Source organism: Oceanobacillus indicireducens (genome assembly GCF_014647195.1).
In the GTDB taxonomy this organism is placed as follows: Bacteria; Bacillota; Bacilli; order Bacillales; family Amphibacillaceae; genus Oceanobacillus; species Oceanobacillus indicireducens.
Genome location: NZ_BMOS01000027.1, coordinates 1 through 44,092, shown reverse-complemented (window position 1 = coordinate 44,092; position 44,092 = coordinate 1). Strand labels below are relative to the sequence as shown.

Sequence of the window (44,092 nt, the reverse complement as noted above, 5' to 3'; positions counted from 1 at the left end):
GAACGCCATAATTAGTGAACGAACCAGACACTTACGCTGAATGAAAGTGATCGGAAGAATTGATCGTTAGTTTTCTTAGACTTTAATAGTAGTTGAAAGGAATGGTAATATGGCTATCCCGAGCGGTGATAAAAAGTATTCGTATGCTGATTATCTAACATGGTCTGAAGGAGAACGAATCGAATTAATTGATGGGCAAGTTTATAATATGTCACCCGCTCCTTCACGCCTCCACCAGGAAGTATTAGGAGAATTATTCACAGCATTTTCCGTTTTTTTAAAAGACAAAGAGTGTAAAGTCTTTTTTGCTCCTTTTGATGTTCGCTTATTATCGGAAAACAAAAATGATGCTGCCATTGATAACGTAGTGCAACCTGATTTATCTGTTATATGTGATAGAAAAAAACTAGATGACCGGGGATGTAATGGAGCACCTGATTTGATTATTGAAGTGTTATCACCATCAACTGTTAAGATGGATCGGTGGAATAAATACCAGCTTTATGAAAAGGCGGGGGTAAAAGAATATTGGCTTGTGGATCCAGCAAATAAATCTGTAGAAATTCTTCTTTTAACGGATGCTGGGTACAAACTGCAAGGAATATTTACAAAAGATGATAACATTGCTATTCAAAGCTTACCTGGATTGGAGCTGGATTTAAGTCATATTTTTGAATGAAAAAATAAAAAGGCAGGGACATTGCTCTATTTTGTCCCAGCCTTTTGCTATAGTAATGAACCATTCAATGCTTGCATCATCTTCTCCGGATTAAAACCGGAAATCAACTTCCCATTTATCTTCGTTTGTGGTACAGACAACCTTCTTGTTTTCGTGATCAGTTGAAGCATGGCGACCGGGTTCATATCCACATTCACTTCTTGATACGGTATTTCTAACGTATCGAGAAAGCTTTTAACCATGCCGCATACTGGGCATAGCGCTGATGTATATACGATTGTCGTCTGATTCATGTGAATACCTCATTAGTTAAAATTATATGCTGTTACGATTTTTTCTCTTCCCGTAACGAGATCATTAAAATATTCATAAAGATTGATACCTAAGTAGGAACCGGAAATATTGTGTATGTTTGTATACCCGAGATTATTTAACGCGATGACCATATTATAGCTTCGTTGACCTGAGCGACAGTGGATATACACCGGTTCGTCTGTAGGAATTTCGTTTAATCGTTCTCTGAATTCACTTAATGGAATATTCAATGCATTCTTTAGGTGACCTGATTCAAATTCGCCTTTTTCTCTAGCATCGATAATAAAGGCATTGCTCTCAACTAATCCACGGACTTCGGAAACTTTTACTTCCTGATAGCGTCCCTCTAACTGATTGAGTGCCACAAGTGCAGCATGATTTACAACATCTTTAGCTGTCCCTAGCATTGGAGAGTATGTTAGCTCGAGGTCTTTTAAGTCTTCCAATGTACCATTCATTGTGATCATTGTTGCAATAACATCAATCCGTTTATCGACATTTCCTTTCCCGATTGCTTGAGCACCAAGAATTCTACCTGTCGGGTATTCGTAGACTAATTTAAAATGCATCGGATTACTGTTCGGCATCAAACCTACCTTATCTCCGGGTATGACATAAACGGTATCATGCGTAATTCCAGCTTGTTCAGCGGTTTTCGCATTCAGCCCAGTTGAAGCTGCATTCAAGTCAAAAAGCTTGATGGATGATGAACCGATTACGCCTTGATTTCTGTTCGGAATACCATACATATGATCAGCTGCAGCCCTCGCTTGCTTTTGAGCTGGTCCTGCCAGTGCAAGTCTTGTCGGTTTGTGTAATAAGCGATGATACACTTCAATTGCATCTCCGACAGCATAAATATTTTTATCAGTTGTTAAATAATTATGATCGACTTTGATTGCGCCGGTGTTCCCAGTTTCGAGGTCGGATTCTTCCGCCAATGTCGTTTCCGGTCTCACACCGATGGCTAAGATGACCGCATCTGCCTTTATCCTTTTCTCTGAACTTGTTTCAACATAACCGTCTCCAATCTTTGTTAATCCATCATCTAGAATGAGTTCAATGCCATTATCCACCATTTCTTTATGAAGGATTTGTGCCATATCGTAATCGTACGGTGCCATGAGTTGGTTGGCAAACTCGACTAATGATACATTGTGTCCGGCCAGCTTAAGGTTTTCAGCAACTTCTACACCAATGAAGCCACCCCCAATTACGGCGATATCCTTTAAGTCTTTTTGTTTGATAAAATTACTTACATTCTCGATATCGACCACATTACGGATCGTAAACACGTTGTCATTATCGATGCCTTCCAAGTTTGGCTTAATCGGTTTCGCTCCAGGTGATAATACCAACTTGTCGTATGCTGCTTCGTAGGTTTTATCTGTCATTAAATCTTTTACAGTGATTGTTTTTCTATCTCGATTGATCTTTATAACTTCCTGATTCACTCGTGCCTCGATGTTATAGCGTTGTTTAAATATGTTTGGATTCATTAGAACGAGTTGCTCGCTATCTTCAACAATTCCACTCAGATGATAGGGTAAAGAACAGTTGGAAAATGATACATGGGGTCCTTTTTCAAACATGATAATTTCTGCACGTTCATCCAATCTTCTTACTCTAGCGGCAACGGAGGCTCCACCGGCCACTCCGCCAATGATTACTATCTTTTTTCCCATCATGCACACTCCTCTTTTACTAATTTACCTGGCAGGGTATATGTTTATCGTAAGGCGTAAGGAATTTGACTTATGCTTATATCGTATACCCCTTAGGGTAACGTGTCAATTGTTATGAAATTGTGAGTCCTTGCAGTTATATTGACAAAATACGGGCGCGGGTATATTATGAGGTTGTTTACTATTTCTTGAAAAAGGAGAATAAGCATGGAATATAATGATCAAATGAAAAATAGAGTAAAGCGGATGGAAGGGCAGCTCCGAGGAATTTTAAAGATGATGGAAGAAAATAAAGATTGTAAGGATGTTGTTACACAATTATCAGCTGTTCGGTCCGCAGTAGATAGAACATTAGGTGTTATTGTGAGTTCGAATTTAGTTGAATGTGTTCGAGCTGCAGAAAAAGATGGAACAGATGAAGGAGAATTAATTAAAGAAGCTGTCAGCCTACTTGTTAAAAGCAGATAAGAACAGGGGGGTTGACTTTTTTTCTACCAAATACCTTATAATAGTGGAGGACCCATACTTTTACCTCCTTGATTTATCGTGTTGTCTATACTGTAATACATGATTATTAAAAAAGTATTAATTTTTTAGCTATACAATTATAAAGTAAGTCAACAAGCTAGCAGAAAGTTTTCTTGTGGTACGATTTTTCTTTATTTTACTGTGGTAAAGTGTATTAAGTTCTATTGCAATCCATTCTTTTTGACTCTGTTTCAGTTGTGAGAAATGTTTATTGGATTGAAGGAGGATTGCATGAAAACCGCTTCCGTAGTGGAAAAAAACTTTGCGATGTTGAAAGTACACGGTGTTTTCGATAAAGTGGCTGGCATTATCTTAGGGAAGCATGAGCAATATGATGATTTGGACACAGGTAAACAGCTGCTGGATTTGCTGAAAGAACAATTAAATGGATAGAAAATCCCAATTTTAGCTGAATTTGATACATGTCACACTCACCCAATGCACCCGCTGGCGATTGGGAAAACAGTGAAGTTAGATGCCGATAGAAAAAAAGTGTTTAATTAACTGAGGATAATTAACCGCTTAGACTTAAGATAGATAATTTATTATTTTAAAAGTCACCAATCACCATGTTTGAATGATGATTAGTGGCTTTTTTCATCTCATAACAAGTATCTTTCTTACCAGAGATTCAAGATCAGCCGCCTGTCTATATTGGAATTGATATCGACGACAAAACGAATTTAAAACAGGCAGATGAAATCTTCCAGTCGCTAGAATTACAGAGTGATGTTTCAGGTCTTTCCCAGCTAGTGAAAGCAAAAATAATACGAGCCCCATGATTGCTATAATAAATAAGCCTATCCCAATAAAATCAATTCGATTTATCTCAAATTTTCCTTGACCTGTATTTGGCAAAATAAATAAGACCTCGGTATAAAAAGATTATGAATAGTTCATGGACAATTATGTATCCGATAATACTGCAAGACGCTATAAAGCCCATGTCAGTGTGTTAGGCACAACACAGCTTCATTTAAGAAGTCCCTCGATTATTGCATGGTGGAGTGCGGCTTATCCGGGCTTTGGCCACTTGCTTCTATCGAAATACCTCCGTGGGTTTGTCCTATTTATTTGGGAAGTTTTTATTAATTTGAATGCGAATGTTAATTGGGCCATCCTTTATTCCTTTCAAGGAAAGTTTGAAATGGCTGCGGGCGTGCTGGATACCCGTTGGCTTTTAGTTTATTTACCTGTTTATTTTTTTGCCATCTGGGACAGTCACCGAACAACTGTAGATATGAACAAAGTTTATTTACTAGCAGATCGCGAAGACCATCGCTTTAATCTATTTAGTATCGGTGCAATGGAAATTAATTATCTAGATAAAAGAAATCCTATCATGGCAGCAATTTGGTCCGCTTTTGTGCCAGGGCTAGGTCAGCTTTATATACATAGGCTTGTAACAGCTCTCTTTGTGATCAGCTGGACGGTTGTCTTTTTATATTTGTCGCATTTCCTTGAAGCTCTCACGCTTTTAATTGTAGGGGATATTAGTCAGTCAACAGCCGTTTTAAGAGGAGAATTTTTGCTTATGTTGCCTTCCATCTACGGATTTGCAATTTATGACGCGTATGTGAATACCGTGGAAAATAATAAACTTTTTGAAAAGGAACAGCGGCGTTTTTTGAAAGACAATTACCGGGACTCCAATTTTCAAATTCTCAAAGGAGAGAAAGTGAATGAATGCTGATGCAAGTTTACGCCATTTTAGAAAATAATATATATGTAGAAATGGCTATTTCTACGTTGGAGAAAAACGGCATCCCAAAAGCGAGTATTTATGCAGTTCCCCTTGATAATCGGCAGGAAGAACGCAAGCTGTTTGATAATCTGCATTCCTCCGACGGCACTTCATTGATTGATATAGGGGTGGCACTTGCTACGGCTTTTTCTGTTATTGGAACGAGTATCGGGTTTGAATTGGCATGGGGGCCGATTTATTGGGGGCTGATTACGGGTTTTATTGGATTTGTTATAGGGGTCGCAATCAGACTGTTTACAGAAAAGGTTCTGAAAAAGCGAAAAAGACTTTTAAAAGGGAAGCATCCGGAGGTTATTCTCATTATTGATTGTGAGGGAAAAACGGCTGAGCTAGTAGAAAATATTCTATGGGAACACCTGGCGCTAGGTGTAGCAAAAGTAAAATAATTACCAATCTATATTCCTCATATATTTTTACTGCAAATTAGGGAGAGGAAATAAATGCAACCTACTTGGAGAGATGTTATTGAATCATTACAGCAACATACAGCTGTAAAAATAGAGTACTGGTTAAATGAGACCTTATTTACCTTCAGTTGGTGGATGCTTTTAGTGACAACTGTTGGTATTTTTATTCTATGGTTAATTTTGCTGGACAAAAAGAGAATACTTGAGATCGTCACATATGGTTTTTTTATAACAGCAATAGGAATGATAGGGGATGTATTAGGTACTTCATTTATGTTATGGGATTATCCAAATACGTTATTGCCTATAACGCTGATTGCGGAAGTACATACAGTACAAATGCCTATTATTTATATGCTTATCTACCAGTATTTTCCTAAATGGAAAACTTTTTTAATTGCTACCACCATTAATGCATTCATTTTCTCCTTTATACTGGAACCCCTTTTAGTATGGTTGCACATATATCAACTGGACAATTGGAAACATATTTATTCATTCCTGCCTTATATTATGATAGCAATTGTAGTTAAGCTCGTCGTTGATAAATTTAAGCAGTTGGGTCAGAGTAAAGAAAAATAATTGGATGGATACATCTTAGAGACAAGCGTTTAAATTTTTAAAAGGCTGGCAGATACCTTTTTTAATATGCCAGCTTTTGGTATCGTCTGTAAATAATTTTTTCGTGTAACAGATAGAAGATAATTCTGATACTGAAGATACAAATGATACAGCAACAAATAATGATGATTTGGAAGGATTTCCAGAATTTAAGAATGGCAGAACATATTGACTTGGATACGTATCAAGGTGTTGTTGAAACAGATAACAAGGGAAACCGTATTTTCATCAAACATGACAACCGTATAAAGATTGTTCAATTTAATGATGATGGTTTACTATACAACGGGATTATAAAATAATCGTCTCAGCAAAGAAAATAGAGGGTAATGAATTAGACCACCACTTGTTCTATAAAAGAAGAATAAGTGGTGGTTTTCTGTTATTTTGACTTACCTATCTCCTTCATCAACCATTATTTCGCTTCTAAGCGTAATCAGCTGAATGGCATTCTTCTTTCTAATTAACAGCGGAATAGCGTCCTCAGGAAGCAAATCTAAATCTATTTTATCTTGGTGGTTCATTGGCAATGCTTGTATTTTATATCCCGTATTGATTTTCTTATTTAGTTCAGTGAATACAGCATCTTCACGAAATAAAAGGTTAGCCTTCCCTGCAAAAGGAATTTTTTTCAAATCCTGCTGCTTATAGCTCTCGCTGGTAAGCGTAAAGGTGTGATTATGTCCGAATTTTGGTGCATAGGATTGGCTGAGACGGATTTGGATACGCCTTTGATTTCCCGAATATCAAGACTTGAGCTGCCTTCAAATAAAATGATCGCGACCGAAAGCGAGATCAATGGACTGTACAGGCTTCCCAAAGCTTCTTGTGGATTAAACAGGCCAAAGACAGGTCCCAGCAATAAACCGGCAATTGACATGATGACGATGGATGGCCATTGAATCCTCCAAGCTAGCCATTGTGAGAAAATACCAACGACAATGATAACTGCGATACTAATTAAAACAATATTTTCCATATACCGTTCTCCGATTCTTTTGTATTCATGTTAAGAAATTCGGCAATTTCAGTCTTATGTTTTATTGAAAAAGTAGTTTTTAATTTCAGTTTAATCGGCTGTCATTCCCCCTTCTTTCAAACATGGTGACGGGGCACGGACGGAAAAGTCAAAAGCTAAAGTGCATTCACCTCATACCATTGTAGCGCGAAGCTTCTCCTGATTTAAAAAAAGAATATATCATAAATATGTTGCTCAATTAAGATGAAGATATAAGTATCAATTTCCCCTTAAGATTTGAATCTTAAGGGGAATTGTTTTGTATAATAGTAATTGTGACCTTTTCCTGAATGAAGTCTTTGTTGCATAAGTTTGACTTGGAAAATAAGTGGAAGGCTGATTAAAGAAAGTGTATGAAATAATCCTAAAAATGTATTGGGTGATGTAAATGCTAATGGGGAATAAAAGCCGTTTATATAGTTATGTATGGAGTATAGCGGGGGGACTATTCATACTCTTAGTGTGGATGGAAGGTTATTATGTGAATGCTGGCAGAATGATAGGTGTACTGATTTTATGCTTGCTTATTTGTCTCGTTATCTCCAGCCTTTATCTTAAAAGGGATGGAGGAATCCGAACTGTTACGCTTGTTTCCAGTGGGTTTGCTATTTTGTTTGAAGTGATTTGGCTTATTGCGGATTGGTATCCAGCTTTTGTAGTGGCTCAAATACTTGTAATTGGAATTGGATTTTATTGCTTTACGATCAGCGGAAAGTTATTTGAAAGTGATAAAAATACTGGGTCGAATAGATGGAGAATCACACGTCGGTTGCTAAAATCAGTAGGTATCGTCATTTCAAGTTTGGTTTCATTCGTTGTGATTGTAAACTTTATAACGCCCGCTCCATTAATGAGTGTCGTTCAATCGTACAAGGGATATGGCAATAGTTATGATGCACCCGCCCCGGAAGAGAAAATGTTGGAACAAGGCCATTTAAAGATAAGTGATATTGAGTATGGCAAGGATTATCCAAATAGCTATTTAGATGTGTATATTGTAAACAACGATCCGAATATAGGAAGACCAACGTATTTTTTTGTGCATGGCGGTGGTTGGACGATAGGTGATAAAAAGCTCGAGGATAATGCTTATTATGAGCAGTTGCTTGATGCAGGTTATAACGTCGTCTCAATCAATTATGCTCTATCTCCAGGATATACCTATCCTGTGCCTTTACAACAACTGTCTCAAGCTGTCGAATTTATGCAGGAACAAGGGAATAAATATGGGATAGATATGTCAGCAGTTATTTTTGCGGGTAGCAGTGCTGGGGGGCAGATTGTCGGACAATTTTTGAACGTGCAAACGAATCAGGCTTATGCAGAGAAAATAGGAATTACTCCTGTTATCTCTCAGGACGCTATTAAAGCTGCTGTTTTAGATTCTGCGGCACTTGATTTAGAAAGAATGGGGAAAACAAAATCCCCAGTCGCTTCTTCTAATTGGATTTTCTATCAATTCAGCAGAAATTATTTTCAAAAGGAACATTTGCTTAATGGTACGGATGAATATGCTGAACAAGGAAATGTAATTGCCCACGTGACGGAACATTTTCCACCTGTGTTTATTGCTGATGGGAATACAGGTACATTCCCTGATCAAGCAAAGGATTTGGCGACAAAATTAAACCGTCTTGGTGTAACAAATGAACTGTATCTAATTGATAAAAATAAAGTAAGATTAAGCCATGTTTTTATGGATACCCATTCCACCTACACCACCGATTATACAAAGAAAAAGTTAGCTTTTTTAAGGCAAGTTTTAAATCAGTGAAGCAAAGATTTAAAAGCACAGATTATAAACATCTTTCATAGCCTATAAAAGGAATGCTGGGCGATGAGGTGGATATATGGATATAAAAATTGGTGATATTGTAACACGGAAGTCCTATAACCATGATATAGTTTTTCGTGTGTCCGAATTAGAAAAAGAGCAAGTACTCTTGCGTGGTACGGAAATGCGTCTGCAAGCTGATGCGCCAATTGAAGATTTAACGATAGTAGCTCGTGCGGATTTGGAAATACGGCAAAAAAAGTCGAAGGAGAAAGAAGAGTTTTCTTATCGTTTATTCCGTCAAGATTACCAGTTGATGCGGGAGAAAAAAGCACATCAGATAAGTGGCGGTTATGAGCGAAACTTTTCATATTTCCAGCTTCCTGCCAAGGTCCTACACTTGGATGGTGACCCGATTTATTTGCGGAAATGTATCAGTCTTTATCAGCGGGTAGGCTTACATGTCCACGGTGTCCACTTACTTGAAAAGGATATGCCCCAGGAGATTGGCCCGCTGATTGAAAGGATTCAGCCGAATTTGATTATCATTACCGGTCATGATTCCTATTCAAAAAACAAAGGCGAGAAGAAGGATTTACGTGCATACCGAAATTCCAAGTATTTTGCGGAAACGGTGCGGGAAGCAAGAAGGGTGAATCCCCATCTTGATCAGCTCGTTATTTTTGCCGGTGCGTGCCAATCCCATTTTGAGTCGATTATAAGGGCCGGTGCGAATTTCGCAAGCTCTCCTTACCGAATTAACATTCACGCGTTGGATCCTGTTTATATCGCTGCAAAAATTGCTTATACCCCTTTCATGGAAAGCGTCAATGTTTCGGACGTTCTCCGCAACACACTAACTGGAGAAAAAGGCATGGGTGGCGTCGAAACCCGCGGTCTCCTTCGAACGGGAATGCCTTATCTTGACGGCACAGAAGAAGAACCTACCGAGCCAAACACCTCAACCAATAACATCATTGAATTTTAAAACCTAAAAAATACAAAGAGCTTGTCCGTGACTTCCAGTGACAATAAAATGCAGGGAGTAGGTCACTGGCAAGCTCTGTCAGTGCTCTCCAGCGGCGATACGATGTGTAATCATCCTCACTGAAACGCTACACATAATGGACTTTAATACTCATGCTAAACCCCATATTAAAAGCGTGTATGTGGGTGCTGCTCTCCTTTATCTGCTTTCTAGCTCAGGAAATTTGTCTTGTTTTTTTGGGGGACTTGGGCAGTAATAAAGCGTTATCCGATAATTTTTTATGCAAACCGTACATAAAAAGTTAATAATTACTAATAATACGTAATAAGACCTAATTTTATTGTTGACAGGTAAAATACAATCCTGTTATAATATTTAGTTTCATTTGACTAATGAACGAGCCTGTGCTATAATAGGATGCAGTGAGGTGGAGTGTATTGGCTAAAACATTGAACGAAATTAAGCAAGGTCTTGACTGCCAAATAGGTAGACGTTTGCGCTTGAAGGCAAATGGAGGCAGAAGAAAAACGATTGTCAGATCCGGGGTATTAGCAGAAACTTATCCTTCTGTATTTATCGTGGAACTTGATCAAGACGAAAATGCATTCGAACGTGTGTCATACAGCTACGCAGACATTTTAACAGAGACAGTTGAACTAAAATTTTTAGACCAAAGATAGAGAACGCGAATAAAGCAGTGGATTGTTACAACTCCACTGCTTTATTTTTTTAAAAAAAGATAAGTATAAAATAAAAAAGCTGTGATAACTTAAGTATCCAGGTCTAGCCACGTCCGCTCTGCTCCTTTGTTCGATTTTCCCACCGTTTCCGTAACCTTCCGCGGTTCATTCTTTGCAGATAGGTCAAACTAAGTGTGTCGTAACGATACTAACGAAAAGGAGCTGTTTTTTCATGGGAAGGCGTAGAGGAATCATGTCAGACCAGTTGAAAGAAGAAATTGCCAAAGAGTTAGGGTTTTACGACACGGTCCAGCAAGAGGGCTGGGGCGGCATCAAAGCACGGGATGCCGGGAATATGGTGAAACGTGCTATTGAAATGGCAGAGGAGAACCTGGAAAAAGGCAAGCGCTAGTCGCTTGCTTTTTTTCATTGCGAAGGTTCCGCAAGACCCACTCTGGCGCCGTACGTCGATATGCGGGCGCTTCCGCTTTTGAAGGTCGCACCTCTATGGGGATTATGATACAATTTGTTTAACTTTTCGTTTCAGGAGCAGGTGAAGGAGCATGACGATCATAGAGAAGGCACCAGCAAAAATAAATTTGTCGCTTGATGTATTGCGCAAACGGGAAACTGATGAATACCATGATGTGGAAATGATTATGACGACAATTGATTTAGCTGATCGGCTGGAATTTACATCTCTTGAAGAAGATCGAATTAGAATTTCCATGGAAAGCCGTTATGTACCGAATGATGAGCGGAATTTAGCATACCGGGCGGCAAAGCTTTTTAAAGAAAAATTTGGTATTACAAAAGGTGTCCATATTAAGATTGATAAACATATTCCTGTCTCGGCTGGTCTCGGGGGCGGTAGTACCGACGCGGCGGCCGTGGTTCGAGGGCTCAATCGATTATGGTCCCTTGACCTTGAACTGGCGGACTTAGCCCTCATTGCGGCGAAGTGCGGGTCCGATGCGACGTTTAGTCTGTACGGTGAGACGGCAATTGCGCGTGGTTTCGGTGAAATTGTGGAAAAGCTACCCTCCCCGCCGCCCTGTTGGGTTGTTTTGGCAAAACCAGATATTGGTGTATCGACTCGAACGATTTTCCAACATGTAAAAGTGGAGGAGCTAACGCATCCTAATAATGAAGCCCTTATTCGAGCGCTTCATGCGAGGGATTTATCCGCGATCTGTAAGCATATTGGCAACGCTTTGGAAGCAATTACAATTACGCTTCATCCGGAAGTAAAGCGGATTAAAGATACGATGAAAAATTTGGGGGCACCCGGTGTTTTAATGAGCGGTACGGGACCGACCGTATATGGTTTAGTCGAGCATCAAGAGAAGGCGAAGAAGATTTATAATGGAATGCGCGGTTTCTGTGATGAAGTTTATCTCGTCCGCCTCCTCGGCTAAATATTGCCAAAACACGTACGAAAATGGTATATTTAGATAAAATATACGGTTTTGAGGTGTCGTAATGAAAAGAAGTAACCGTTTAATCGTGTTAACACAATTTTTCTTAGAAAACCCCCACACACATACACAATTACCTTACTTTGTGGACTTATGCGGTACAACAAAGTCCTCGATAAGTGAGGATCTTGATATTATACATGACGTGTTTGAGCAGCAAGGACTGGGGATGCTTCACCGGACGACTGGAGCTGGTGGAGGCGTCCGTTATATTCCGAAAAATGCTGATGCATATGACGAGTCTTTCATCCTTGAATTATGCGAAAAGCTAAAAGACCCGGAACGGATTTTGCCCGGTGGCTATCTATATATGAGTGACCTTTTAGGTGACCCGAAAACGGTCCGAGAAATCGGCCGTATTTTTGCTTCCAGGTTTTCAGAAATTGAACTTGATGCAATTGTGACCGTAGCAACGAAGGGGATCCCACTTGCCTATGCAGTAGCATCCTTTCTCCAGGTGCCGGTCGTAATTGCAAGAAGGGACCCGAAAGTGACGGAAGGTTCCTCGGTCAGTATCAATTATGTTTCAGGTTCCTCCCGAAGAATTCAAACGATGGTCCTTCCGAAGCGCAGTTTGAAAGAAGGTTCGAATGTATGTATCATCGATGATTTCATGAAGGCAGGGGGAACGATAACAGGGATTACGAATTTACTTGCTGAGTTTGATGCGGAAGTGAAAGCAATTGGAGTATTCGCGGAAGCAGATGACGAAGACGAAGAAAGAAAAGTAACGAATTATACATCACTGATTAAGATTTCCGAAGTGGATACGAAGGGAAATCAGATGGAGATTGTACCTGGTAATTTTAAATAATTTCACCGTAATCTTTTCCTTTTAAAACTTTTAGTGAGAAAATTAATTTTTTTATGAATTAAAGCAGGAATTTTAAGAGTTTTGTTGAACTATACATGTAGAGTTCAAATGGGAAAAGGTGGTGAAACATCGTGGAAGTTACTGACGTAAGATTGCGCCGCGTAAATACAGAGGGCAGAATGCGTGCGATTGCATCAATTACTTTGGACCAAGAATTCGTTGTCCATGATATTCGTGTGATTGACGGAAATAATGGACTTTTCGTAGCAATGCCGTCTAAACGTACGCCGGATGGAGAGTTTAGAGATATTGCCCATCCAATTAATTCAAATACGAGAAATAAGATTCAAGAGGCGGTACTGGAAGCTTACCGACTATCGGGAGAAAATGAAGTCGAATTTGAAGAAGCAGGTGCTTCCTAAAATGATTGATGATAGACAGGGGGGACTAATCTTACATAGGTTAGCCTCTTTTTTTTGCATAGGAAACTATAAAATAAAAATGCTGTGAACGGGCGCTTACGCCTTTGTTTTCCATTAATTCATAAACCTTCCAATGCCATCCTTTTCAGTTGTTTAAAATCCAACGCAATATTCAACAATTCTTGAAATCCTCATACGTTTACGATATATTTTAAAGTGGACAAATAGAATAATGGAGGTTTCTTTATGACAAATCGCTATGCGGTAATTCTTGCTGCAGGGCAAGGTACAAGAATGAAATCAAAGCTTTATAAGGTGCTGCATCCTGTGGTGGGAAAGCCGATGGTACAGCATGTCATTGACCAGTTAAATGTCATTAATTTAGATAAAAATATTACAGTTGTTGGTTTTGGTGCAGAAAAAGTTCAAGAAGAGCTTGGAGCACAAACAGAATATATCGTGCAGGAAGAACAATTAGGAACAGCCCATGCCGTCCTCCAGGCGGAAGATCTATTAAAGGATGCCCAAGGGACGACGATTGTTGCATGCGGAGATACCCCGCTGATTACAGGAGAAACATTCCGTAAGCTAGTAGAACATCACGAGGAAACGAAAGCTAGCGCAACAATTTTAACAGCGAACATCCCTGACCCTGCTGGATATGGGAGGGTTATTCGGAATACGGATAAAGAAGTGGAACGCATTGTCGAACATAAAGATGCGAATGAAGTCGAATTACTCGTTAATGAAATAAATACTGGTACATACTGCTTTAATAACCAAGATTTATTTGAGGCGCTTCGGAAAGTTTCCAATGATAACGCTCAGGGCGAATATTATTTACCAGATGTTATTGAAATTTTAAAAGCTGAAAATAAATTAGTAACCGCTTATCTCACACCGGACTTTGAGGAAACACTTGGGGTAAACGACCGAGTAGCGCTTGCTGAAGCGGAGCGGATTATGAAGCAACGTATCAATGAATTGCATATGCGAAACGGGGTTACGCTTATTGACCCGAACAATACGTATATTGGACCAGATGCTGTTATCGGTCAAGATGTGACGATCTATCCAGGAACACGAATTACCGGAAAGACAACCATAGAAGCAGATGCTGTGATTGGCCCGAACAGTGAACTGCACCAGGCGACGATTGGTAAAGGAACAGTGATCAAGCAAAGCGTTGTTCACGATAGTAAAATCGGTGAAGGCGCCGCTGTTGGACCATTTGCTCATGTGCGCCCAGAGTCTGTTATCGGCAACGATACGAAGGTCGGTAACTTTGTTGAATTGAAGAAAACCTCCCTCGGCAATAACAGTAAGGTTTCCCATTTAAGTTATATGGGTGATGCGGACGTTGGAGAAAATGTAAATATTGGTTGCGGAACGATTACAGTGAACTATGATGGGATGAAAAAGCACCTTACGAAAATTGAAGACAATGCATTTGTCGGCTGTAACTCGAACTTGATTGCGCCGGTTACGATTGGCGAAGGCTCTTATGTGGCTGCAGGTTCAACAATCAATAAAGACGTACCGAAAAATGCTTTATCAATTGCAAGAGCAAGACAAACGAATAAAGAAGATTATGCAGAACGATTTAAAGGAAAAAAATAACAACGGAGGGTTAATTCCATGGCATCTAAATATGAGGATGGCTCGTTAAAACTATTTACACTAAATTCAAATCCCGCACTGGCAGAGGAGATCGCAGAACATCTTGGTATCCCGCTAGGTAAATGTACCGTATCAAGATTCAGTGACGGTGAAGTTCAAATCAATATCGAGGAAAGCATTCGCGGCAGTGATGTTTACGTTCTGCAATCCACTTGTGCACCGGTTAATGATCATGTAATGGAATTATTAATTATGATCGATGCCCTGAAACGTGCTTCAGCAAAATCAATCAATATCGTGATGCCTTATTATGGATATGCAAGACAGGACCGGAAAGCACGTTCAAGGGAACCAATCGCAGCGAAGCTTGTTGCTGATTTACTTGAGACAGCTGGTACAACACGTGTCATCACACTAGATCTCCATGCACCGCAGATTCAAGGATTCTTTAATGTTCCAATTGACCATTTACAAGGTGTGCCGATTCTTTCTGACTACTTTGAGGAAAAGAATTTACAAGATATTATCGTCGTTTCTCCGGATCATGGCGGTGTAACAAGAGCAAGGAAACTTGCTGACCGTCTTAAAACGCCTCTCGGGATTATTGATAAGCGCAGACCGAAGCCAAACGTTGCAGAGGTCATGAATATCATTGGGAACGTGGAAGGTAAAACTGCAATTTTAATTGATGATATCATTGATACAGGTGGTACAATCACCCTCGCGGCAGACGCTTTAATTGAAAATGGTGCGACAGAAGTGTATGCTTGTTGTACACATCCCGTTTTATCAGGTCCAGCTATTGACCGAATTGAAAATTCTGCGATCAAAGAGTTGGTTGTTACGAACAGTATTCCACTCCCAGAAGAGAAGAAACTGGATAAAACTACTGTCTTGTCGGTCGCTCCTTTAATTGGTGAAGCAATCATTCGTGTTCACGAAGAGCAGTCTGTAAGCATTCTATTCGATTAATAGTTTCATTCATTACGTAAAAAGGTATATATCTATACTTAATTACATGAACAAATTTGTCTATTTTACAATAGAAAATTATTTGGAGGATGATGAAGATGGCAATAAAGCTTAAAGCATTAAAGAGGGACGATTTAAGTAATTCAGTAACAAAACAATTGCGTGCAGATGGACAAGTTCCTGCAGTTGTTTACGGTAAAGATAAAGATTCGAAAACCGTTGCAGTTGATAGTGTTGAATTATTGAAAACAGTTCGTGACGAAGGAAGAAACGCAATTATCACATTGGATGTTGAAAATGGCACTTCCGTTGATGTGATGCTTCACGAATATCAAATCGATCCAATTAAAGACTCGCTTATCCATGTTGACTTTTACGTTGTCGATATGTCCGAGGAAATGGAAGTTTCTGTACCGGTACGTATCGAAGGAGAAGCAGCTGGTGCAAAAGAGGGCGGCGTCATGCAGCAGCCTCAGTATGAAGTGCTTGTTAATGCAAAGCCTGCTAACTTCCCAGATGAGATCACAGTTAATGTATCTGAACTTCAAATTGGAGATGTCATCACCGTGGAGGATTTACCAGCATCTGATAAGTATGAGTTTGTGGATGAGCCGGATGCAGTTATTGTCACAATCGTACCGCCAACTGAAGAGGAGCCAGAAACACAGCTTCCTGACGATGGTGCAGAGCCTGAGCTTGTTGATGCGAAAGAATCAGACGAAGAATAATTTAAGCAGTTTAATGATATAGTAAAGAACAACCCTCCTAGCAGGAACATATTGGTTTCCTATAGGAGGGCTTGTTAAGTGTTATGAGAATATGAGGGCATATTTTTTGAAAATTCCGGACAAAAAGGAAGAATAAGGATGAAGCTAATTGTCGGGTTAGGAAACCCTGGTAGAAAGTACAAGAAGACACGTCATAATATCGGTTTTATGGTCGTCGACGAGTTGTTATCCCGTCATGGGTTTAAATTGAATAAGAAGAAGTTCAACGGTGAATATGCAATGGAGAACCTCGCTGGGGAAAAGGTCATTTTCTTAGAACCTCAAACCTACATGAACTTGTCCGGTAATGCTGTTCGCCCATTAATGGAGTATTTCAGCATTGAACCGGAAGATTTGCTCGTCATTTATGATGATCTTGATTTACCGACCGGAAAGATTCGCTTGCGGGCAAAAGGTGGTCATGGTGGTCATAATGGAATGCGTTCTATAATCGAACATCTTGGAACGAAAGAGTTTAACCGCATTCGTTTCGGCGTAGGTAGACCGGCTAATACGGTTGCTGTCGTTGATTATGTACTTGCTGATTTTGCTAAAGCGGAACGGGACACGATCAAGCAAAGTATTGCGAAATCTGCTGACGCTTGCGAAGAGTGGGTGGCGGGTAAAAAGTTCATTGATGTCATGAATGATTATAACGAGTAAGTGTGAGTGGGCGCGTATAATCGGGGCTTTTTCGGATACACTTTTAGTATAGATATCCGAGGAGGCGATTTACGTGGCAATTATCTATCATTGCAGACATTGCACCCAAGAGATTGGCAGACTGGAGGAACAAGTTCTAGATGCCTCGCTACTTGGAATTGATCGATTAACAGCAAAGGAAAAACAGGAAATGATGGAATATCAGGCAAATGGCGATATAAAGATTTACGCGATTTGTGATACGTGTGAGGCTGCATTGCAGGAGCATCCTCATTATCATGAACTCGATTATTTTATACAATAGGTTGAACAGGCTTTGGTACGGACCAAAGCGTTTTTTGCATTTATTTTGAAATAGGTAGAGTGGTATAATGATCAAAGAAATATATCAGTTTTTACAGGAAAAAGAAGATTTCCAGTCGATTATGAGTGGAATATCGAATGGAATGAGGGAGCAGCTTGTGGCGGGTCTTACTGGGCCCGCTAGGAGTATGCTCGTTTCAGCTATTAATGAGTCGTTGAAGCGACCGGTATTATTAGTTACGCATCAATTGTTGCAGGCGGAGCAGTTATATGACGATTTAGCCGAGCTTGTAGGGGAGGAACGGGTACATCTATACCCGGTGAACGAGCTGATCGCATCAGAAATTGCGACAGCTAGCCCCGAATTGAGAAGTCAGCGTTTGGAAGCACTTACGGCCTGGACTGCGGGAAAGGCAGATATTTTAATTGCCCCGATTGCAGGCCTGAAACGGATGCTGCCACATCCTAGTGAATGGTTGAAATATCAGCTCCATTTTAAAGAGGGTGAAGAAATAGATGTAGAAGCTTATTTCTCCTTTTTAGTCGAGATGGGCTACGAACGAGCGCAGATGGTAACGGCACCGGGAGAATTCAGCCAACGCGGCGGAATTATTGATATTTATCCGCTAACAGAGGAACATCCAGTCCGGATTGAATTATTTGATGTGGAAATTGATTCAATCCGCTTTTTCGATGCGGATACACAACGGTCTCTCGAACGGACTGAAGAAATTACAATCGGTCCGGCAACCGAGCTTCTTCTCACGCAAGAAGACCTTCTTGCCGCTGCTGCACGAATTGAAAAGGCGCTCGCTGAAAGTCTCAAGAATAAAACATCGAAAGAAGCGAAGGAAGAGCTGCTTGAAACGGTCGAGTATGATATTAGCCGACTCAAGAACATGGAACGCTTTCAGGAGATGCATAAGTATATTGGATTTTTCTATGAGGATCCTAAGAGTTTACTAGATTATCTTCCGAGTGACGGTCTGCTTATTTTAGAGGAAATGGGAAGAATTCAAGAAACGGCTACGAACCTTGATACAGAGGAGGCCGAGTGGTATAGCAGCTTACTTGAATCAAACCGAATGGTGAAAGACAGCCATTTTTCCTTTGATTGGCAGACCGTAATGGAGAAGATGAAGCAACAGCGCATATATATGTCTGTTTTCCTCCGACATATCCCGAATACACAACCAGAGAATATTATTAATCTCTCATCCCGGGCAATGCAGGAATTCCACGGACAGATGCCTTTATTTAAAGGTGAACTTGAACGCTGGGAAAAAGGTGGCGTATCTGTCTTAATTCTAGCACCGAACGCGGAACGAGCTGGAAAGATCCAATCAATTTTAGAAGATTATCAAATTGAATCAGTCGTTGCGAAGGAGTTGCAGCTTCCGGTAACGAAGCCGACCATTGTTACAGGGAGCTTATCGAGCGGGATTGAACTTCCGATGCATAAGCTAGTCGTGATTACGGAAAATGAACTTTTCAAAAAACAGACGAAACGGAAACCGAAGAGCCAAAAAATTTCCAATGCGGAGCGCATCAAGAGTTATCAGGAATTAAATGTCGGGGATTATGTCGTCCATGCGAACCATGGTGTAGGGAAATATATAGGGATTGAAACACTGGAAATGAATGGGATGCATAATGATTACATGCTTATCCATTACTCTGGAGATGATAAGTTATTCGTCCCGATTGATCAGATTGATCTCGTTCAGAAATTTGTCGGTTCAGAAGGGAAGGAACCGAAGCTTTATAAACTTGGCGGGTCAGAGTGGACGAAAGTAAAACGTCGCGTCCAGTCTTCCGTTGAGGATATTGCGGATGATCTTATTAAACTTTATGCAGAGCGGGAATCGCGGAAAGGGCATGCATTTTCCCCAGATACTGAAATGCAACGAGAATTCGAAGCAGCCTTCCCCTATCAAGAAACAGAAGATCAACTCCGCTGTATTGCGGAAATTAAAGAGGATATGGAGAAGCAACGTCCAATGGACCGCTTGCTTTGCGGGGATGTTGGCTACGGGAAGACAGAAGTGGCAATTCGGGCTGCTTTCAAAGCAATCATGGACGGAAAACAAGTCGCTTTCCTTGTTCCAACAACAATTTTGGCCCAGCAGCATTATGAAACGATTCGTGAACGGTTCCAGGATTATCCTGTAAATATTGGAATACTTAGTCGTTTCCGGACTAGAAAGCAACAGACTGAGACGTTGAAAGGCTTGAAGAAAGGAACCGTCGATATTGTCGTCGGTACCCACCGTTTGTTATCAAAAGACGTTGAATACTTTGATTTAGGCTTACTCATCGTAGACGAAGAACAACGTTTCGGTGTGAAGCATAAGGAGAAGATTAAACAGATTAAGACGAATGTCGATGTCCTAACATTAACAGCAACACCAATCCCGCGTACGCTTCATATGTCAATGCTTGGTGTGCGTGATCTTTCTGTTATTGAAACACCACCAGAGAATCGTTTCCCAATTCAGACGTACGTGATGGAATATAATCCAATACTTGTACGGGAAGCAATTGAACGGGAGATGGCCCGTGGTGGGCAAGTCTTTTTCCTTTATAACCGTGTCGAGAATATCGATAAGGTCGCCCGTGACGTTGGTATGCTTGTTGACGGAGTGCGGGTTGGAGTCGCCCATGGACAGATGAACGAGTCTGAGCTTGAAAATGTGATCTTAAGCTTCCTTGAAGGGGAATTTGACGTTTTGGTAAGTACGACGATCATTGAAACAGGGGTCGATATCCCGAATGTGAACACACTCATTGTAAATGACGCAGACCGAATGGGACTAAGTCAGCTTTATCAGCTAAGAGGACGTGTCGGTCGTTCGAACCGGGTCGCTTATGCGTATTTCACTTATCGGAAAGACAAGATCTTAAGCGAAGTAGCGGAGAAACGGTTACAAGCGATCAAGGAATTCACCGAGCTTGGTTCAGGGTTTAAGATTGCGATGCGTGACTTATCGATTCGTGGTGCGGGAAATCTCCTTGGTTCCCAGCAGCATGGCTTTATCGATTCTGTCGGGTATGATCTTTATTCGAAGATGCTGAAGGACGCAATCGATGCACGGAAAAAAGGCAAAGAAATCGAGGATATTATGCCGTTTGACCCAGAGATTTCCTTGAAAATAGATGCCTATATTCCGGAATCATATATTCCAGACGGCAAGCAGAAGATTGATATTTATAAATTATTCCAGACGATTGAATCGGAAACGGATATTTCCGATCTTCAAGATGAGCTCATTGATCGATTTGGCGATTATCCGGAAGAAGTGGAACATTTATTCACCGTGTCGAAGCTCCGGTTGTACGGCCGTAAAGAACGCGTTGAATTTATAACCGAGAAGAATAAAAAACTTGAATTATTGCTGGAAGAAGAACGGAGCCAAATGGTTGATGGTGCGAAGCTCTTTGAACTCGCGAACCGATTCGGCCGCAATGTCCAACTTGGAACGGAAAATACAAAGCTTAAAATAATCGTTACATGGCAGCGGGATACAGCGCATGAGCGGTATAAAGTTGCAGAAGAATTAATTAAAAACTTGGCAGAAGTAAACCGCGAATCCTAAACTTTTCTCATCATGTATATTTATCCCATGTTGCCTCATACTAACATCAACACTGGTGATATTTACAACTTCTTAAGAATTGTAATCTTTAGTTGAAAGTGAGGCAGGCATGGTATGAAAGCGACAGGAATTGTACGACGGATCGATGATTTAGGCAGAGTTGTTATACCTAAAGAAATAAGGCGTACATTACGCATTCGAGAAGGAGACCCTCTTGAAATTTTCGTCGATCGAGATGGAGAAGTAATTTTGAAGAAATATTCGCCTATTAGCGAACTGGGACATTTCGCGCAGGAATATGCAGAGTCTCTATTTGATTCATTGAAAATACCGGTGTTAATTTGTGATCGTGATGATGTCATTGCGGTTGCTGGTGAATCGAAAAAGGACTATTTAAATAAAATGATTGGTTCAGATGTGACGAAAGCAATTGAAAATCGCACCCAGCTACTTAAAACCGATAAAGAAACAATCGAGCTGCTAGAAGGCAAGGAAATGGAACTCGATTCCTATTGCCTGAGCCCGATCATCGCCAATGGCGACCCGATTGGTTGTGTATTCCTGTTTTCGACAGAGGGAGATAAACTGACCGATGTAGAAGCGAAAGTAACCGAAACGGCGGCGGTATTTTTAGGAAAGCAAATGGAGTAACATGATGGAATGAGTCATTCAGGGGTATCCTTGGATGGCTCATTTTTGTGTTTTAAGTGGTATAATGGACTCAAATTATGTATTGTAAGGGACGTTTTTTAATGAGTAGTGATCGTAAAGGTTGGCTGCGGGGGGCTTTGCTTTTAACAATTGCTGGGTTGATCAGTAAAGTGCTGAGTGCCGGATACCGGATTCCGCTCCAGAATCTTACAGGTGATATCGGATTTTATATTTATCAGCAAGTGTACCCATTGCTTGGGATGGGGATGATTCTTGCGTTATATGGTTTCCCATCTGCAATATCGAAATTGACAGCGGAGTCAAAAGAAAAGGGTCACACCCAGACGACTGCTAATTTTTATTTCCCGATCTTTCTTATTCTGCTCCTTGTAGTAGGAACACTAGCCGTGTTGCTATTTGTTTCTGCTGGTAGTTTAGCAAGTTGGATTGGAGATCCTCGTTTAACACGGGCCTATCAGCTTGTAGCCTTGAGTTTATTGCTTATCCCTTTTACTTCTTTGCTCCGTGGGGTGTTTCAGGGAAATGGGAATATGAAGCCAACCGCTTATTCGCAAATGGGGGAACAGCTCTTTCGCGTATTGTTAATTATTGCCGTTGCGATTTACGTTAGCTTCACAGGAGCAGACCTTTACCGGATTGGGGAAGGGGCGGCAATTGCAAGTATTGGTGGCGGTCTTGCGGCTATTCTTTTATTAACTATGTTTATTCGCAAGTCGGAACAAAGCGTTCAGCTGCAGAAAGCAGTAATCCCATGGCGTTATTATATTCAGACATTGCTCCTGTTCGGCCTTGTTGCTTCGCTCAATCATATGGTGCTTCTTCTGTTTCAGTTTGCTGATGCGTTCACGCTCGTTTCCGGTTTACAGGAATATGGACTCTCGCAGACTAAGGCAATGGAGGCGAAAGGGGTGCTCGATCGGGGCCAGCCGCTCATTCAGTTAGGGACTGTGCTTGGTTCGTCGTTTGCGCTAGCGATGATTCCATCTGTTTCACAACAGAAATTACAAGACGCGAAAGCTGCATTTTATCAGCATATCCGTAGTAGTATTGCGATTGGGTTTTATTTAGCAGTAGGCGCTACTACAGGTCTAATTGCAATTATGCCTCAAGCAAATATGTTATTGTATCAGGATACGCTAGGAACAAATGATTTACGGATTCTCGTTATTGCGATCTTGCTCAGTTCCATCGGAGTAACCTGTGCGACAATCTTACAAGGACTCGGCGGGACAAAGCAGACAGCTGTTTTTATCATCCTTTCAATCTTTATGAAGTGGTTTGGGAATCGGCTACTTGTGCCAATTTTCGGAATAACTGGAGCAGCACTTGCTACGATTCTAGGTTTAGCATGCTTTTCTTTACTCGTCTACATAGGGTTGAAGCTGAAATTGCCGGCATTAAAACTCATGAGGCAAATCAATTGGTCGACCTTGTTACTTGCTGTTTCTGCTATGCTTATATATATTTTTGTTATCGATTTATTTGTCCCGACTGAGCTTTCGCGGTTCGGTTCCTTGCTTTACGTTGGGTTTGTAGCTGGGACGGGAGCATGTATTTATCTTTTTATTTTACTGCGCGGGCGTACATTTATTTCCGAGGAAATAAATATGTTGCCATGGTCGCATGTTTGGATGCGTATTTATAAGGAGAGGAAGAGTCCATGAACAAAATTGAAGTAATTGGCCTTGGAGCTGGTGATTTAAATCAGCTTCCGTTAGGAGTATATAAAAAATTAGTAAATACTGAAAAAGTTGTCTACACACGGACGTTGGACCATCCTGTTATTGCTGATTTAAAGCAGGAAGGAGTCCATTTTCATTCCTTTGACAAGGTTTATGAGGAGACGGCAGATTTTTCCGGTGTCTATGAGAAAATCAGTGCCCATTTATTGGATGAGGCGAAAGAGGGTTCGATCATTTATACCGTTCCTGGGCACCCGATGCTTGCCGAGCAAACGGTGCAACTACTATTGGAGCAACAGGAGATCCCTGTTGAAATTTTGGGTGGACAAAGTTATCTGGATGCACTATTTACCTCGCTTGGAATTGATCCGATTGATGGATTTCAATTTGTCGACGGGACGAGCTTTGAGCGTAGACAGTTGAATTATGAACAGCATCTCGTCTTTTGCCAAGTATATGATTCCTTCATTGCGTCAGAAGTAAAGCTTAGCTTGCTTGAAGACTTACCTCCTGAGTATGAAGTGACGATTGTGGAAGCGGCTGGGACGGATCGAGAAAAACTTACGAAGCTCAGGTTGGAAGATCTGGACAGATCTATTGAGGTTAATAACCTGACAAGTGTTTATGTTCCGCCAATTAATCATGAACAACTATCCCACCGCTTTACCCGTCTTGTGGAAGTAATCGCTGCACTGCGTGGGCCTGGAGGTTGCCCGTGGGATCAGAAGCAGACACATGAATCTTTGCGAGCTCATACAATTGAGGAAGTATACGAGCTGATTGATGCGATTGATCAAGAAGATGATGAGAATATTACGGAGGAACTCGGCGATCTTCTCATGCATGTCGTCCTCCATAGTCAAATTGGCACAGATTCGGGATATTTTTCAATTGATGATGTCATCCTGTCGGCTACTGAAAAGATGATTCATCGTCATCCCCATGTTTTCGGTGATGTTCAAGTTGATTCGGCAGATGAAGTGCTTACGAATTGGGATGCGCTGAAGGAACAGGAAAAGGGTAAACAAAGGAATTCCGTCCTGGCGGGAGTTCCGAAGCATCTACCAGCACTTGCAAAAGCAGCGAAAATTCAGCAAAAGGCAGCGAAGGTCGGTTTCGACTGGGCTGAGGTAAAAGACGTTTGGGCCAAGCTTGAAGAAGAGATAAAGGAAGTCGAAGAAGCGATTATAAGTGGAAAACGTGAAGATATCGAGGATGAGTTTGGTGATGTTCTATTTGTCATTGCTAATCTGACGCGGTTTTATCAGATTAATGCGGAAGTTGCCTTGAATCGCACGAACCAGAAGTTTACTTCAAGATTTACGTATGTGGAACAAAGAACCAAAGAAAAAGGGAAAAGATTGGAAGAAGCAACGCTAGACGAGATGGAAGCGTACTGGCAAGAAGCAAAGGAGAGGGAATAACAATGCGTTTAGATAAATTTTTAAAAGTATCCCGGTTGATAAAACGTCGGACACTTGCAAAAGAAGTTGCTGAACAAGGCAGGATTGCGGTAAATGGTAACCAAGCGAAGGCATCAACGACGATCGCCCCTGGTGACACCCTCACGATCGAATTTGGACAGAAGCTTGTCACTGTCCAAGTGAACGATACAAGGGAAACGGTAAGAAAAGGCGAAGCTGAAACATTATATACCGTCGTAAAAGAAGAAAAAATATAAGTTCTATACTTGTCCCTCCTCTCATAAATTACAATGAGAAGGAGGTTTTATTATGAATGACTTAGGGAATTATCCATCTAATAATAATCGGACAGATTTAGACCATCAGGTAAGACTCGTGAACCGCAAAACGCTTGAAATAAGTGGCGTCAAGGAAGTCGATAGCTTTGATAATGAAGAATTTCTGTTAGAAACCGTGCAAGGCTATCTCATCATCCGCGGACAAAACCTTCAGTTGAAAAACCTTGATGTCAATGCTGGCAATGTAACGATAAAAGGAAAAATTTATGAGTTTTCTTATATTGATGAAGCAAGCGGGGAGAAAGCTAAGGGATTCCTTAGCAAGTTATTCCGATGACGCTCTCCGTGCAATTTACGACAATGGCTGTTATGGTGCTAAGTGGAATTTACTTAGGGCTTGCCCAGGACACGTTCCGGCGTATTTCCGTTCATTGGAAAAAGCGACCAATCATCAGCTATTCTTTTGAAATTGGCTTTTGGCTTTTACAGACTCTTATTGTTTTCTACCTTTTATTTCTCGTCAATTCAGGGGAAATTCGCTTTTATATATTTTTAGCTTGTCTGTTAGGTTTTTCATTTTATCAAGCCTTATTGAAAACTGTCTACCGGCGGGGGCTGGAACGATTGATTTCGGTATTTCGTGCGGTTTTTAAGTTTTTCAAACAAGTATTCTTCATTCTTATTGTCACACCGCTTAAGTGGATATTTCTTCTATGTGCTAGCATCATCCTATTTCTTTTAAATATGATAGTAAAGATACTGGCAATTCTATTGAAAGTTATCCTATTTCCGTTCTTATTAATCGGAAAGCTACTTAAACCCATTATCCCTGAAAATCTTATTAAATTTTTACACAAATTATATCCAATTTATAGTACAATAAGAGATATATTAAAAAAGGGCTTAAAGTATGCCACGTTTAAAAGGAGGTAGGATGATTGTCCGCAGAAAGAGAAAGGGTAACGAGAATAGATTCGAACTATGTACAACAGTATGATGCATACATAGAAAGACAGAAACGCAAGAAGAAGCGCTTAATTCGTCGTCTTGTTCTATCTTCCCTTGTGACAGTGTTGATTATTGGTTTTATGGGAGTCTATCATTGGAACCAACGGGCACTACATGCCGAAAAAACGGAGGAATACGAGCAGCTGCAATCCGAGTTAGCGGGGTTACAGCAGGAAGAAGAACAACTGCTTGAGGAAATTGAACTATTAAATGATGAAGAATATGTCTTGGATATCGCCAGAACGAATTACTTTTTTACAAAAAAGGGAGAATTAATCTTTAAACTTCCGAATGAAGACCCGTCATATTGACACTTTACATGAACAGACATATACTATATGTAGAGAATTTCACTCAAACTTTTAAGGAGGAGCATTTTTTTTATGTCAATCGAAGTAGGCAGCAAGCTGCAAGGTAAGGTTACAGGAATCACAAATTTTGGAGCGTTTGTTGAGCTCGAGAAAGGTAAAACAGGCCTGGTCCACATTAGTGAGGTTGCTGACAATTATGTAAAGGACATTAACGATCACTTAAGTGTTGGCGATACTGTTGAAGTTAAAGTAATCAATGTCGAGAAGGATGGTAAAATCGGCCTATCAATAAAGAAGGCAAAGGAACGTCCGGTTCGCCAAAAGAATGTAAAAGAGCGTCAAGAAAGTTTCGAATCGAAAATGAGTCGTTTCCTTAAGGATTCTGAAGATCGTCTAGCCTCACTTAAGAAGCATACGGAATCCAAGCGTGGAGGTCGAGGTGCTAAGCGCGGTTAATAGTTTGCTGCCCGAAGGAAATTACAATGCTCTGTGATAGAGAAGCAGCAGATTCATCTAGAAGATGGGTCTGCTGCTTTGTGTTTTATTGATGTGATAGATGGAACCAAAAAGACCGGTTAGGGAATTGCGTGGAAATCCCTAACCGGTCTTTTTTACTTTTGTTACGTCTAGTAAAAAAGACCAGGGACTGCACGAATTTCCTGTGGTTCCGGTCGATAAGTCAACATCGGTTCGTTGCCTCACCGTGTTTCCTTTATCTTCCTGCACCACAGTCCAATTCGTCAGTCCCTGACCGGTCTTTTTTACTTTTGTATCGTCTAGCTTCCGAGCGCAGGGACTGTTCAAACTTCCTACGCTTCCGGTCGATAAAGTAGACTTGCCGATTGGCTCTGCCAGAGGCTTAGTCGCCCTTATACCCTTGTGGTGAAAGTCAACATCGGTTCGTTACCTCACCGTGTTTCCTTTATCTTCCTTCACCGCAGTCCAGTTTGAAAGTCCCCAACCGCGCTTTTCAGCTTTTGAATATAGCGGCGGAGGGGATTGAACCCACGACCTTACGGGTATGAACCGTACGCTCTCGCCAGCTGAGCTACGCCGCCAAAATTGTCAACGAGATTTATAATACAACAAGAATAAGATTATGTCAATGATTTTTTAAAGAATGTTGAAGTTCACAGTGGAATTGCTGAAGTTCATCATGAAGATGCTGAAGTTCAAAAAGTATTCGCTGAAGTTAACAACTAAAATACCGAAGTTCACAAATCCACGCCCGAATCCCACGCGCCTAACTCCTTCTTTCCCACTTATTCGTCAAACATTCATCATTTCTGCAGATTTCTGGCAGCTTCCATTCTACCGACTTCTCGCTGCTGCCATCGAGTTTACTAGATTAGAAGCAGACAGGCGTTCGTGCCTTAATCTTGGGTTCTTTATCTCTTTCCGTCGAACGATTTTTAGGACGAGCACTGAAATTTTGACAACAAAAGTTTTCTGAATATGGTTTACTAAACAGAAAAGAATGGAGTGATGGTGAATGATGCAATCGGTGGAACCGGCGGGGTATGTCGGTTGGAAAGAAAAGGTCCAGAAGAAGAAACAGCATCCATGGAAAACAAAGGCGAAAGTATTGTTTATCGATCGAGGCCTGTTGTTAGTGATGATAGGCTTTTTACTGGGGAGGGCAGTCATTTTATCAGCAGTTTCTCCGTTTGCTCTAGCATTTCTTGCAAGTGTATGGCTGATGCAACGTAAGAAAACGTTACATGCGCTGTTAGCCATTTCTTTAGGAGCGGTGACTTATTCATTTGAACACACTGGGTTCATTATGCTTTCTGTTCTTGTATTTCTAATCCTTCTCGCGATATTCATGCAACTTAACAGGGAGAAATTAATACTTCCTTTTGCAGTTGGGTTTGCGACGATGCTGCCGCGTATTTTCTTATATTCGCTGCAGGGACCCATAACGTCTTATGAATGGCTGCTCATTGTTGTGGAAGGTGTGCTTGGTGCGGTGCTTGTACTTATCTTTATGCAGAGCATTCCTTTATTATCACCAAAAAGATATAAACCGGCTCTAAGAAATGAAGAGATTGTCTGTATGATTATTTTAATTGCCTCGATTTTAACCGGCACAATTGGCTGGGTTATCTATGGAGCTGCATTAGAGCAAATATTTGCCCGTTACTTTGTTTTAGTCTTTGCTTATGTCGGCGGGGCAGCGATTGGTTCTACTGTCGGTGTCGTTGTCGGTTTAATTTTATCCCTTGCCAATGTGGCCAATCTATTTCAGATGAGTTTACTAGCTTTTTCGGGACTATTAGGAGGTTTATTAAAAGAAGGGAGGAAGTTTGGTGTCGCAGCCGGTTTATTGGTCGGGACTTTACTTATCGTCATCTACGGAGAGAGTTTTACCTTAGCCCATTCGCTAACCGAGTCATTTATTGCTATTTTCCTCTTCTTTATTACACCGGCAAGCTGGTTTTCAAGTATCTCTCGTTACATACCAGGAACGGAAGAACATGCACAGGAACAGCAGCAATACTCTCAGAAGGTGCGTGATGTGACGGCAAAACGGGTGAAACAGTTTTCCGGTGTGTTCGATGCACTTGCCCGCAGTTTCGCCGTGGGTGAAAGTGATCCATCCAGTCACTTGGCAAAGAAACGGGATACCGATCAATTTCTTAGTCAGGTGACGGAAAGGACATGCCAGAGTTGCTTCATGAAGGAACGCTGCTGGGAGAAGGATTTCGATAAAACGTATCAGCTTATGGAGGGGGTCAAGGAAGCCTATGCGAAAAATCAAGAACCGAGCTTGAAAATCAGAAAGGAGTTTGAGAATCATTGTGTCAAATCGAAGAAAACGCTTGAAGTCATGAAGGAGGAGATGACGTTCTATATGGCGAACGATCACCTCAGGAGACAGGTCTTGGAAAGCAAGCGAATTGTGGCCGATCAACTATTTGGTGTCTCTGAAGTGATGGATGACTTTGCCAATGAGATTTTAAAAGAAAGGGAACATCATGAAAAACAAGAACTGCAAATTATCGAAGCATTAAAAGGACTCGGTATTGAATTGGAAAAATTGGATATCTATCAGCTGAATAAAGGGAGTGTCGATATTGAAATAATGGTCTCCTTCTATGATTATCATGGGGAAGGGGAGAAACTCATTGCTCCCGTACTGACAGATATTTTGGGGGAAATGATCGTTGTAAAAGATGAAGAAATCTCTCCATTCCCAAATGGGTACAGCTACTTGTCTTTCGGGTCGGCGAAAGAATATATTGTGGAAACAGGAGCAGCCAATGCGGCGAAAGGTGGTGGCTTCATTTCCGGTGATAGCTTTAAAACGATGGAACTTGGTGAAGGAAAGTATGCCATGGCGATTAGTGACGGGATGGGAAATGGTAGAAGAGCCCATGAGGAGAGTGAGGAAACGCTTCGTCTGCTTCAGCAAATCTTACAAATCGGTATTCCGGAAAAAGTGGCGATTAAATCGATCAATTCGATACTTGCCCTGCGCACAACTGATGAAATGTTTGCCACGTTGGATCTAGCTGTTATTGATCTGAACCATGCGATGGTGAAGTTCCTTAAGGTTAGTGCATCACCAAGCTTTGTGAAACGGGGGGATGAAATATTAAAGATAGAAGCGGGTAATTTACCGATGGGGATTCTCCACGATGTTGATATTGATATTGTAAGTGACCAGCTCATTTCTGGGGATCTGTTAATTATGATTAGTGACGGGGTGTTCGATGGTCCTAGACATGTGGAAAATACAGATCTTTGGTTGAAGCGGACACTAAAAGAAATGAAGACGGAAGATCCACAGGAAATCGCAGATCTTTTACTAGAGGAGGTGATTCGCACAAAATCGGGAGAAATCGATGATGATATGACCGTTCTTGTTGCGAAGATTAAAAAGAACCAGCCGAAATGGGCGTCAGTTCCGATTTATCGCAGTGTAACTGGTTGATAAATTCCAACTTCAAGAAGGTTCTATAATTCTATGAGGGAGTTGAAGGTAACGGCTCGATTGGTTCATCTAATATTCGGTGGAGGATGAACCCGCCACTGAATGAAGTTTCACTTTGCCTAAATAAAGCACTTGGCTAAGTATATCCTATCTGTTTTCTGGTGATGCTAGTAAAACTAGGAAACGGGAGGGTAACGTAATGAAAAAAGGAACATTAAGGCAAATTTTATTGTTAACGGATGGGTGCTCGAACTACGGAGAGGATCCGGCGGCAACAGCGGCCCTTGCTTTCGAGCAGGGGATTACTGTGAACGTTATTGGAATTCTTGATCATGATGAGAATGAAGACAGTCATGGTCTTGAGGAAGTAGAAGATATCGCTCTATCAGGGGGCGGAGTAAGTCAACTCGTTTATAGTGAAGCATTATCCCAGACTGTCCAGATGGTGACGAAGCAAGCGATGAACGAGACATTGCAAGGTTTTGTTAATCAGGAGCTAAAACAAATTCTTGGAAAAGACCAGCGCCTTGAGGACCTCGAACCCGAAAAACGCGGTGAAATTATTGAAGTAGTCGAGGAGTTGGGGGAAACTACTGATCTTGAGGTATTGATTTTGCTAGATACAAGCGCGAGCATGCATCATAAGCTCCAGATGGTGAAGGAAGCTTTGATTGATCTCTCCATTAGTCTCAATGCCCGGGCGGGAAAAAATCGCTTCACCATCTACAGCTTCCCAGGGAAAAGGAAAAATATCCAGAAGGTGCTCGATTGGACACCGAAGCTGGATTCGATCTCATCGGTATTCCCGAAGATAACCAGTGGTGGAATCACTCCGACCGGTCCCGCTCTTCGGGAGGCTATCTATCAGTTCGGTAAAAAGGGTTTATTAAGGAGTATCCGTCATGGCGATGAACCGGGCCTGGAAGAAACAGGTTACTAGTATACCTTCAGGGACTCAGATTCAAGGGAAGTTTAAAGGAAACAGTTATCTGATCAAACGGAAGATCGGCGAAGGGGCGATTGGTACTGTCTACCTTTGTCAATTCGGGAAACAGACAGCCGCTCTCAAAATAAGTGAAAAACAAACATCGATGACCTTGGAGGTCAATGTGTTAAAAGCATTAAAGCAGGTCCGAGGGAATCTTCTTGGGCCTGCTTTATTAGATGTGGACGATTGGCTTGCACCGAACAGGCAAACATATACATTCTATGTTATGGAATATGTGCATGGTGAGAGCATGCAGCAATTTTTCAGGAAAAATGGGGCAAGCTGGCTCGGTCTGCTTATGGTCCAACTTTTAGAGGATTTGGAAAAGCTCCATAAAGCAGGTTGGGTGTTTGGGGATTTGAAGACTGACAATCTCCTGATTAGCCAAGCGCCACCGAAGATTCGCTGGATTGATGTTGGTGGGGTGACACAAATCGGACGGGCCATTAAAGAGTATACCGAGTTTTACGACCGAGGATATTGGGGTCTTGGTTCCCGACGAGCTGAACCAAGCTATGATTTATTCTCGGTTGCAATCATCTTCCTCGAAATCTTCTACCCACAGCGGTTCGCGCGGCCAGAAACGAAGAGAGCAAATCTTTTATTTAAAAAGATCGATAAAGTGAAAGCACTACAACCCTACGCACCTGTGCTAAAGAAGGCAATTACCGGCAAATATACAACAAGTGCTGAAATGCAGCGAGAATTAAAACAAATTATCTTTTCCCGGAAAAATCAGAGCAGAAGTAAAACAGGGAAAATCGGCTTATCGGAGGCCATGTGGATTTTCCTATTTAGTATCCTTTCCATCCTTACCTCATTGTGCTTTTAGAGGCAGCGGTAACTATGATAAGATAAGAACAGTATCGATTATGGACGGAGCGAGGAAATGGAAAAAGAAGTACAATCCTTTATTAAAAAACATCGGCTTTTACATAAAGGCGCGCGGGTACTTGTCGGAGTCTCGGGCGGACCGGATTCCATCGGTCTATTGCATTTGTTGGTGAAGTGGAGGAAGGAATGGGAGTTGGATATACATGCCCTTTCTCTTAATCACCAGCTGCGTGGGAAGGATGCGGAGGATGACTTTATTTATGTGAAGAATATTTGCGCAAGCTGGGGCATCCCGTTTCATGGTGCCTCCTTTGATGTGCAGGCATTTGCGGATAAGGAGCGGCTTAGTACGGAAGTCGCAGCAAGAAAAATTCGGTATCAGTTTTTTGAAGAGAAAATGGCAGATCTTGAAGCCGACTATCTTGCTTTAGGTCATCATGGGGATGACCAGGTGGAAACGCTTATCATGAAACTTGTTCGGACTGCATCTTCCCAAGCTTTCCAAGGAATTCCGATTACACGTCCAATTGGGAGGGGAATGCTTATCCGGCCACTCCTTGCTGTTACAAAAGAAGCGATAGAATCTTACTGCGCAGAGAACGAAATCAAGCCGCGGATCGATGCAACGAATTTGGAAAGTGATTTTACGAGAAACTATTACCGCCACCATGTCGTTCCGCTGCTAAAGGAACGCAATACAAATATCCAGGTGACAGCACAGCATCTTAGTATGACGCTTGCGGAAGATGAAGAATTCCTGCAAAAAGAGGCGGAAAAAGTACTTCAACGTGCGGTAATTTTTGAAAAGGGAAAGCGGCAGGTAACAGTTGAAATTAATTTATTTAAAAAGTACTCCCAATCTTTACAAAGACGCGCCTTTCATCTAATATTGAACTATCTGTATGAAATATTACCCAATCAACTTTCTTATGAACATGAGGAGCAATTTCTTACCCTCATTAAAAGCCGCACTGGGAACGCAACCCTAGATTTCCCGCACGGTTTGAAGCTGAATCGGGCATATGACAGACTGACACTTTACTTCGAAGCGAATAATCCCGGGCAGCAGTCCTTTAACCTAACCTTAACCATTCCCGGCAAAACATACTTGCCAAACGGATCGGTACTTACAGCTACATATACAGCAACACGTGATAGAGCCCACCCCTTCTCGCTCTATATTCCCACGAAAGAGGTTACCTTACCTCTTCATGTGAGAACGCGTAAAAATGGAGACCGGATGAGCTGGAAAGGGCTCCAAGGAACAAAGAAGCTGAAAGATATCTTTATCGATGCAAAAGTTCCCCTTCATGAACGTGAAACGTGGCCTATCGTCGTGGATGACGATGATCATATACTTTGGTTAATTGGATTAAAAAAAGGTGTACGAAGAGAAGTAAATGCTAAGCAGTTTATATATATTCAATTGGATAAAGGCAACTAGTAGGAGGATAAGGATGCTAAAGGACAGTATGCATAAGGATATAAAGGATATTCTAATTACAGAAGAAGAAATTCGGGCAAAATGTAAAGAAATCGGAGCACAGCTTTCTACAGAATACGATGGCAAGTTTCCCCTTGCAATTGGTGTATTAAAAGGTGCTCTACCCTTTATGTCGGACCTCGTTCGCCACATGGATATCCATGTGGAACTCGATTTTATGGATGTGTCGAGCTATGGAAGCGGAACGAAGTCAAGTGGGGAAGTCAAAATTGTAAAGGACTTGGATACAAAAGTAGAAGGGCGCGACCTGCTTATTATTGAGGACATTATTGACAGCGGACTGACGCTTAGTTATTTAGTCGACCTCTTCAAGTACCGGAAAGCGAATTCTATTAAAATTGTAACCCTGCTGAATAAACCATCAGGGCGCACTGCTGCGATATCCGCAGACTTGGTTGGATTTGAAGTACCGGATGCTTTCGTCGTCGGTTATGGTTTAGATTATGACCAACGTTACCGAAACCTTCCGTATATCGGGGTGTTAAAAGAAGAGATTTATCAGGAAAAATAGTCCTGAAAAATAAAAATGGATGATAAAGCTAAATTAGTTGTGTAATGACTTTTTCATATGGTACTATGTAATATAGTTTTTCCCGGTATGGGAGGAGGTAAGCAATGAGTCAGATATTTCGTAATGTGTTCTTTTGGGTCCTGATTTTCTTCGTCATAATCGGCGTATTCGGCATCATAAATGGCCCAGGAGAAGAAAGTGAACAATATGATGTGGAGCAATTTATAAGTGCTTTAAATAATGGTGAAATAAAAGAATTGACACTGCAGCCGGCAAACGGAATCGTCCGTTTCTTCGGTACATTGAATGATGGTGGCCAATCTTTTGTTGCCCAAGTACCAGATAACACAGATGTAATTGCTGAAATTACAACAATTGCAAGAGATCAAAGTATATTAACTGCAGAGGAAGAAGAACGGCCAAGTCCATGGGTTACATTCCTTACGACTTTAGTTCCCTTCCTATTAATAGGTCTATTTTTCTTATTCATTCTTAGTCAAGCACAAGGTGGCGGCGGTGGCGGCCGTGTGATGAACTTCGGGAAAAGTAAGGCTAAGATGGTTTCCGGCGAAAAGGAAAAGGTGCGTTTCAAAGACGTAGCCGGAGCGGATGAAGAGAAACAGGAATTAGTTGAAGTTGTGGAATTCCTGAAAGATCCACGTAAATTCACGGCAGTCGGTGCTCGAATTCCAAAAGGGGTTCTTTTAGTAGGACCGCCAGGAACAGGTAAAACATTACTTGCCCGTGCCGTCGCAGGGGAAGCGGGAACTCCATTCTTCTCTATTAGTGGTTCGGACTTCGTTGAAATGTTTGTCGGGGTCGGTGCATCCCGTGTACGTGATCTATTTGAAAACGCGAAGAAAAATGCGCCATGTATCATCTTTATTGACGAGATTGATGCAGTAGGACGCCAACGTGGTACGGGTCTCGGTGGTCGCCGTATCATTAAAAAACAGACATTGAACCAGTTGCTTGTTGAAATGGATGGCTTTAACGCAAATGAAGGTATCATTATTATCGCAGCTACAAACCGTGCAGACATTCTTGACCCTGCTTTGCTGCGCCCAGGCCGTTTCGACCGTCAAATCATGGTGGACCGTCCGGATGTTAAAGGACGGGAAGCAGTGCTTAAAGTTCACGCACGTAATAAACCATTGGATAATACAGTCGATTTGAAAGTAATTGCCCAGCGTACCCCAGGCTTCTCTGGTGCGGACCTTGAGAACCTGTTAAATGAAGCAGCGCTTGTTGCTGCAAGGGATAACCGAAAAGCGATATCTTCACTGGATGTCGATGAAGCAACCGACCGGGTGATTGCCGGGGTTGCGAAGAAGAGCCGCGTTATTTCGGATAAAGAAAGAAATATTGTTGCCTATCATGAAAGTGGGCACACCGTAATCGGGATGGTACTTGACGATGCAGATGTGGTACACAAAGTAACGATTGTACCTCGAGGCCAGGCTGGCGGTTATGCGGTCATGCTTCCTAAAGAAGACCGTTACTTCATGACGAAACCGGAACTGTTTGATAAGATAACCGGACTGCTTGGTGGACGTGTCGCCGAGGAAATCATCTTTGGCGAAGTGAGTACGGGAGCACATAATGACTTCCAGCGTGCAACAAGCATCGCTCACAAGATGATTACCGAGTATGGTATGAGTGATGAAATTGGCCCACTACAATTCTCCAGTGGAGACGGTGGCAATGTGTTCCTTGGTCGCGATTTGCAGAATAACCAAACATACAGTGAGAAAATCGCTTATGAAATTGATAAGGAAATGCAGAACTTCATCAATTACTGTTATGAACGTGCGAAGAAGATCCTTACTGAGCACCGCGGACAGTTGGAGTTAATCGCTCAGACACTCCTTGATGTCGAAACACTCGACCGCCGTCAGATCGAATCTCTTTTCCATAAAGGTGTTTTGCCAGAACCACTGGAAGATATCGAGGGCGAAGATGATGTGAAGGTTTCGATCAATTCAAAGGAAGATGAAGACGATGAAGAAAAGATCGGGAAATCTTTTGAAGAAGTGAAAAAAGAAGTCGAGGAGAAAAAGCATGAAGAACATGCAGATGAAGCTAAAGGCGACTCCGAGAATAAACGACATATCAATGACCCGATCATGGGCGAAGAACCAACATCTCCAGTAGATGAAGAAGACAATAATTATAAAGATAAATAACAAATTAAAAAGCAGCCATGCTAATATATGGCTGCTTTTTCTGTCTCAAAAGCTGAAGTGTGTGTAACACTAATATTGGGTACCTGTGGTTTTCTTTTTTACCGTTACCTATGCTATATTTAAACATAGAAAAATAGGAAGGTTTGATTGTTATGTTATTTGTTCTGGATGTGGGGAATACAAATACCGTTTTAGGGGTTTTTGAAGGGGACAACCTACTATATGAGTGGCGGATTAAAACCGATCGTCATAAAACAGAGGATGAATTCGGCGTACTCATTCATTCCTTGTTCGACTATAAAGGAATCACATTTTCCGATATCCATGGAGTTATCATTTCTTCTGTTGTACCACCGATTATGTATGCACTGGAAAAAATGAGCCGGAATTATTTCGGAATTGATGCAGTCGTGGTAGGGAAGCAGGATATTTCTAAATATATTAACATGAGTTACCCTAATCCTAAGGAGGTCGGGGCAGACCGGATTGTCAACGCGGTAAGTGCGATAGAAAATTACGGGGCGCCGGTTATTGTGATTGATTTTGGAACGGCGACCACTTTTTGCTACATCGATGAGAATAGCTCTTATCACGGTGGCATCATTTCTCCGGGAGTTAATATTTCCATGGAAGCATTGTATAGTAAAGCTTCCAAACTGCCGAAGATTGAAATCAAGGGGACGGAGAAAGTTATTGGAACATCAACAGTTGAAGCGATGCAGTCCGGAATATATAACGGCTATGTATCCTTGGTAGATGGTATAGTTGACAGAGTGAAAGAGGATATTAATCAAGATGTTCAGGTAATTGCTACCGGCGGGATATCTGGTTTAATCGGGAAGGGTTCACGAACAATTGATGTGGTAGATCGCCATCTGACACTAAAAGGATTGAACATTATTTATCGCAGGTTAAAAGATATTCGTTAAAGGAGATACGAACATGAAGGATTATTTAATAAAGACAACTGCTTATAACGGGAGAATCCGTGCATATGCAGCAACATCTACTGCGACAGTGGAGGAGGCAAGGAGAAGACAGGATACTTGGGCAACAGCCTCTGCTGCATTAGGTCGAACCCTGACGATTGCTGCTATGATGGGAGCGATGCTAAAAGATGACAACTCCAATACAATTAAAATTGAAGGCGGCGGACCACTTGGAGCGATTGTCGTAGATGCGAATGCATCTGGTCATGTGCGCGGCTATGTTACGAATCCGCACGTAGACTTTGAATTAAATGACAAAGGTAAGTTGGATGTTGCTAGAGCTGTAGGAACGTCAGGTAATTTAAGTGTTGTGAAAGATCTTGGATTGAGAGACCATTTTACAGGCGAGGTTCCGATTGTTTCAGGCGAAATTAGTGAAGATTTCACGTATTATTTTGCGACATCAGAACAAGTTCCTTCAGCGGTCGGAGCAGGTGTGTTAGTAAACCCGGATCATACCATTCTTGCGGCTGGCGGATTCATTGTGCAAGTCATGCCTGGTGCGGATGAAGAGGTAATCGAACGGTTAGAGGAACAGATTCAAGCGTTCCCGCCAATTTCCAAGTTGATTGAAGAAGGATACTCACCAGAACAACTCTTGGAAAAACTGTTCGAAGGTGAAGAGTTTACAATTCATGAGAAGATGCCCCTTGAATTCCGCTGCCGCTGCTCAAGAGAAAGAATTGCAAATGCGATAAGCGGTCTTGGCAACGAGGAAATTGATGCCATGATCCAGGAAGACGGTGGAGCAAGTGCAACCTGTCACTTCTGTAATGAAAAGTATGATTTTACAACAGAAGAATTAGAAGAGTTGAAACAATAAACGAGGGAGAAAGGGAATCGTATGTCAAGAAAATTATTATGGGGAATTATCACGGTCCTCCTTATTACAAACATAGCCACTCTCCTGTTCATGAATCAAAATGAGAATGTAATTGTGAGTGAAGACGGTGAAGAAACGGCCATTAGAAGCAATGAACCTGTTGCAACGATTGACGGAGAAGATATAACTTATGCAGAATGGATGACTGCTCTTCGCGAAACCCATGGGGAAAAGACGCTGCAATCATTAATTGATCGCCACCTCGTTTCCAAATTGGCCAATGAGAAGCACATTGAAATCAGTGAGAAGGTCATTGAAAGAGAACTTGCTTATCTGACATCCATGCAAGGACCGCTTGCAGAAGATGAACTTGCAAAGGCGGAGGAGAAATGGCGGGAAGAGATTGTTTATCGCTACCAGCTTGAGTTTTTACTGACAGAAGATATTTCCATTCCGGAAGGTGAAGTGGAAGAGTATTATGACGTGTATAAGAATCAATATGATTTCAGTCCGGCCATGCAGCTATCCCATATTCTTGTATCGGATATGGAAACAGCGGAAAAAATCCATGGGGAGCTTGAACAGGGAGCGAATTTTGACCAGCTGGCAAGGGAATATTCCATAGATGAAGAAACAAAAAATAGCGGGGGCTATCTTGGTTTCATCAATACGAACAGCCAGTTCTTCCCGGATGGTTATGAAGAAATTGCAAATGAGATGGAAGAGCACTCCTATAGTACCCCTTTTACAACAGGTAACGGGGTCGGTATTATCTATTTACATCAATCTCTTCCGAAAATCAAGTTCAGCTATGAGGAAATTAAACCTTACGTAGAAAATGAACTTGCCCTGCATGAAGGGAATCTTCCGCTTCAAGCCGCCCCACTTTGGGAAAAACATGAAATAGATTGGCTCTACGGTAACTAAATACATGGTCCGCCCACAACATGGAACGAATCAGCTAATTCAATGAGTGAATACGTTAAAATGGTTGACAAATCGATAAATTAAACATACATTGTAATTAACAATTCATACAAAAATGCTAGGGATTAGGAGTGATCACATGCGTGTGGCAAATGATATTACCAAATTAATCGGTGAAACACCAATCGTGAAGTTAAACAATCTGACAGGCGAAGATTCAGCAGATGTTTATGTAAAACTTGAATTCATGAACCCAGGAAGCTCGGTAAAAGACCGGATTGCTGTAGCAATGGTTGAAGCTGCAGAAGAGTCGGGGGATTTAAAGCCCGGAGATACAATTATCGAGCCGACAAGCGGAAACACTGGAATTGGACTTGCGATGGTAGCAGCGGCAAGAGGGTATAAAGCTATTCTTGTCATGCCAGACACGATGAGTCAGGAGCGTCGTAATCTATTGCGCGCATATGGTGCTGAACTCGTTCTTACACCGGGCGCGGATGGAATGAAAGGCGCAATCGGTAAAGCTAATGAACTGAAGGAAGCGCACGGCTATTTCATGCCACAGCAGTTCGATAACCCGGCAAACCCGGAAATCCATGAAAGAACAACAGGAAAAGAGATCACCCGTCAAATGAAAGATGGTCTTGACGCATTCATTTCCGGTATTGGAACCGGTGGAACGATTACAGGTGCAGGTAGAGTGCTGAAATCTCACTTTGAAGGAGTGCAATTATTCGCTGTAGAACCAAAGGACTCACCGGTGCTATCCGGCGGATCTCCGTCCCCGCATAAGATTCAAGGGATAGGTGCAGGTTTTGTACCGAAAGTACTCGACACAGAGCTATACGATGGGGTCATTCAAATTGAGAATGACGAGGCGTTTGAAGTATCCCGTAAACTTGCAATTACAAATGGTATTCTCGGCGGAATTTCCTCCGGGGCAGCAGTGGCAGCAGCGCTAAAAGTTGCAGATAAGTTAGGTAAGGGTAAGAAGGTTTTGGCTATTTTACCAGACAATGGGGAACGTTACTTATCCACCGCACTATATCAATTTGATGAAGAATAAGAAGTTTGATGACGAGGATTAACAGATTGAATCTGTTAATCCTTTTTTGTATAGAAGACTATAGAGTGGCAGCTGAGAATAACTATATATGCTAGCTATTCTCTACGTTGGATGCTATTCTTTTGTTTTTGGGGAATTAATAAAGTGAAACTCATTCAGTGGGGTATTACAGACCGTTAATGCGCGGGAAACAGATGCCTGTGTTTTAGGAATATGATAGGATATAGGAATAAAGTGATGATGAGGAGAAGGAGAAGGAGAAGGTATGATTTTAAAAACAAGAACGAAACAGTTGCATTTACAGGAGCGAACCCATATTATGGGAATCTTGAACGTAACCCCTGATTCCTTCTCGGACGGTGGCAGCTATACTACGGTGGAAAAGGCTGTTGCACAAGCAGTTCGAATGGTTGAAGAAGGGGCAGATATTATCGATATCGGTGGAGAATCGACTCGTCCTGGGCACATACCGGTTACGAGTGAAGAAGAGATCTTCCGGATTGTTCCAGTCATTCAAGCAATTAAAGCGAAAGTAGATGTGCCAATTTCGGTAGATACGTTTAAAGCAGATACAGCTGAAGCGGCAATTGAAGCTGGAGCGGATATCATTAACGACATATGGGGAGCAAAGAAAAATCCTGATATTGCTAAAGTTGCAGCGAAACATCAGGTACCAATTATATTGATGCATAACCGGACCGATGAAAATTACACCAATCTAATTGAGGATATGCTAGAGGACCTTAGAGAAAGTATTGCCATTGCTAAAGCGGCTGGTATCCCCAAAGAAAATATTATCCTTGATCCTGGAATTGGTTTTGCCAAGTCTAGAGAGGATGATTTACTCGTCATGCAGCAGCTAGAGCGATTCCAAGAACTTTCTTATCCATTGTTACTCGCAACATCGCGGAAACGAATGATTGGTCATATTCTTGACGTTCCACCGGCAGAGCGAGATACTGGCACAGGGGCAACAACTTGCCTCGGAATTGTAAAGGGTGTCCAAATGGTGCGGGTCCATAACGTCAAAATGAATGCAGAACTTGCAATGATGACAGACGCTATGCTTGGAAAAGGAGCTTATCATGGATAAAATAATTTTGAAGCAATTACAGTTCTACGGTTATCATGGTCTATTTCCTGAAGAGCGGAAACTTGGTCAGCGCTTTATGGTTGATCTTGAACTCTTTCTCGATTTGCAGCAGGCCGGTACAACGGATGCGATGGAGGATTCCGTTCATTACGGAGAAGTATTTAATATCGTTCAAAGCATTGTAGAGGGCGAACCGAAGAATCTGATTGAAACAGTTGCTGAAACGATTGCGAAGAGTCTACTCGAAAGTTTTCATTTGTTATCTGCCTGCCGTGTCCAGGTTATTAAACCGAATCCTCCGATTGATGGACAATATCACTCAGTCGCCGTAGAAATATATAGGGAGAAAAAATAATGAATAAAGTATATATCGCACTTGGAACAAATATCGAGCCGCGGGATTTCTATTTGAGTGAAGCTTTAAACTTACTAGAAGCACATGAATCAATCGCTATTCAACAGCGTTCCTCGATTTATGAAACCGAACCGGTCGGTTATTTAGACCAAGCTGATTTTTTAAATATGGTAATAGAAATCCAAACCTTGCTTGAACCGATTGAGTTATTGGATACGACACAAGGAATAGAGGAAAAGCTAGGCCGGACTCGGGATATCCGTTTCGGTCCCCGAACAATAGACCTTGACATTTTGCTCTATAATCAAGAAAATAGTACAGTAGACCGTTTAACATTGCCGCATCCGCGCATGTCCGAACGTGCCTTTGTGCTCGTTCCCCTTGCAGAAATTGCAGGTGATGTTATCTTGCCGGATACAGGTAATACTGTTCGGGAACAGCTAGCGGAACTTCCGCAGAAAGAGCTGGAGACGGTAAAGAAGATCTAGTTCAAAGAAGGGCTCTGCCGGTGTTTACTGGTAGGTTTTTCTTCGTTATGGTACGCTTAAATAAAATTCTAGGATAATTGATTGTTTACATATATCAAAGACAGGAGTGATTGATGGTGTCAGAAGAACTTACAGAACAAATGCAGGTGCGGAGAGATAAGTTGAAAGATTTACAAGACCGGGGCATTGATCCGTTCGGTGATAAGTTTGAAAGAACCGATTTAGCAGCGGATTTAATTGAAAAATATGATGTTTTTTCTAAAGCAGAGCTAGAGGAAAAAGCTATACCAGCAGTCGTCGCAGGTCGGATTATGACAAAACGCGGCAAAGGGAAAGCGAGCTTCACGCATATTCAAGATATGAGCGGTCAAATCCAAATCTACGTACGTAAAGACGAGGTTGGTGATGATGTTTATGAAATGTTTAAAACACTGGATCTTGGAGATATCATTGGGGTATCCGGTAAAATGTTTAAAACAAATACCGGAGAACTTTCTGTTCAAGCGGAAGAACTTCAATTAATGACGAAAGCTTTACGTCCCCTACCTGAGAAGTACCATGGGCTAAAAGATGTGGAACAACGTTATCGTCAGCGTTACCTAGATTTAATCACGAATCTTGAAAGTCGCGAAACTTTCATTCTACGCAGTAAAATCATTCAAGCGATGAGACAATATCTAAATGGCCAAGGATTTCTTGAGGTGGAAACGCCAATGATGCATAGTATCCCTGGTGGAGCGGCGGCACGTCCATTTATCACTCATCATAATGCACTCGACATTGAACTTTACATGCGAATTGCTATCGAGTTACATTTAAAACGACTCGTCGTTGGTGGAATGGAGAAAGTATATGAAATCGGGCGAGTCTTCCGTAATGAAGGAGTATCTACCCGTCATAACCCTGAATTTACGATGATTGAACTATATGAAGCATATGCAGACTATGAAGATATTATGCGACTTACAGAAAGCATGATTGCTCATATTGCACTTGAAGTCCTCGGCTCTACCGAAATCACATATGGAGATTACACAATCGAACTGAAGCCGGAATGGAAGAGACTCCATATGGCGGATGCGGTGAAAGAAGCAACCGGGGTTGACTTCCGTGAGCAACTGTCAGATGACGAGGCGCGTAAGTTGGCGAAAGAACATAATGTAAAGATTACAGAAAATATGACATTCGGACACATTTTAAATGAATTCTTCGAGCAAAAAGTAGAAGATACACTCATTCAACCTACATTTATCTACGGTCACCCAGTAGAAGTGTCACCGTTAGCAAAAACAAATAAAGAGGATCCTCGTTTCACAGATCGCTTTGAGCTATTCATTGTTGGTCGTGAACATGCAAATGCCTTTAGTGAATTGAACGATCCAATGGAACAACGCAAACGTTTCGAAGACCAAGTTGCTGAAAGAGATGCAGGAAACGATGAAGCCCACTTAATGGATGAAGATTTTATTGAGGCATTAGAATATGGCTTACCACCTACCGGAGGATTAGGAATAGGAATAGACCGTTTAGTAATGTTACTGACCAATGCACCATCCATTCGTGATGTCTTGTTATTCCCGCAAATGCGTACGAAATAAATATAAAAGGAATATCCAGTTTACTTTCATAGTAAGCTGGGTATTTTATTTTGTATTTGTTTCTTAGGTAATATATATAGGAAGGAAAAGTTTCTAGGTATTTTTTAAAAAAATGTCCTTGCATTTAAAACTCAAACATGATACATTTATATTCGTTGCCAAAACAGCTGCAACGGATTAAATGGAAACAGCGAAAAAGATTTGAAGAAAGTTGTTGACATAATTTTTCTAACGTGGTATATTAGAAAAGTCGCCGTTAGGAAACGGCAAACAAAATTTGCTCTTTGAAAACTGAACAAAACAACCAGTATGAAAAAGAGGTA

Annotated in this window: 44 protein-coding genes, 1 tRNA gene and 2 pseudogenes; 42 read left to right on the top strand and 5 right to left on the bottom strand. The window is 41.5% G+C overall.

All coding sequences use genetic code 11. The features are described 5' to 3' along the window. Nucleotides 1-109 precede the first annotated feature (109 nt). On the top strand, nucleotides 110-679 hold the full coding sequence (locus tag IEX94_RS15185) for a Uma2 family endonuclease (RefSeq protein ID WP_188858639.1): 570 nt from the start codon (nucleotides 110-112) through the stop codon (nucleotides 677-679). A gap of 47 nt (nucleotides 680-726) precedes the next feature. Here IEX94_RS15185 and IEX94_RS15180 read toward each other — a convergent pair whose 3' ends face one another. Further along, nucleotides 727-972, bottom strand: coding sequence for a glutaredoxin family protein (locus IEX94_RS15180; RefSeq protein ID WP_188858637.1), 246 nt, complete (start codon nucleotides 970-972; stop codon nucleotides 727-729). 12 nt (nucleotides 973-984) lie between these two features. Beyond that, nucleotides 985-2,679 carry an FAD-dependent oxidoreductase gene (locus IEX94_RS15175; protein WP_188858635.1) on the bottom strand — a complete coding sequence of 565 codons (1,695 nt, stop codon included), beginning with the start codon at nucleotides 2,677-2,679 and terminating at the stop codon, nucleotides 985-987. 207 nt (nucleotides 2,680-2,886) lie between these two features. On the opposite strand from IEX94_RS15175, the gene IEX94_RS15170 reads away from it, so the two are divergent. From IEX94_RS15170 to IEX94_RS15145, 6 genes and pseudogenes are all read left to right on the top strand, one after another. Continuing rightward, the gene (locus IEX94_RS15170) at nucleotides 2,887-3,147 is read left to right on the top strand and encodes a metal-sensitive transcriptional regulator (RefSeq protein ID WP_156857432.1); all 261 of its coding nucleotides are present in this window, start codon (nucleotides 2,887-2,889) and stop codon (nucleotides 3,145-3,147) included. Nucleotides 3,148-3,423: 276 nt separating this feature from the next. Further along, a pseudogene (locus IEX94_RS20330) lies at nucleotides 3,424-3,711 on the top strand (LD-carboxypeptidase); the annotation flags it as partial. Nucleotides 3,712-4,105: 394 nt separating this feature from the next. Next, the gene (locus IEX94_RS15160; protein ID WP_188858633.1) at nucleotides 4,106-4,900 is read left to right on the top strand and encodes a hypothetical protein; all 795 of its coding nucleotides are present in this window, start codon (nucleotides 4,106-4,108) and stop codon (nucleotides 4,898-4,900) included. Further along, on the top strand, nucleotides 4,900-5,358 hold the full coding sequence (locus IEX94_RS15155) for a hypothetical protein (protein WP_188858643.1): 459 nt from the start codon (nucleotides 4,900-4,902) through the stop codon (nucleotides 5,356-5,358). Before IEX94_RS15160 ends, IEX94_RS15155 begins: the two co-directional genes overlap by 1 nt. A gap of 54 nt (nucleotides 5,359-5,412) precedes the next feature. Beyond that, nucleotides 5,413-5,961, top strand: a complete 549-nt coding sequence (locus IEX94_RS15150; protein ID WP_188858631.1) for a CBO0543 family protein — start codon at nucleotides 5,413-5,415, stop codon at nucleotides 5,959-5,961. 143 nt (nucleotides 5,962-6,104) lie between these two features. Further along, on the top strand, nucleotides 6,105-6,302 hold the full coding sequence (locus tag IEX94_RS15145) for a hypothetical protein (RefSeq protein ID WP_188858629.1): 198 nt from the start codon (nucleotides 6,105-6,107) through the stop codon (nucleotides 6,300-6,302). Between the two features lie 90 nt (nucleotides 6,303-6,392). On the opposite strand, the gene IEX94_RS15140 is transcribed toward IEX94_RS15145, so the two are convergent. After that, on the bottom strand, nucleotides 6,393-6,635 hold the full coding sequence (locus IEX94_RS15140; RefSeq protein WP_188858626.1) for a hypothetical protein: 243 nt from the start codon (nucleotides 6,633-6,635) through the stop codon (nucleotides 6,393-6,395). A 77-nt stretch (nucleotides 6,636-6,712) separates the two neighbouring features. Next, nucleotides 6,713-6,979 (bottom strand): annotated as a pseudogene (locus IEX94_RS15135) (cation:proton antiporter); the annotation flags it as partial. 520 nt (nucleotides 6,980-7,499) lie between these two features. On the opposite strand from IEX94_RS15135, the gene IEX94_RS15130 reads away from it, so the two are divergent. From IEX94_RS15130 to IEX94_RS15030, 21 genes are all read left to right on the top strand, one after another. Then, on the top strand, nucleotides 7,500-8,792 hold the full coding sequence (locus IEX94_RS15130; protein WP_188858624.1) for an alpha/beta hydrolase: 1,293 nt from the start codon (nucleotides 7,500-7,502) through the stop codon (nucleotides 8,790-8,792). 76 nt (nucleotides 8,793-8,868) lie between these two features. Beyond that, nucleotides 8,869-9,780, top strand: coding sequence for a sporulation peptidase YabG (gene yabG, locus IEX94_RS15125; protein WP_188858622.1), 912 nt, complete (start codon nucleotides 8,869-8,871; stop codon nucleotides 9,778-9,780). 437 nt (nucleotides 9,781-10,217) lie between these two features. Then, nucleotides 10,218-10,460, top strand: coding sequence for a biofilm formation stimulator Veg (veg, locus tag IEX94_RS15120; protein WP_156857428.1), 243 nt, complete (start codon nucleotides 10,218-10,220; stop codon nucleotides 10,458-10,460). 232 nt (nucleotides 10,461-10,692) lie between these two features. After that, on the top strand, nucleotides 10,693-10,872 hold the full coding sequence (locus IEX94_RS15115; RefSeq protein WP_156857427.1) for a small, acid-soluble spore protein, alpha/beta type: 180 nt from the start codon (nucleotides 10,693-10,695) through the stop codon (nucleotides 10,870-10,872). Between the two features lie 151 nt (nucleotides 10,873-11,023). After that, a complete protein-coding gene (ispE, locus tag IEX94_RS15110) occupies nucleotides 11,024-11,878 on the top strand; it encodes a 4-(cytidine 5'-diphospho)-2-C-methyl-D-erythritol kinase (protein ID WP_188858620.1) in 855 nt (284 codons plus the stop codon). A 64-nt stretch (nucleotides 11,879-11,942) separates the two neighbouring features. Continuing rightward, complete coding sequence (purR, locus tag IEX94_RS15105; RefSeq protein WP_188858617.1) at nucleotides 11,943-12,752, top strand: pur operon repressor; 810 nt, start codon at nucleotides 11,943-11,945, stop codon at nucleotides 12,750-12,752. A 131-nt stretch (nucleotides 12,753-12,883) separates the two neighbouring features. After that, nucleotides 12,884-13,174 carry a septation regulator SpoVG gene (gene spoVG / locus IEX94_RS15100; RefSeq protein ID WP_156857424.1) on the top strand — a complete coding sequence of 97 codons (291 nt, stop codon included), beginning with the start codon at nucleotides 12,884-12,886 and terminating at the stop codon, nucleotides 13,172-13,174. 246 nt (nucleotides 13,175-13,420) lie between these two features. Further along, entirely contained in the window at nucleotides 13,421-14,794 is a 1,374-nt protein-coding gene (gene glmU / locus IEX94_RS15095) for a bifunctional UDP-N-acetylglucosamine diphosphorylase/glucosamine-1-phosphate N-acetyltransferase GlmU (RefSeq protein ID WP_188858615.1), read from the top strand. Between the two features lie 18 nt (nucleotides 14,795-14,812). Continuing rightward, complete coding sequence (locus IEX94_RS15090; protein WP_188858613.1) at nucleotides 14,813-15,766, top strand: ribose-phosphate diphosphokinase; 954 nt, start codon at nucleotides 14,813-14,815, stop codon at nucleotides 15,764-15,766. A 98-nt stretch (nucleotides 15,767-15,864) separates the two neighbouring features. After that, nucleotides 15,865-16,494, top strand: coding sequence for a 50S ribosomal protein L25/general stress protein Ctc (locus IEX94_RS15085; RefSeq protein WP_188858611.1), 630 nt, complete (start codon nucleotides 15,865-15,867; stop codon nucleotides 16,492-16,494). A 138-nt stretch (nucleotides 16,495-16,632) separates the two neighbouring features. Beyond that, entirely contained in the window at nucleotides 16,633-17,196 is a 564-nt protein-coding gene (pth, locus tag IEX94_RS15080) for an aminoacyl-tRNA hydrolase (RefSeq protein WP_188858609.1), read from the top strand. A 73-nt stretch (nucleotides 17,197-17,269) separates the two neighbouring features. Further along, a complete protein-coding gene (fin, locus tag IEX94_RS15075) occupies nucleotides 17,270-17,500 on the top strand; it encodes an anti-sigma-F factor Fin (RefSeq protein ID WP_188858607.1) in 231 nt (76 codons plus the stop codon). A gap of 70 nt (nucleotides 17,501-17,570) precedes the next feature. Further along, on the top strand, nucleotides 17,571-21,095 hold the full coding sequence (gene mfd / locus IEX94_RS15070; protein WP_188858641.1) for a transcription-repair coupling factor: 3,525 nt from the start codon (nucleotides 17,571-17,573) through the stop codon (nucleotides 21,093-21,095). Between the two features lie 114 nt (nucleotides 21,096-21,209). Beyond that, a complete protein-coding gene (gene spoVT, locus IEX94_RS15065; protein ID WP_188858605.1) occupies nucleotides 21,210-21,746 on the top strand; it encodes a stage V sporulation protein T in 537 nt (178 codons plus the stop codon). 101 nt (nucleotides 21,747-21,847) lie between these two features. After that, nucleotides 21,848-23,431, top strand: coding sequence for a putative polysaccharide biosynthesis protein (locus IEX94_RS15060; RefSeq protein WP_188858603.1), 1,584 nt, complete (start codon nucleotides 21,848-21,850; stop codon nucleotides 23,429-23,431). Further along, on the top strand, nucleotides 23,428-24,873 hold the full coding sequence (gene yabN, locus IEX94_RS15055) for a bifunctional methyltransferase/pyrophosphohydrolase YabN (protein ID WP_188858601.1): 1,446 nt from the start codon (nucleotides 23,428-23,430) through the stop codon (nucleotides 24,871-24,873). The genes IEX94_RS15060 and yabN overlap by 4 nt, the downstream gene beginning before the upstream one ends. Before the next feature lie 2 nt (nucleotides 24,874-24,875). Further along, entirely contained in the window at nucleotides 24,876-25,130 is a 255-nt protein-coding gene (locus IEX94_RS15050) for an RNA-binding S4 domain-containing protein (RefSeq protein ID WP_188858600.1), read from the top strand. Nucleotides 25,131-25,182: 52 nt separating this feature from the next. After that, nucleotides 25,183-25,488 carry a sporulation protein YabP gene (gene yabP / locus IEX94_RS15045; protein WP_188858599.1) on the top strand — a complete coding sequence of 102 codons (306 nt, stop codon included), beginning with the start codon at nucleotides 25,183-25,185 and terminating at the stop codon, nucleotides 25,486-25,488. Then, nucleotides 25,485-26,084, top strand: a complete 600-nt coding sequence (yabQ, locus tag IEX94_RS15040; protein ID WP_188858598.1) for a spore cortex biosynthesis protein YabQ — start codon at nucleotides 25,485-25,487, stop codon at nucleotides 26,082-26,084. Before yabP ends, yabQ begins: the two co-directional genes overlap by 4 nt. Nucleotides 26,085-26,089: 5 nt before the next feature. After that, nucleotides 26,090-26,470: a septum formation initiator family protein gene (locus IEX94_RS15035; RefSeq protein WP_188858597.1), complete on the top strand. Its 381-nt coding sequence runs from the start codon at nucleotides 26,090-26,092 to the stop codon at nucleotides 26,468-26,470. 72 nt (nucleotides 26,471-26,542) lie between these two features. Further along, nucleotides 26,543-26,926 carry a S1 domain-containing RNA-binding protein gene (locus tag IEX94_RS15030; protein WP_156857411.1) on the top strand — a complete coding sequence of 128 codons (384 nt, stop codon included), beginning with the start codon at nucleotides 26,543-26,545 and terminating at the stop codon, nucleotides 26,924-26,926. Nucleotides 26,927-27,454: 528 nt separating this feature from the next. Here IEX94_RS15030 and IEX94_RS15025 read toward each other — a convergent pair. Continuing rightward, nucleotides 27,455-27,528, bottom strand: a tRNA-Met gene (locus tag IEX94_RS15025). Between the two features lie 434 nt (nucleotides 27,529-27,962). Here IEX94_RS15025 and spoIIE point away from each other — a divergent pair. From spoIIE to lysS, 14 genes are all read left to right on the top strand, one after another. After that, nucleotides 27,963-30,407 carry a stage II sporulation protein E gene (gene spoIIE / locus IEX94_RS15020; RefSeq protein WP_156857410.1) on the top strand — a complete coding sequence of 815 codons (2,445 nt, stop codon included), beginning with the start codon at nucleotides 27,963-27,965 and terminating at the stop codon, nucleotides 30,405-30,407. Nucleotides 30,408-30,606: 199 nt separating this feature from the next. Continuing rightward, on the top strand, nucleotides 30,607-31,347 hold the full coding sequence (locus IEX94_RS15015; protein WP_188858596.1) for a vWA domain-containing protein: 741 nt from the start codon (nucleotides 30,607-30,609) through the stop codon (nucleotides 31,345-31,347). Next, complete coding sequence (gene prkT, locus IEX94_RS15010; RefSeq protein ID WP_188858595.1) at nucleotides 31,310-32,227, top strand: serine/threonine protein kinase PrkT; 918 nt, start codon at nucleotides 31,310-31,312, stop codon at nucleotides 32,225-32,227. The genes IEX94_RS15015 and prkT overlap by 38 nt, the downstream gene beginning before the upstream one ends. A gap of 57 nt (nucleotides 32,228-32,284) precedes the next feature. Next, nucleotides 32,285-33,673, top strand: coding sequence for a tRNA lysidine(34) synthetase TilS (gene tilS / locus IEX94_RS15005; protein WP_156857407.1), 1,389 nt, complete (start codon nucleotides 32,285-32,287; stop codon nucleotides 33,671-33,673). A gap of 28 nt (nucleotides 33,674-33,701) precedes the next feature. Next, nucleotides 33,702-34,244: a hypoxanthine phosphoribosyltransferase gene (hpt, locus tag IEX94_RS15000; RefSeq protein WP_156857445.1), complete on the top strand. Its 543-nt coding sequence runs from the start codon at nucleotides 33,702-33,704 to the stop codon at nucleotides 34,242-34,244. A gap of 104 nt (nucleotides 34,245-34,348) precedes the next feature. After that, nucleotides 34,349-36,430: an ATP-dependent zinc metalloprotease FtsH gene (gene ftsH / locus IEX94_RS14995; protein WP_188858594.1), complete on the top strand. Its 2,082-nt coding sequence runs from the start codon at nucleotides 34,349-34,351 to the stop codon at nucleotides 36,428-36,430. Nucleotides 36,431-36,582: 152 nt separating this feature from the next. Further along, nucleotides 36,583-37,359, top strand: a complete 777-nt coding sequence (locus IEX94_RS14990; RefSeq protein WP_156857405.1) for a type III pantothenate kinase — start codon at nucleotides 36,583-36,585, stop codon at nucleotides 37,357-37,359. A gap of 13 nt (nucleotides 37,360-37,372) precedes the next feature. After that, nucleotides 37,373-38,242, top strand: a complete 870-nt coding sequence (hslO, locus tag IEX94_RS14985; RefSeq protein ID WP_156857404.1) for an Hsp33 family molecular chaperone HslO — start codon at nucleotides 37,373-37,375, stop codon at nucleotides 38,240-38,242. Nucleotides 38,243-38,263: 21 nt separating this feature from the next. Further along, nucleotides 38,264-39,169, top strand: a complete 906-nt coding sequence (locus IEX94_RS14980) for a peptidylprolyl isomerase (protein WP_156857403.1) — start codon at nucleotides 38,264-38,266, stop codon at nucleotides 39,167-39,169. A 139-nt stretch (nucleotides 39,170-39,308) separates the two neighbouring features. Beyond that, entirely contained in the window at nucleotides 39,309-40,235 is a 927-nt protein-coding gene (gene cysK, locus IEX94_RS14975; protein ID WP_156857402.1) for a cysteine synthase A, read from the top strand. Between the two features lie 265 nt (nucleotides 40,236-40,500). Continuing rightward, nucleotides 40,501-41,328: a dihydropteroate synthase gene (gene folP, locus IEX94_RS14970; protein WP_156857401.1), complete on the top strand. Its 828-nt coding sequence runs from the start codon at nucleotides 40,501-40,503 to the stop codon at nucleotides 41,326-41,328. After that, a complete protein-coding gene (gene folB, locus IEX94_RS14965; protein WP_156857400.1) occupies nucleotides 41,321-41,683 on the top strand; it encodes a dihydroneopterin aldolase in 363 nt (120 codons plus the stop codon). Before folP ends, folB begins: the two co-directional genes overlap by 8 nt. Further along, nucleotides 41,683-42,171 carry a 2-amino-4-hydroxy-6-hydroxymethyldihydropteridine diphosphokinase gene (folK, locus tag IEX94_RS14960; protein WP_156857399.1) on the top strand — a complete coding sequence of 163 codons (489 nt, stop codon included), beginning with the start codon at nucleotides 41,683-41,685 and terminating at the stop codon, nucleotides 42,169-42,171. Before folB ends, folK begins: the two co-directional genes overlap by 1 nt. Before the next feature lie 113 nt (nucleotides 42,172-42,284). Beyond that, on the top strand, nucleotides 42,285-43,769 hold the full coding sequence (gene lysS / locus IEX94_RS14955; protein WP_156857398.1) for a lysine--tRNA ligase: 1,485 nt from the start codon (nucleotides 42,285-42,287) through the stop codon (nucleotides 43,767-43,769). Nucleotides 43,770-44,092 lie beyond the last annotated feature (323 nt).

Bases quoted from the DNA above. Each gene is read 5' to 3' on its own strand.
- IEX94_RS15030 (WP_156857411.1), top strand. From the start codon at position 26,543: ATGTCAATCGAAGTAGGCAGCAAGCTGCAAGGTAAGGTTACAGGAATC.
- purR (WP_188858617.1), top strand. From the start codon at position 11,943: ATGAAAAGAAGTAACCGTTTAATCGTGTTAACACAATTTTTCTTAGAA.
- ispE (WP_188858620.1), top strand. From the start codon at position 11,024: ATGACGATCATAGAGAAGGCACCAGCAAAAATAAATTTGTCGCTTGAT.
- IEX94_RS15015 (WP_188858596.1), top strand. From the start codon at position 30,607: ATGAAAAAAGGAACATTAAGGCAAATTTTATTGTTAACGGATGGGTGC.
- IEX94_RS15085 (WP_188858611.1), top strand. From the start codon at position 15,865: ATGGCAATAAAGCTTAAAGCATTAAAGAGGGACGATTTAAGTAATTCA.
- IEX94_RS15115 (WP_156857427.1), top strand. From the start codon at position 10,693: ATGGGAAGGCGTAGAGGAATCATGTCAGACCAGTTGAAAGAAGAAATT.
- IEX94_RS14990 (WP_156857405.1), top strand. From the start codon at position 36,583: ATGTTATTTGTTCTGGATGTGGGGAATACAAATACCGTTTTAGGGGTT.
- yabN (WP_188858601.1), top strand. From the start codon at position 23,428: ATGAACAAAATTGAAGTAATTGGCCTTGGAGCTGGTGATTTAAATCAG.
- hslO (WP_156857404.1), top strand. From the start codon at position 37,373: ATGAAGGATTATTTAATAAAGACAACTGCTTATAACGGGAGAATCCGT.
- IEX94_RS15060 (WP_188858603.1), top strand. From the start codon at position 21,848: ATGAGTAGTGATCGTAAAGGTTGGCTGCGGGGGGCTTTGCTTTTAACA.
- IEX94_RS15155 (WP_188858643.1), top strand. From the start codon at position 4,900: ATGCAAGTTTACGCCATTTTAGAAAATAATATATATGTAGAAATGGCT.
- lysS (WP_156857398.1), top strand. From the start codon at position 42,285: ATGGTGTCAGAAGAACTTACAGAACAAATGCAGGTGCGGAGAGATAAG.
- folK (WP_156857399.1), top strand. From the start codon at position 41,683: ATGAATAAAGTATATATCGCACTTGGAACAAATATCGAGCCGCGGGAT.
- folP (WP_156857401.1), top strand. From the start codon at position 40,501: ATGATTTTAAAAACAAGAACGAAACAGTTGCATTTACAGGAGCGAACC.
- cysK (WP_156857402.1), top strand. From the start codon at position 39,309: ATGCGTGTGGCAAATGATATTACCAAATTAATCGGTGAAACACCAATC.
- yabG (WP_188858622.1), top strand. From the start codon at position 8,869: ATGGATATAAAAATTGGTGATATTGTAACACGGAAGTCCTATAACCAT.
- tilS (WP_156857407.1), top strand. From the start codon at position 32,285: ATGGAAAAAGAAGTACAATCCTTTATTAAAAAACATCGGCTTTTACAT.
- IEX94_RS15145 (WP_188858629.1), top strand. From the start codon at position 6,105: ATGATACAGCAACAAATAATGATGATTTGGAAGGATTTCCAGAATTTA.
- spoVT (WP_188858605.1), top strand. From the start codon at position 21,210: ATGAAAGCGACAGGAATTGTACGACGGATCGATGATTTAGGCAGAGTT.
- prkT (WP_188858595.1), top strand. From the start codon at position 31,310: ATGGCGATGAACCGGGCCTGGAAGAAACAGGTTACTAGTATACCTTCA.
- glmU (WP_188858615.1), top strand. From the start codon at position 13,421: ATGACAAATCGCTATGCGGTAATTCTTGCTGCAGGGCAAGGTACAAGA.
- IEX94_RS15185 (WP_188858639.1), top strand. From the start codon at position 110: ATGGCTATCCCGAGCGGTGATAAAAAGTATTCGTATGCTGATTATCTA.
- ftsH (WP_188858594.1), top strand. From the start codon at position 34,349: ATGAGTCAGATATTTCGTAATGTGTTCTTTTGGGTCCTGATTTTCTTC.
- IEX94_RS15175 (WP_188858635.1), bottom strand. From the start codon at position 2,679: ATGGGAAAAAAGATAGTAATCATTGGCGGAGTGGCCGGTGGAGCCTCC.
- IEX94_RS15050 (WP_188858600.1), top strand. From the start codon at position 24,876: ATGCGTTTAGATAAATTTTTAAAAGTATCCCGGTTGATAAAACGTCGG.
- IEX94_RS15090 (WP_188858613.1), top strand. From the start codon at position 14,813: ATGGCATCTAAATATGAGGATGGCTCGTTAAAACTATTTACACTAAAT.
- IEX94_RS15160 (WP_188858633.1), top strand. From the start codon at position 4,106: ATGGACAATTATGTATCCGATAATACTGCAAGACGCTATAAAGCCCAT.
- folB (WP_156857400.1), top strand. From the start codon at position 41,321: ATGGATAAAATAATTTTGAAGCAATTACAGTTCTACGGTTATCATGGT.
- pth (WP_188858609.1), top strand. From the start codon at position 16,633: ATGAAGCTAATTGTCGGGTTAGGAAACCCTGGTAGAAAGTACAAGAAG.
- IEX94_RS15170 (WP_156857432.1), top strand. From the start codon at position 2,887: ATGGAATATAATGATCAAATGAAAAATAGAGTAAAGCGGATGGAAGGG.
- yabQ (WP_188858598.1), top strand. From the start codon at position 25,485: ATGACGCTCTCCGTGCAATTTACGACAATGGCTGTTATGGTGCTAAGT.
- IEX94_RS15150 (WP_188858631.1), top strand. From the start codon at position 5,413: ATGCAACCTACTTGGAGAGATGTTATTGAATCATTACAGCAACATACA.
- IEX94_RS15180 (WP_188858637.1), bottom strand. From the start codon at position 972: ATGAATCAGACGACAATCGTATATACATCAGCGCTATGCCCAGTATGC.
- hpt (WP_156857445.1), top strand. From the start codon at position 33,702: ATGCATAAGGATATAAAGGATATTCTAATTACAGAAGAAGAAATTCGG.
- IEX94_RS14980 (WP_156857403.1), top strand. From the start codon at position 38,264: ATGTCAAGAAAATTATTATGGGGAATTATCACGGTCCTCCTTATTACA.
- spoIIE (WP_156857410.1), top strand. From the start codon at position 27,963: ATGATGCAATCGGTGGAACCGGCGGGGTATGTCGGTTGGAAAGAAAAG.
- yabP (WP_188858599.1), top strand. From the start codon at position 25,183: ATGAATGACTTAGGGAATTATCCATCTAATAATAATCGGACAGATTTA.